General features: G+C 64.3%; 49 protein-coding genes, 1 pseudogene and 1 riboswitch (1 of these 51 running past the window's edge). Of the genes and pseudogenes, 17 read left to right on the top strand and 33 right to left on the bottom strand.

The window, feature by feature from the left end; genetic code table 11:
- Positions 1–720, bottom strand: the 5' portion of a protein-coding gene (locus FHT02_RS11420; RefSeq protein WP_184087628.1) for a zinc-dependent alcohol dehydrogenase family protein. 417 nt of this gene lie to the left of the window's left edge; only the first 720 of its 1,137 coding nucleotides appear in the window; it begins with the start codon at positions 718–720; the stop codon falls past the left edge of the window.
- A gap of 140 nt (positions 721–860) precedes the next feature.
- Here FHT02_RS11420 and FHT02_RS11415 point away from each other — a divergent pair, with 140 nt between their 5' ends.
- Together FHT02_RS11415 and FHT02_RS11410 are read left to right on the top strand one after the other, a co-directional pair.
- A complete protein-coding gene (locus FHT02_RS11415; protein ID WP_184087626.1) occupies positions 861–1,301 on the top strand; it encodes an acyl-CoA thioesterase in 441 nt (146 codons plus the stop codon).
- 256 nt (positions 1,302–1,557) lie between these two features.
- A complete protein-coding gene (locus FHT02_RS11410; RefSeq protein ID WP_343056925.1) occupies positions 1,558–3,837 on the top strand; it encodes a TonB-dependent receptor domain-containing protein in 2,280 nt (759 codons plus the stop codon).
- 286 nt (positions 3,838–4,123) lie between these two features.
- Here the strand turns inward: FHT02_RS11410 and FHT02_RS11405 are convergent, their stop codons facing one another.
- The 3 genes from FHT02_RS11405 to FHT02_RS11395 form a co-directional block, all read right to left on the bottom strand.
- Positions 4,124–4,495, bottom strand: coding sequence for a hypothetical protein (locus tag FHT02_RS11405; RefSeq protein ID WP_184087624.1), 372 nt, complete (start codon positions 4,493–4,495; stop codon positions 4,124–4,126).
- 97 nt (positions 4,496–4,592) lie between these two features.
- Positions 4,593–5,309, bottom strand: a complete 717-nt coding sequence (locus FHT02_RS11400; protein WP_343056924.1) for an alpha/beta hydrolase family protein — start codon at positions 5,307–5,309, stop codon at positions 4,593–4,595.
- The gene (locus FHT02_RS11395; RefSeq protein ID WP_184087620.1) at positions 5,279–6,799 is read right to left on the bottom strand and encodes a TolB family protein; all 1,521 of its coding nucleotides are present in this window, start codon (positions 6,797–6,799) and stop codon (positions 5,279–5,281) included. Before FHT02_RS11395 ends, FHT02_RS11400 begins: the two co-directional genes overlap by 31 nt.
- 742 nt (positions 6,800–7,541) lie before the next feature.
- Here FHT02_RS11395 and FHT02_RS11390 point away from each other — a divergent pair.
- Both FHT02_RS11390 and FHT02_RS11385 read left to right on the top strand, forming a co-directional pair.
- Positions 7,542–7,880, top strand: coding sequence for a P-II family nitrogen regulator (locus FHT02_RS11390; protein WP_184087618.1), 339 nt, complete (start codon positions 7,542–7,544; stop codon positions 7,878–7,880).
- Between the two features lie 14 nt (positions 7,881–7,894).
- Complete coding sequence (locus FHT02_RS11385; protein ID WP_184087616.1) at positions 7,895–9,250, top strand: ammonium transporter; 1,356 nt, start codon at positions 7,895–7,897, stop codon at positions 9,248–9,250.
- 130 nt (positions 9,251–9,380) lie between these two features.
- Here the strand turns inward: FHT02_RS11385 and FHT02_RS11380 are convergent, their stop codons facing one another.
- On the bottom strand, positions 9,381–9,815 hold the full coding sequence (locus tag FHT02_RS11380; protein WP_184087614.1) for a protein tyrosine phosphatase family protein: 435 nt from the start codon (positions 9,813–9,815) through the stop codon (positions 9,381–9,383).
- Complete coding sequence (gene recQ / locus FHT02_RS11375) at positions 9,812–11,581, bottom strand: DNA helicase RecQ (protein ID WP_184087612.1); 1,770 nt, start codon at positions 11,579–11,581, stop codon at positions 9,812–9,814. The genes FHT02_RS11380 and recQ overlap by 4 nt, the downstream gene beginning before the upstream one ends.
- 126 nt (positions 11,582–11,707) lie before the next feature.
- Here recQ and FHT02_RS11370 point away from each other — a divergent pair, with 126 nt between their 5' ends.
- The gene (locus FHT02_RS11370) at positions 11,708–13,168 is read left to right on the top strand and encodes a helicase HerA domain-containing protein (protein ID WP_184087610.1); all 1,461 of its coding nucleotides are present in this window, start codon (positions 11,708–11,710) and stop codon (positions 13,166–13,168) included.
- 102 nt (positions 13,169–13,270) lie between these two features.
- On the opposite strand, the gene FHT02_RS11365 is transcribed toward FHT02_RS11370, so the two are convergent.
- A complete protein-coding gene (locus tag FHT02_RS11365) occupies positions 13,271–14,185 on the bottom strand; it encodes an alpha/beta fold hydrolase (RefSeq protein WP_184087608.1) in 915 nt (304 codons plus the stop codon).
- 73 nt (positions 14,186–14,258) lie between these two features.
- On the opposite strand from FHT02_RS11365, the gene FHT02_RS11360 reads away from it, so the two are divergent.
- Complete coding sequence (locus tag FHT02_RS11360; RefSeq protein ID WP_184087606.1) at positions 14,259–14,531, top strand: GNAT family N-acetyltransferase; 273 nt, start codon at positions 14,259–14,261, stop codon at positions 14,529–14,531.
- 256 nt (positions 14,532–14,787) lie between these two features.
- On the opposite strand, the gene FHT02_RS11355 is transcribed toward FHT02_RS11360, so the two are convergent.
- Positions 14,788–16,608 (bottom strand): ABCB family ABC transporter ATP-binding protein/permease, encoded by a 1,821-nt coding sequence (locus FHT02_RS11355; RefSeq protein WP_184087604.1) that lies wholly within the window; start codon positions 16,606–16,608, stop codon positions 14,788–14,790.
- A gap of 95 nt (positions 16,609–16,703) precedes the next feature.
- On the opposite strand from FHT02_RS11355, the gene FHT02_RS11350 reads away from it, so the two are divergent.
- A complete protein-coding gene (locus FHT02_RS11350; RefSeq protein WP_184087602.1) occupies positions 16,704–16,940 on the top strand; it encodes a hypothetical protein in 237 nt (78 codons plus the stop codon).
- 3 nt (positions 16,941–16,943) lie between these two features.
- Here FHT02_RS11350 and FHT02_RS11345 read toward each other — a convergent pair whose 3' ends face one another.
- The 5 genes from FHT02_RS11345 to FHT02_RS11325 form a co-directional block, all read right to left on the bottom strand.
- Positions 16,944–17,882, bottom strand: a complete 939-nt coding sequence (locus FHT02_RS11345; protein ID WP_184087600.1) for a squalene/phytoene synthase family protein — start codon at positions 17,880–17,882, stop codon at positions 16,944–16,946.
- Positions 17,879–18,460, bottom strand: a complete 582-nt coding sequence (locus tag FHT02_RS11340) for an LOG family protein (protein ID WP_184087598.1) — start codon at positions 18,458–18,460, stop codon at positions 17,879–17,881. The genes FHT02_RS11345 and FHT02_RS11340 overlap by 4 nt, the downstream gene beginning before the upstream one ends.
- A complete protein-coding gene (locus FHT02_RS11335; protein ID WP_184087596.1) occupies positions 18,457–19,935 on the bottom strand; it encodes a phytoene desaturase in 1,479 nt (492 codons plus the stop codon). The genes FHT02_RS11340 and FHT02_RS11335 overlap by 4 nt, the downstream gene beginning before the upstream one ends.
- A complete protein-coding gene (gene crtY / locus FHT02_RS11330) occupies positions 19,932–21,092 on the bottom strand; it encodes a lycopene beta-cyclase CrtY (protein ID WP_184087595.1) in 1,161 nt (386 codons plus the stop codon). The genes FHT02_RS11335 and crtY overlap by 4 nt, the downstream gene beginning before the upstream one ends.
- Before the next feature lie 88 nt (positions 21,093–21,180).
- On the bottom strand, positions 21,181–22,668 hold the full coding sequence (locus FHT02_RS11325; protein WP_246352362.1) for a S41 family peptidase: 1,488 nt from the start codon (positions 22,666–22,668) through the stop codon (positions 21,181–21,183).
- A 398-nt stretch (positions 22,669–23,066) separates the two neighbouring features.
- Between FHT02_RS11325 and FHT02_RS11320 the strand changes: the two genes are divergently transcribed.
- Together FHT02_RS11320 and FHT02_RS21585 are read left to right on the top strand one after the other, a co-directional pair.
- On the top strand, positions 23,067–23,351 hold the full coding sequence (locus tag FHT02_RS11320; protein ID WP_246352361.1) for a type II toxin-antitoxin system Phd/YefM family antitoxin: 285 nt from the start codon (positions 23,067–23,069) through the stop codon (positions 23,349–23,351).
- 59 nt (positions 23,352–23,410) lie between these two features.
- Positions 23,411–23,658: pseudogene (locus FHT02_RS21585) on the top strand (Txe/YoeB family addiction module toxin).
- Here the strand turns inward: FHT02_RS21585 and FHT02_RS11310 are convergent.
- From FHT02_RS11310 to FHT02_RS11280, 7 genes are all read right to left on the bottom strand, one after another.
- The gene (locus tag FHT02_RS11310) at positions 23,659–24,324 is read right to left on the bottom strand and encodes a Fic family protein (protein ID WP_184087593.1); all 666 of its coding nucleotides are present in this window, start codon (positions 24,322–24,324) and stop codon (positions 23,659–23,661) included. It lies immediately after the preceding pseudogene.
- Between the two features lie 68 nt (positions 24,325–24,392).
- Positions 24,393–24,560 (bottom strand): hypothetical protein, encoded by a 168-nt coding sequence (locus FHT02_RS11305; RefSeq protein ID WP_184087591.1) that lies wholly within the window; start codon positions 24,558–24,560, stop codon positions 24,393–24,395.
- Positions 24,561–24,887: 327 nt separating this feature from the next.
- A complete protein-coding gene (thiC, locus tag FHT02_RS11300) occupies positions 24,888–26,777 on the bottom strand; it encodes a phosphomethylpyrimidine synthase ThiC (RefSeq protein WP_184087589.1) in 1,890 nt (629 codons plus the stop codon).
- Between the two features lie 37 nt (positions 26,778–26,814).
- Positions 26,815–26,924: riboswitch (TPP riboswitch) on the bottom strand.
- A gap of 51 nt (positions 26,925–26,975) precedes the next feature.
- Positions 26,976–27,824 (bottom strand): MipA/OmpV family protein, encoded by an 849-nt coding sequence (locus FHT02_RS11295; RefSeq protein WP_184087587.1) that lies wholly within the window; start codon positions 27,822–27,824, stop codon positions 26,976–26,978.
- Positions 27,825–27,882: 58 nt separating this feature from the next.
- Positions 27,883–28,293, bottom strand: a complete 411-nt coding sequence (locus FHT02_RS11290) for a DUF2141 domain-containing protein (protein WP_184087585.1) — start codon at positions 28,291–28,293, stop codon at positions 27,883–27,885.
- On the bottom strand, positions 28,238–29,014 hold the full coding sequence (locus tag FHT02_RS11285) for a sterol desaturase family protein (protein ID WP_184087960.1): 777 nt from the start codon (positions 29,012–29,014) through the stop codon (positions 28,238–28,240). Before FHT02_RS11285 ends, FHT02_RS11290 begins: the two co-directional genes overlap by 56 nt.
- Before the next feature lie 61 nt (positions 29,015–29,075).
- On the bottom strand, positions 29,076–30,158 hold the full coding sequence (locus FHT02_RS11280; protein ID WP_343056922.1) for a metallophosphoesterase: 1,083 nt from the start codon (positions 30,156–30,158) through the stop codon (positions 29,076–29,078).
- Between the two features lie 310 nt (positions 30,159–30,468).
- Between FHT02_RS11280 and FHT02_RS11275 the strand changes: the two genes are divergently transcribed.
- Complete coding sequence (locus tag FHT02_RS11275; protein ID WP_184087583.1) at positions 30,469–31,044, top strand: TMEM175 family protein; 576 nt, start codon at positions 30,469–30,471, stop codon at positions 31,042–31,044.
- On the opposite strand, the gene FHT02_RS21915 is transcribed toward FHT02_RS11275, so the two are convergent.
- Positions 31,041–31,763, bottom strand: coding sequence for a methyl-accepting chemotaxis protein (locus tag FHT02_RS21915; RefSeq protein WP_343056921.1), 723 nt, complete (start codon positions 31,761–31,763; stop codon positions 31,041–31,043). The two genes, FHT02_RS11275 and FHT02_RS21915, sit on opposite strands and share 4 nt — an antisense overlap.
- Positions 31,764–32,033: 270 nt before the next feature.
- Positions 32,034–32,303, bottom strand: a complete 270-nt coding sequence (locus FHT02_RS11265; protein ID WP_184087579.1) for a hypothetical protein — start codon at positions 32,301–32,303, stop codon at positions 32,034–32,036.
- Between the two features lie 369 nt (positions 32,304–32,672).
- On the opposite strand from FHT02_RS11265, the gene FHT02_RS11260 reads away from it, so the two are divergent.
- A complete protein-coding gene (locus tag FHT02_RS11260; RefSeq protein ID WP_184087577.1) occupies positions 32,673–33,029 on the top strand; it encodes a hypothetical protein in 357 nt (118 codons plus the stop codon).
- A 173-nt stretch (positions 33,030–33,202) separates the two neighbouring features.
- Here FHT02_RS11260 and glf read toward each other — a convergent pair whose 3' ends face one another.
- Positions 33,203–35,599, bottom strand: coding sequence for a UDP-galactopyranose mutase (glf, locus tag FHT02_RS11255; RefSeq protein ID WP_246352359.1), 2,397 nt, complete (start codon positions 35,597–35,599; stop codon positions 33,203–33,205).
- 210 nt (positions 35,600–35,809) lie between these two features.
- Here glf and FHT02_RS11250 point away from each other — a divergent pair, with 210 nt between their 5' ends.
- A complete protein-coding gene (locus FHT02_RS11250) occupies positions 35,810–38,011 on the top strand; it encodes a family 1 glycosylhydrolase (protein WP_343056920.1) in 2,202 nt (733 codons plus the stop codon).
- 118 nt (positions 38,012–38,129) lie between these two features.
- On the opposite strand, the gene FHT02_RS11245 is transcribed toward FHT02_RS11250, so the two are convergent.
- Both FHT02_RS11245 and FHT02_RS21910 read right to left on the bottom strand, forming a co-directional pair.
- Entirely contained in the window at positions 38,130–39,437 is a 1,308-nt protein-coding gene (locus FHT02_RS11245) for a family 1 glycosylhydrolase (RefSeq protein WP_184087573.1), read from the bottom strand.
- Positions 39,438–39,455: 18 nt separating this feature from the next.
- The gene (locus tag FHT02_RS21910; protein ID WP_281393174.1) at positions 39,456–39,590 is read right to left on the bottom strand and encodes a hypothetical protein; all 135 of its coding nucleotides are present in this window, start codon (positions 39,588–39,590) and stop codon (positions 39,456–39,458) included.
- 192 nt (positions 39,591–39,782) lie between these two features.
- Here FHT02_RS21910 and FHT02_RS11240 point away from each other — a divergent pair, with 192 nt between their 5' ends.
- The gene (locus FHT02_RS11240) at positions 39,783–40,037 is read left to right on the top strand and encodes a hypothetical protein (RefSeq protein WP_184087571.1); all 255 of its coding nucleotides are present in this window, start codon (positions 39,783–39,785) and stop codon (positions 40,035–40,037) included.
- A gap of 50 nt (positions 40,038–40,087) precedes the next feature.
- On the opposite strand, the gene FHT02_RS11235 is transcribed toward FHT02_RS11240, so the two are convergent.
- A complete protein-coding gene (locus FHT02_RS11235) occupies positions 40,088–40,642 on the bottom strand; it encodes a hypothetical protein (RefSeq protein ID WP_184087569.1) in 555 nt (184 codons plus the stop codon).
- A 463-nt stretch (positions 40,643–41,105) separates the two neighbouring features.
- Positions 41,106–42,131: an IS110 family RNA-guided transposase gene (locus FHT02_RS11230; protein WP_184087567.1), complete on the bottom strand. Its 1,026-nt coding sequence runs from the start codon at positions 42,129–42,131 to the stop codon at positions 41,106–41,108.
- 1,141 nt (positions 42,132–43,272) lie between these two features.
- Here FHT02_RS11230 and FHT02_RS11225 point away from each other — a divergent pair.
- Entirely contained in the window at positions 43,273–43,884 is a 612-nt protein-coding gene (locus FHT02_RS11225) for a Yip1 family protein (RefSeq protein WP_184087565.1), read from the top strand.
- A 120-nt stretch (positions 43,885–44,004) separates the two neighbouring features.
- Here FHT02_RS11225 and FHT02_RS11220 read toward each other — a convergent pair whose 3' ends face one another.
- The 6 genes from FHT02_RS11220 to FHT02_RS11195 all read right to left on the bottom strand — a co-directional run bounded on the left by FHT02_RS11220 (position 44,005) and on the right by FHT02_RS11195 (position 48,681).
- A complete protein-coding gene (locus tag FHT02_RS11220) occupies positions 44,005–46,224 on the bottom strand; it encodes a xanthine dehydrogenase family protein molybdopterin-binding subunit (RefSeq protein ID WP_184087563.1) in 2,220 nt (739 codons plus the stop codon).
- Positions 46,221–47,207, bottom strand: a complete 987-nt coding sequence (locus FHT02_RS11215) for an FAD binding domain-containing protein (protein WP_184087561.1) — start codon at positions 47,205–47,207, stop codon at positions 46,221–46,223. Before FHT02_RS11215 ends, FHT02_RS11220 begins: the two co-directional genes overlap by 4 nt.
- Positions 47,204–47,701: a 2Fe-2S iron-sulfur cluster-binding protein gene (locus FHT02_RS11210; RefSeq protein ID WP_184087559.1), complete on the bottom strand. Its 498-nt coding sequence runs from the start codon at positions 47,699–47,701 to the stop codon at positions 47,204–47,206. Before FHT02_RS11210 ends, FHT02_RS11215 begins: the two co-directional genes overlap by 4 nt.
- A 73-nt stretch (positions 47,702–47,774) precedes the next feature.
- Entirely contained in the window at positions 47,775–48,032 is a 258-nt protein-coding gene (locus FHT02_RS11205) for a DUF5985 family protein (RefSeq protein WP_343056918.1), read from the bottom strand.
- Positions 48,029–48,307, bottom strand: coding sequence for a DUF5985 family protein (locus FHT02_RS11200; RefSeq protein ID WP_184087557.1), 279 nt, complete (start codon positions 48,305–48,307; stop codon positions 48,029–48,031). The genes FHT02_RS11205 and FHT02_RS11200 overlap by 4 nt, the downstream gene beginning before the upstream one ends.
- Before the next feature lie 2 nt (positions 48,308–48,309).
- A complete protein-coding gene (locus FHT02_RS11195; RefSeq protein WP_184087555.1) occupies positions 48,310–48,681 on the bottom strand; it encodes a hypothetical protein in 372 nt (123 codons plus the stop codon).
- 190 nt (positions 48,682–48,871) lie between these two features.
- On the opposite strand from FHT02_RS11195, the gene FHT02_RS11190 reads away from it, so the two are divergent.
- The 3 genes from FHT02_RS11190 to FHT02_RS11180 are packed head-to-tail and all read left to right on the top strand — an operon-like array spanning position 48,872 to position 57,490.
- Complete coding sequence (locus FHT02_RS11190) at positions 48,872–54,256, top strand: HAMP domain-containing protein (RefSeq protein WP_184087553.1); 5,385 nt, start codon at positions 48,872–48,874, stop codon at positions 54,254–54,256.
- A 7-nt stretch (positions 54,257–54,263) separates the two neighbouring features.
- Complete coding sequence (locus FHT02_RS11185; RefSeq protein ID WP_184087551.1) at positions 54,264–56,330, top strand: response regulator; 2,067 nt, start codon at positions 54,264–54,266, stop codon at positions 56,328–56,330.
- A gap of 44 nt (positions 56,331–56,374) precedes the next feature.
- Complete coding sequence (locus FHT02_RS11180) at positions 56,375–57,490, top strand: Gfo/Idh/MocA family protein (RefSeq protein WP_184087549.1); 1,116 nt, start codon at positions 56,375–56,377, stop codon at positions 57,488–57,490.
- Positions 57,491–57,671: the final 181 nt, after the last annotated feature.

The following is a 57,671-nucleotide window of genomic DNA, read 5'->3' as shown; positions in this document are numbered from 1 at the left end:
CGTTGCGCCTATCCGCGTTGCCAGCGCCAGCTTGTCATCGGCCAGATCCACTGCAATCACTTGCGCCGCTCCGGCTGCGAGCGCGCCGAGCACGGACGCGAGCCCGACGCCGCCAAGCCCGATCACCGCCACGGTCTGCCCAGCCTTCACATTGGCGGTGTTCACCACCGCTCCAACCCCGGTTAGCACCGCGCAGCCGAACAACGCCGCCTCATGCAGCGGCAAGTCGCGGTCGACCTTCACCAACGAGCGGCGCGATACGACAGCATGAGTCGCGAACGCTGAGCAGCCCAGATGATGGTGCACGGTGCCGCCGTCGTCGTGCAGACGTACGGCGTTGCCAAGCAGCGTGCCCGCGCCATTGGCCGCGGCGCCGGGTGCGCACAAGGCTGGTCGTCCTTCTGCACAGGGCAGGCAGTGACCACAGCTTGGCATGAATACCATCACGACATGATCGCCGGGCGCAAGATCGTCGACATCGGACCCCAGCGCCTCGACCACACCTGCGGCCTCATGACCCAACGCCATCGGCAATATGCGGGGGCGGTCGCCATTGATCACTGACAGGTCGGAATGGCACAGACCGGCGGCAACGATGCGCACAAGGACTTCGCCCTTACCAGGAGGATCGAGTTCAAGTGCTTCGATCTGGAGCGGCCGGCTGTCGGCATAGGGCAGGGGCGCCCGGACGCTCCGAAGAACAGCGGCTTTGATTTTCATGTCTTCCCTTTTGCACCTATTCCAACCGGGCAAGCTCAAAGTGCGGCGAAGCATACGTGTTCGCGTTGCTCCGGCGATGATTTTGCGCAGCTTTGCCTGGTAGGTGCAAGGGAGCCTAAGCCGATGAAGAGCAGACACTCATGACGCGATCTCCACCACTTCCTCGCGGTCACTATGTAGCGTGGCGGACGATCACCACGCGCTGGAGCGACAACGACGCATATGGTCACGTCAACAACGCGGTTTATTATCACTGGTTCGATACCGCGGTGAACGCGTGGCTGATCGGTGAAGGCCTGCTCGACATCGTCAACGGTGACCCGATTGGATTGGTCGTGGACACCCGCTGCCGGTATGTGAGCTCGCTCGCTTACCCCGAGCCTGTTGAGATCGGGTTGGCGCTCGGTCGGCTGGGATCCTCGAGCGTCACGTACGAACTGGGCGCATTCCGGCCAGGGGACGACATGCCGGCGGCTGAAGCGTCGTTCACGCACGTCTATGTCGATCGAGCGCATCGAAGACCGACCCCGCTGCCCCAGGCTTGGCGGCGCAAGTTGGAGACGCTTGCCTCTCGAATGTAGCCGTGCGCGCCGCTGTGCACAGGTCGGGCGGTGCCTGTTCTTGTGTCGCGGGAAATGCCGACGACCAGACGTCACCTATGCCGTCACTTTCGCGACAGCGCCGTGTCCGTTGTTGCGTGGAAAAGCGGCCCGGCAGTCTTTTGGCTGAAACCGTCCTGAGCTGCCGCGACGGCTTGCCTGAATGAAACATGCCCACTTGATGTAATGATACAACATAGCATAAGTGCGGCGCACTGAGGTGGGTGGAGCAAAATCAGTGCGTTTCAATCGTAACAATCGGTACACGGGTATCCTCTTGGCGACGGCTGCGGCGATTGGCGCGCCCATGCCTGCATGGGGGCAAGCAGCAGCAGACGAGCAAGAAGAAGCGACGCGCGAGGTGCGTCGATCAGGCGGCAGCTCCAGCGACGTGACCGTCACGGGTCGCTCCCTCGATGCTGTCGAGACTCCTCTCCCGGTGCAAGTGCTTGCCGGCGACGAGCTGGCGCATAGGCGTCAGGGTGGTCTGGGCGAAACCCTCGCCGGACTGCCGGGCGTGCATCTCGACAATTTTGGCGGCGGCGCGTCCCGCCCGGTGATCCGCGGACAAACGGTGCCACGAATCGAAGTGCTGAGCGACGGCGCCAATCTTTTCGATGTTTCGTCGGTTTCGCCCGATCACGCCATCACTACCGATCCACTGTTGCTCGACGCGATCGAGATTCAGCGCGGCCCCGCCGCCATCCGCTATGGCGGAAACGCCACAAACGGGGCGATCAACCTGATCGACAGCAAGGTGCCGAAGAAGGTACCAGTTGGAGGGGTCACCGGCGCGACCGAGGTCCGTTACGGCACCGGTGACGAGGAGAAGACTGTTGTCGGGCGCGTCACTGCCGGCCTGGGGCAGTTCGCAGTGCATGCCGAAGGCGCGCGTCGCACCGCCGAGAATTATGCGGTACCCGACAGCTATGGCTCGGACAGGCTGAAGGACTCTTTTGCCGAAAGCACGAGTTACGCCGTCGGCGCTTCGTGGATCACGTCGAAAGGCTATATCGGCGCGGCCTATTCACGGATGGAAAGTGACTATGGGCTCCCCGGGCATAGCCATCTGAACGGCGTCTGCCATACCCATGATCTGGACCTGCATTGCCAATCGCATGGCGGCTTCGAGGATCCGTTCGGCGGATCTGACAGCCACACCGCCCAGATAAAGCTGCGTACGGAACGCGCCGACGTTCGTGCCGACTATCACGATTTGCTGCCGGGCCTCGCGCACGCCCGCCTGCGCCTGTCCTACACTGACTATGCGCATGACGAGATCGACGGCGATCTGCTGTTTACCCGCTTCACCAACAAGGTTTGGGACGGACGCGTGGAGCTGACCCACAAACCGCTCTTCGGCTTTTCAGGAACGTTTGGCGTCCAATATACCGATGGCACGTTCGGCGGCATCAACGTCAACGACTTGCACAAGCCGTTTCCTGACGGGGCCTATGGCTTTGATGGAAACCCCAATTACCGCACCGAGAATGTCGGCATCTTCCTGACTGAGCGCCGCTCGTTCGGGGCAGTCGATCTGGAGGGGGCCATACGCAAGGACTGGCGCAGGATCGACGTGACCGTGCCGTCGTGGCGCTCGACGGTGGGAGCGGAACTGGAGGCACTGTTCGCCGAATGGTACGGACCTGACTGGCGCCAGCTGCTCGAGAGCGAAGACGTCGAAGCGTTCCGGTCGCGAAATCCCACCGTGCGGCACCACCCCTTCTCGGCCTCGCTTGGCGCGACCTGGAATGTTGGTCAGGGATATGCGCTGGCGCTGTCGTTCGGGCATACCGAACGTGCGCCGGGCGTGCGCGAACTCTACGCGCGCGGAAACAATTTGGCGACCAACAGCTACGAGCTTGGTCTTGCGGTCGGCAATCCGATCCTCGGCGAAGCCGGTCTGTCCGCGGAAGATGTTCTGGAGAGCACCGACGCGATCAACCTGACATTCCGCGCGAACGGCGGCCCGCTCGGGTTCGAAGTTGGCCTGTTCTACCAGAATGTCGATGACTATGTGTTCGCGCGGCTGCAGGAGATGGAAACAGAGACCGGCGTACCACACAATTTCCTGATCTACACGGCGGCCGACGCGCGTTTTGCCGGCATCGATGGCGAAATCAGCTACAAGCTCACGCCGCAATCACGCGTGACGTTGTTCGGCGACTATGTCGACGCAAAGCTGAAGCGCGAGAACGACAACCTGCCCCGGATTCCCCCAGGGCGTGTCGGTGCGCGCTATGATTTGGCCGCCGGGCCGGTCTCGGGCAACCTGGAATATTACCACACGTTCGAGCAGGACAAAGTCGCCTCGTACGAGACGCGCACGCCGGGATACGACATGCTGAACGCGATCCTGAGCTACCGCTTCGATCTCGGCGGGGCCAAGTCGGTGGAGCTGTATGCTCGCGGCAGCAACCTGCTTAATGAGCTGGCATTCGCCCATACGTCGTTCGTGAAGGACCAATCGCCTCTAAGGGGCCGCAACTTCGTGATCGGCATGCGCCACGCGTTCTGATCGGCCGAGGCGGCAGGCCTTAACGGCCCGCCGCCTCACGCGCTTCGGTGGCGGATGAACGAACGCTCTCGGCAGCAGCGGGAAACGTCGTGAAGGACCGGAAGAAGGGCGTGAGCGGACAGGCCGCCTGCAGGGTCCACTTTGCCGATCAGGAAGGGCCGAGATTTGGTGGTTTGCGGACCGGCCGCTTTCAGGCCCTGACTTAGGGTAAGCAGACGCTTGTTCATGCAAAAAAAATGGCAGCTTCGCCCCCCGATCCCTGCCGTTCAGCCTACTTCGAAAGCATCTATTGCGGGCGACGTGCGGAAAGCTCACGAAGAAGGACGGCCCGTTGGTCGGTAATGCATGTCTTCATTTTGCCAATTAGGTCTTGCTTGAGGACATTTCGCGTAGCCTTAGAGATGCCTTTGCCATCGCCAGCATCTGTAAGATTCTGATACTTATCAGCACATTTTAAAAATGCTGCGCAGCCGACGTTATCAACTTCTCGATCCCCGCTGGATGTCTTGGTTGAGCATTTTCGCTTTGCCCCCCTTATCTGGTATTTGCCTGTCCACCTATTTAGCCTTTGGCCCATTACGACAATTTCATCTTCCTCTACGGCCTGCGTGGCCGCTTGGGAAATCGTTGCGCTCGCCAGAAACATGGCCATTAACATGGAGAACCCCTTCTGAGATTTTGGTTCGACGAATGATAGTTCGTGAGAGGTCAACGATGGCCATCCGTGCACGAGGTCCGCGGCCCATATGGAGCCTTCATGGACGCGTTTGCGACCGATTCAGGTAAGCATCGAACCAGGCATTCGTCTCAGCAAAGATGCTGCGGATGTTGGCGGGCGATTGCGCAAGGCTGTGGCTTTCGCCAGCATATTGGAGCAGCTTCGCTGTCTTGCCCTGAGCGTAGAGCGCATAAAAGAACCTCTCAGCTTGTGAAGGAGCTCCCCGCATATCCAGATCGCCGTGGATCAGCAGCAATGGCGTGGTGACGCGGGCGACATAGGACAACGGGGAGACGGCGGCGTAGCCCGCCGGGTCTTGCCAGGGCGGGGCGGTGCGGCCCGTGGTATCAAGCTCGGCCCAATTGTCACTCTTCTCGTGCGCGATGCCGGGGTAGCCGACCGCACCTGGGTCCATCTCGCCATAGAGACTAGCGACATCGCTGATCCCCGCCATCGCCACGCCTGCCTTGAACCAACTTCCTTGAGTAAGCAGCGCGAAGACGCTGTAGCCGCCGAAGCTTTGGCCGAACACGCCCAGCCGCTCCGGATCGGCGATGCCCATCGCGGTCAGCTTATCGATCGCAGGCGTTACGCCATCGGCAATCTTGGTATAGGAGTTGGCGTTCTCACGCCGGTCACTGAGCGGCATTGAGGGCACCAGGACAACATAGCCCCGCGCAGCGTAGAGATAGAGATTATAGATGCCCGGCATGAAGGGGTCGGTCATGTAATCACTATCGAGATCGCGCACCATGTTCCCGCCGTAGACCCACACGAGGGTCGGGTAGCGGCGATCAGCGCGATGCCCGGTGGCAGGATCGCCACGGCCTTAAGTGATTGGCCGTGTCTATCGACATAGTCGACGAGGCGCGTTTCGCCCCAATCGATCGCCGCAAGATGGTTGTTGAGCGTCAGCAGGTCGCGGGTGGTGGTTTTGGTCGAGGCGCGCGATATGCGGAGGGTAAGGCCGGTGCGGCCGCTCTCGCTCCACAGTACGGTACCGAGATCAGGCCGGTCATCGAGCAAGACTCCATCCGCCGGCATTGCAATGTTACGCTTGATCTGGTCAGAGTCAGCCCTTTCGGGCTGCGGGGCTACGCTGCCTTCGTGCGACGGGAGGAATTGCGCGCCTTCGCTTTCGCTCTGGCTGCCGCGAGCGGAATAGGCGAGCCGACCGTCGGCCGCCCAGCCGACCAGGGCTAGGGGATAGCGAGCCTGCGGCGGCGGCATTACCCAGCGGATCGACGCGTTCGGGGCGATGTCGATAAAGCTCAAGCCGCGCTCGACGGTCCAATTCTCGTCGGTGTGGTTGGGCAGGATCTGCCCTGCTTCAGGCTGAAGCGCTCCCAGAGGCGTGAGGGCGGCTACTCGCTTCCCATCGGGCGACACCCACAGGCTCAGGCTGCTGCGAAGGGGATAGGTAGGTATAGCGGCGACCGTCTCGGCGCGGCGCGTGGTGACGTCGACGACGCGCAGAACCGCACGATTGGTCTCGTCGCGAGGTAGACGGGCTTCCCCGCTACCCATAGCGAGCGCGGTGGGCTCGACACCGCTGCGTAAGCGGCTTGCCGTGCGCGCAGCGCTGACGAACGGACGGCTATACTGGTCGAGGATCCCCGAAACCTGACCCTCGGGAAGCGTCAACACCAGCAAGCGACGCGCATCGAGCCAGAGGAAGGGCGCACCATCTTCATCGAGGTTGCATGCATGCGGTCCGCTGCGCCGAACCGCGCCTCCGCGCAGATCGAGCTTGTGAAGCGCGCCGCCATAGCGGGTCTGCGTCATTACGGCGGTGTCGCTCATTCGCGTCATTGCGCCAGTGTACCGGTCCCAGATATAAAGGCGGACGTTGTCGCCGCCGCGCGGCTCGCCGCCGGTAGCTTGGGTAGAGAGCACGGCTAGCCGCCGACCGTCGGGCGACCAGCTAGCGCACCAGTAACCGGCGGCGTCCGCGGCGCCGTCTGTCAACGCGCGGCGCTTGCCGGTCTTCACATCAATCAGCCAGACGTCGCTGCGCGTCGGATCGATCTCATAAGCGATGCGGCCATAGATTTCGCCCGTCCGAGCAGGGCGCTGGACGACGGCGGCGACCCAGTTGCCATCTGGCGAGAGCGTTGCTTGGTCGATCCGCTGGACGTCGAGAACGTCGTTGATCGTGAGCGTGCGACGCTGCTGCGCGGTGGCCGAAAGCGCTGGGAGACAGGCAAGCCCAGCCACTACCTTATGCCACCGTCCGAACCCCAATGCGCTGCTCCTATCTTTCGAGGGGAGAGTAGTCAGCAAGTATAATGGCGAAAGTCAGGCGGAGAGGTTAATTGCGATGCCAATGGTTAGCCAAAGCAGGAGAGCGCAAAATGCTCTCGGGGATGGACGTCACCTCAATCGGAACTGCTCGGCTTGAAGTTCACCCTCGGCCTTAACTAGCGGCAGCTTCCGGACCCCGTGGCGACGCCATGACACTCCGAACCGGAAAAGCGGCCGTCGCTACGATCATTAACGGACGTCCGTTTTCAAGCGACGCGAGCCGCCGACTGGATGACTGACTCTGGGGCGGAAGCTGCCATGCCTTGTCGCGGAAGCGCTGAGCTTCGAGACAGGGAAGGCAACCGACGACTCCGCGAACTGCGCTGTCGCGACATTTACTAAACTTCCCTCATAGGCGAGCATCTGGCAAGCGGGCCCGAACGCAAGCTTGCATATCTCAGCGAACTTTAGGTCGGCTGGGTGGCGGGTAGCCCTGAGGTGCTGTGCCTCCAGATCGTTCATCCACAGGAACGCGATCTGCACGCGGTAATTGGCGCCTTTCGCTTGCCCCAGCAGGGGAACTGGCCAGACCTGCCTAATTTTCAGGCAGCATCTCGCATCTGCACAAAAATTGACGTTTCAAACAGGCTCGCACCCCCAGCCCGCCGGGCGATCACCGGCGGGATGGATCTGGCATGCCCCTTGCAGAGCTCCTCGGCAGGACAATCGCCAGGGGGGCGGCATGAAATTCATCATCGCCATCATCAAACCATTCAAGCTGGATGAGGTGCGCGAGGCGCTCACGGGCGTGGGCGTCACCGGCATGACCGTGACCGAGGTGAAGGGCTTCGGCCGGCAAAAGGGCCAGACCGAGATTTATCGCGGCGCCGAATACAGCACCAACATGGTGCCCAAGATCAAGATCGAGGTCGCCGTGGGAAGCGACCTGGCCGACCGCGCCGTGGAAACGATCCAGGCCGCGGCCAGCACCGGCGCGATCGGCGACGGCAAGATCTTCGTGCTCGATCTCGGCCAGGCCGTGCGGATACGCACCGGCGAAACCAACGAAACCGCATTGTGATGAAGGGGGCCACGATGAAGCTTTCGACCAAATTGGCGGCAGGGGCGGGGCTCGCACTGTTCGCCGCGCTGCCAGCCTGGGCGCAGGACGCCGCGCTCCAGGCGCCGGCCACGGCACCCACCGCCACGGTGAACAAGGGCGACACCGCCTGGATGATGACCTCGACCATCCTGGTCCTGATGATGATCCTGCCGGGCCTGGCGCTATTCTATGGCGGCCTTGCCCGCACCAAGAACATGCTCTCGGTGATGACGCAGATCGGCGCGGTCGCCGCGCTCGCCATGCTGATATGGGTGATGTGGGGCTACACCATGGCCTTTGGCCCGGACTATAGCTCCGGCCTCAGCAACTTCGTCTCCAACTTCGACAAGCTGCTGCTCAAGGGCGTGACGCCGGCGTCGCAGGCCGCGACCTTCACCGCCGGGGTCGAGATCCCGGAATATGTCTTCATTTCGTTCCAGATGACCTTTGCCGCGATCACGATCGCGCTGGTGCTGGGCTCGGTGGTGGAGCGGATCAAATTCTCCGCCGTCATGGTTTTCGCGCTGATCTGGCTGACCATCGTGTATTTCCCGATCGCGCACATGGTCTGGGCGGCGAGCGGGCTGTTCTTCAAGGCCGGCGCACTCGATTTCGCCGGCGGCACGGTGGTGCACGTCAATGCCGGCGTTTCGGCGCTGGTGCTCGCGCTGCTGCTGGGCAAGCGCATCGGCTATCCGACCGAGCGCATGGCGCCGCACAGCCTGACGTTGACCATGGTCGGCACCGGGCTGCTCTGGGTCGGTTGGTTTGGCTTCAACGCCGGTTCGGCGCTCGAAGCCAATGGCTCGGCGGCACTGGCAATGATCAACACCTTCGTGGCGACTGCCTCGGCGGGTCTGTTCTGGATGCTGGCAGAGCGGTTTTCGGGCCACAAGGGGTCGGCGCTCGGCTTCTGCTCGGGCATCATCGCCGGCCTGGTCGCGGTCACCCCGGCGGCGGGCAATTCGGGGCCGTTCGGCGCCATCGTGCTCGGCGCCATCGCCTCGCTGGTCTGCTTCGCCTTCGTCACGGTGGTGAAGCCCAGGCTCGGCTATGACGACTCGCTCGACGCGTTCGGCATTCACGGGGTCGGCGGCATGGTCGGCGCGGTCGGCACCGCGGTCGTCTATGCGCCGTCGCTGGGTGGGCCGGGCGCGGCGGACTACGACATGGGTGCCAAGCTGCTGGTTCAGCTCGGCGCGGTCGGCACCACCATCGTTTGGGCCGCGGCCGGTACCGCCATCGCCTATGCGATCGCCAAGGCGCTCACCGGGGGCCGCGTGAAGCCAGAGGTCGAAGTCGAAGGGCTCGACCTCGGCGAGCATGGCGAGCGCGCCTACAATTACTGACGCATTCGGGGCGCCGCTGTGCGGCGCGCCACACGATGTTCCTCCTGCGGACGCACTGGGCCGGTGGCTAAAACCACCGGCTCTTTTTTATCAATAGCTTAGCAGGATCGACACGCGTTTTCCGCGTCGACTAGATAGTGGCCCGACCCGAAAGCGCATCCAGCAGCGGCCGGATCCCCTCGATGTCATATCCCGCCCCGGCCGCCTTGGCGGTCAGCGCGTCAGGATCGCCACCCCGGCTCGCCTCAGCCAGCGCCCACAGGTTGCACGAGCGCGTACCCGAACGGCAATAGGCCAGCACCGGCCCCCGCGCCTGCTCCAATGCCTCAGCCATCGCCTCGACCTGTACTGCCGAAAAGCCGGCATGCGTCACCGGAATCGCCGTATAGGCCAGCCCCGCCGCTTCCGCGGCTTGGCGTAGCGCGGCGCCGTCGGGTTGCGCCAACTCCTCGCCATCGGGGCGGTTGTTGATGATGGCGGTGAACCCGGCCTCGGCCAGGGCAGGGACCTGCTCGGGCGAAATCTGGGGCGCCACCGAAATCTTGTCGTCAACTCTGCGGATCATGCCGCCTCCCGGATCACTAGCAGAAACTCCGATCCATAGGCGTCGAGCTTGCGCGCGCCAACGCCCGATATCCGCCCAAGCTCGGCCAGGCTCGTAGGCTTGCTCATCGCCATGTCGCGCAGCACCGAGTCATGGAAGATCACATAGGGCGGTAAGCCGGTCTCCTGTGCGATCTCGCGCCGCTTGGCCCGCAGCGCCTCGAACAGCGGGTTGCCGATCGGATTGGCGCCACCCGCGGCACCCCGCTTGCCTCGTCGGTCGCGCTTGGGCGGCAGCACCAGCTTCAGCCCCGTCTCACCTTTCAGGATCGCTTTCGCAGCCGGTCCGAACTCCAGTCCGCCATGGGCATTGGTGCGCAGCGCATCGCGCAACAGAAGCGCGCGCGACACCGGCTTCAGCAGCGCGGCCTCGTCGCCACTCACGATGCCGAATACCGAGAGCTTTTCGTGCCCGTTCATCAGGCTACGCTCGCTCGATTGGCCAAGCAGGACGCTCTCGATATAGCCGGTGCCGAACATCATGCCGGTGCGGAACACCGCCGACAGGAACTTCTGCGCGACCACCCCCGCGTCCACCGCAGCGGGCGGCGACAGGCAGTTGTCGCAATTGCCGCATTGTTCGGGCGTATCCTCTTCGCCGAAATGCCGCAGCAGGATGCGCCGCCGGCACTCGGCGGTTTCCACCAGCGCGCCCAGCGCAGTCAGCCGCGCCCGCTCCCCCGGCTGGCGCCCCGTCTCCACTTCGCCGATCCGCTGGCGCGCCCGCGCGAAATCGTCGGCGCCCCAGAACAGATGTGCGACCGCCGGATCACCGTCCCGGCCGGCACGGCCGGTTTCCTGATAATAGCCCTCGATCGACTTGGGCAGCCCGGCATGCGCGACGAAGCGCACATCCGGCTTGTCGATCCCCATGCCGAACGCGACAGTGGCGACGATCACCATGTCTTCGGACGCCACGAACGCCGCCTGGTTGCGGCGCCGCACCTGTGGGTCGAGCCCGGCATGATAAGCCAGCACCGGGCGCCCCGTCTCCGCCAGCTTCTCGGCGAGCTTTTCCACGCCGGCGCGGGTCTGGACATAGACGATGCCTGGCCCGGGATTATCGGCCATTACGTCCATCACCTGTCGCGTCGTGTTCTCGCGCGGCTGAATCGTGTAGCGGATGTTGGGCCGGTCGAAACCCGCGACGATCATGCCCTCGTGCGGGATGCCCAGCTGCTCGCAAATATCCGCGCGGGTGTGCGCGTCGGCAGTCGCGGTCAGCGCCAGCCGCGGCACATCCTCGAACCGGTCGAGCAGCGGCCGCAGCAAGCGGTAGTCCGGGCGAAAGTCATGCCCCCATTCGGACACGCAATGCGCCTCGTCGATGGCGAACAGCGACAAGCGCGCTTGGCTCAGAAGGTTTCGAAAATGCTCGCTGGAGGCGCGTTCCGGCGCGACATATAGCAGATCGAGCTGGCCAGCCCGGAAGCGCTGGATCGTTTCCTCGCGGTTCTCGTCCACGCTCGTCAACGTCGCCGCGCGAATGCCAACCGCTTCGGCTGCGCGCAGCTGGTCGTGCATCAGCGCAATCAGCGGCGACACCACCACGCACGTGCCCTCCAGCGCCAGCGACGGCACCTGGTAGCACAGCGACTTGCCCGCACCCGTGGGCATCACCGCCAGCGTGTTGGCCCCCCGCATGACGCGCCCGACGACCTGGTCCTGAACGCCCCGGAAGCCCGCAAAGCCGAAAGTAGAACGCAGGATTTCAACGGGATCGGCCATCGCCGAGGACCTAGGCTCGCCGAGCCACCCTGTCGAGGCAGCGGTTCCGTACCCGCAACGAGCACTCACAGCTTTTCGCCGTGGCGCCCTTGCCGCTGCGCGCTGCGCCCGCCAAAGCAGGCGGCAATGACAGTAAGCGTGGACATGGGGTTGGACGCGGGCGGAGCGCCCGTGGGTATGGACCTGGAGGAACTCCTCGCCACGCGGCTTCTCGTCCAGGGCAATTCGGGATCGGGAAAGTCGCATCTGCTCCGCCGCCTGCTCGAACGCAGCGCCGGGCATGTCCAGCAGGTGATTATTGATCCCGAAGGCGACTTCGTCACGCTGAGCGACCGATACGGCCACCTTTCCATCGAAGCTTCGGAGCATAGCGAGCGCGATGTCGCCCGCTTCGCCGCGCGCATCCGCGAGCATCGCGCCTCCGTGGTGTTGAGCCTGGAAGGGCTTGAAGCGGAAGGGCAGATGAAGTGCGCCGCCGCCTTCCTGAACGGCATGTTCGATGCCCCGCGCGAACATTGGTATCCTGCGCTTGTCGTGGTCGACGAGGCGCAGCTGTTCGCGCCGGCCGGCGGCGGCGAGGTCGCCGAGGACGTCCGCCGCGCGTCGCTTTCTGCCATGACCAACCTGATGTGCCGCGGCCGCAAGCGCGGGCTTGCCGGCGTGATCGCCACGCAGCGGCTTGCCAAGCTGGCCAAGAATGTCGCTGCGGAAGCATCGAACTTCCTGATGGGCCGTACCTTTCTCGACATCGACATGGCCCGTGCCGCCGATCTGCTTGGCATGGAGCGCCGTCAGGCCGAAGCCATCCGCGACCTGCAGCGCGGTACCTTTCTGGCGCTCGGCCCAGCCGTAGCCCGTCGCCCGGTGGCAATCCGGATCGGGGCAGTGGAGACCTCTGCGCGCAGTTCGAGCCCCAAGCTCACGCCGCTGCCTGAGGCTCCTGCTGGAGACATGAAGGAACTGCTGCTCGCCCCCGCCGAGCCAAGCTGGGTTCCGCCCGAGCCCACGACGCCCGCGACGGCCACGCCCGCCCGATCGGAAACGCTGCTCCAGGCACTTGCCCGCTCGGTTCCTTCAGTGGCGGACACCGGACCCGAAATGGAGCCGGAGGAAGCCGCCGGGCATGTCACCGACGTGCTGCGCGCGATCGTCGCCGATACGGAGTCCGCCTTCCGCTCGCCATCGGTGCTGTATCAGGACTTCTTGGTTCGCTGCCGAATGGTTGGCCTCGCCCGGCCACCGCTCGATCTGTCAGCCTTCACTCGGCGCCTGTCGGCTGCGCGTGCCGGCATCCATGGCGATCCCGATGCGGAATGGTCGCAGGCGCTTGAGGCTGCACGCGCGCTTCCAGACGACATGCTCGGACCATTCCTGCTCGTTGCGCGCGCCGCCCGCGAAGGATTGCCGTGCCCCAGCGACCAGGAAATCGCCGCCACCTATGGCACCAGCTCGCTCGGCCGCGTGCGCCGTCTGCTGCAATATATCGAAAGCCGCGAGTTGTTCGTGACGCGCATCGATCTTGCGGGAAAGCGCTCGATCACGATTCCCCGCCTCGGCTGGACCACGCAACCCTCTGAATCGGGTTGAACTCGCCGGGCGGTTGATCGTGCAGAAGCAGGCAACCGGCGGCCGTTCGGTGAGGCTTCCCAACGGTGAAAGCTGTCCGTCAGCGACGCGCCGCTGGCCTGATCAAGCCATGATGCCGCGCAGCCAGGCGGCGGTGACATCGGGATGCGTCACCGGCAGCATGTGTCCGCCATCGACCAACGTCAGCGTGGCGCCGGGGATCTCGCGCGCGGTCTGCTCGCCGTTCAGCGTGGGATCGAGCAGCCGGTCTTGCGCTCCGAACAAGATTGCGACGGGCACCCGCATCTCGGCATAGCGCGCCCGAAGCTTTATCATTTCCGACCGCACGTGCAGCAGTTCGAACGATCCGGCCATGTAGCTTTTGGGACGGATCGCCAGTGCGCCGCCTCCTCGCGTAACAAAATCCCCGGGCACCGGATCGGGCGCGAACACCGCCCGCGCCATGCTCGGCCGCGTGAGAGTGCCCATAGGTGCCGCGCCCAACCATGCCGCAGCGAAGCGGAGCGGGGCGGGGGCCAACAATCCCACAAAAGCTCCGGGCGCACGATCAACCGGCTGGCTGAGCGGCGCAATGAGAGAAAGGCCGCGGATCAGCTCGGGCCGGCCCAGCCCCAATGCGAGCGCGACTGCGCCGCCCAGCGAATGGCCGACGACCAATGGCCGATCCAGGTCCAATTGCTCGATCAACGCGGCGACGGACGCAGCCTGACCGGCAATGCCGGGGCGCGATCCCTTGATGGTCGAATAGCCCCAGCCGGGCCGATCGACCAGGATCACGCGGTGATCCGCGATCAGGCGCTCGGCCAGCGAGTGCGAGAAGTTGCGCAGCTGTCCCATCAACCCGTGGATCATCACCAGCGCCGGCGCATCCTTCGGACCCAGATCGACATAATGCAGTCGCCCACCGGGCAGGTGCATGAATAGCCCATCCGCAGGCGCCAATTCCTCGGCTTTGCGCGCCGCAAAGGCCGACCAGCCCGCGAGTCCGGCACCCGCCAGCGCCACCATCCCCAGCATCCTACTTGTTCTCATCCGCCGTCACTCGATAGGAACCAGGCATCAGGAACGCGCCAGCCAGCAAAGGTGCCCGATGAACGACGTAATCGACAATGCCGCCGAACAGCGCTTCGAGTTGGAAGTGGACGGCCACACCGCTTTCGCCGCCTATGAGCGAGAGAACAATGTGTTGGTATTCACGCATACCGTGGTGCCTGCTGCACTGCGCGGGCAGGGGGTGGGCAGCCGGTTGATCGAGGGCGCATTGAGACAAGTGCGCGCCGCCGGCGGCAAAGTCCGTCCGGTCTGCAGCTTTGTTGCTGGTTATCTCGCCCAGCATCCAGAGTGGCAGGACCTACGCGCCTGAAGCGTCCAGATAGCCCGTGAGGCGGACGAACCCGAGCAGCGCGTCGGGATAGCTCCCGCAGCGCCTGCTTCATGCGGGCACAATGCCTCGGGCTTCGCAAGGTCCCACAGGGGTTCCAATACCAGCGGTCCTGACGGTCATAGTGCCGCAGCAGTCGCGGCCAAAACCGTGCCTGCTACTTTGCGCGCTCATTGATTCGTCTCACGCACGAGCGGTTACGAAAGCTAGCACATGTGCGTCGGCGCCAGCGTCCCTGCTACTCTGCCGCTAGGTCCTCGCCTTCTTCCCGCTCCTGGGCCTGACGCATCCACATCTCGGCGTAGAGGCCACCCAGGCGCAGCAACTCGGCATGGCTGCCCTGCTCGACCACCCGCCCGCTTTCGAGCACGACGATGCGGTCGGCATGGACGATGGTGGAGAGCCGATGCGCGATGACGATCGTCGTTCGCCCGCGTTCGATCGCCTCCAGGGTCGCCTGGATGTCAGCCTCTGTACGGCTGTCCAACGCGCTGGTCGCCTCGTCCAGGATCAGGATTGGTGGGTTCTTCACCAGCGTGCGGGCGATGGCAACGCGCTGCTTCTCGCCGCCCGACAGCTTCAGCCCGCGCTCGCCGACGCGGGTGTCGAACCCCTGGGGCAGCGCCTGGATGAAGCCGGCGATCGCCGCACCGCGTGCGGCACTGGCGATGTCCTCGGCCGTGGCATCCTCGCGGCCATAGGCGATGTTATAGCCGATGGTGTCGTTGAACAGCACCGTGTCCTGCGGCACGATGCCGATCGCCGATCGCAGCGAATGTTGCGTCACGTCGCGCAGATCCTGCCCGTCGACCGTGATCCGCCCGCTGGTCACGTCGTAGAAGCGGAACATCAGCCGCGCGAGCGTCGACTTGCCCGCACCCGACGGTCCCACCACCGCCACCGTCGCCCCGGCGGGAATGTCCAGGTCGATGCCCTTCAGGATCTGGCGGTCGGGATCGTAGCCGAACTCGACATTCTCGAAGCGGATGTGCCCCCGTTCCACGTGGAGCGGCATCGAATGCGGTGCGTCCACCACTTCGGCGCGCGTGTCGATCAGGTCGAACATGCTGCCCATGTCGATCACGCCCTGGCGGATGGTGCGGTACACCCATCCCAGCATGTCGAGCGGGCGGAACAGCTGGCTTAGTAGCGTCGACACCAGCACCACGTCGCCGGCGGTGAACCGGCCCGAGCTCCACCCGAACACCACCAGCGCCATGCCAGCGCCCAGCATCAAATTGGTGATTATCGCCTGGCCGATGTTGAGCCAGGCCAGCGAGTTCTCTGAGGTGACCGCCGCCTTCATGTACAACGTCATGGCGGTGTCGTAGCGCTTGGCCTCGCGCGCTTCGGCGTTGAAGTATTTAACCGTCTCGAAGTTGAGCAGCGAGTCCACCGCGTGCGCCACCGCGCCGGTGTCGAGATCGTTCATCCGCTCGCGCAGCTTGGAACGCCAGTCGGTCACCCAGCGGGTAAAGGCGATATACACCACCACCATCACCGACGTGCCGATCACCAGCCACATGCCAAAGCGCGTGCCGAAGATGCCGAGCACCAGCACCAGCTCCAGGATCGTCGGGGCGATGTTGAACAGCAGGAAATACAGCATCGTGTCGATGCTCTTCGTGCCGCGCTCGACCACCTTGGTGATCGCGCCCGTGCGTCGCTCCAGGTGAAAGCGCAGGCCCAGCTGGTGGAGATGGGCGAACACGTCGGAGGCGAGCCGGCGCGATGCGTCCTGCCCGACCTTCTCGAACACCGCGTTGCGCAAATTGTCGAACAACACCGTGCCCAGCCGTGCAGCGGCATAGCCCACCACGAGCGCGATCACGAGCCACAGCCCGTCGCGCGACCCATTGGCCATCCCGTCGATCGCGCCTTGCAGGGCAAAGGGCGCGCCATAGACCTGGATGAGCTTGGAGATCAGCACCAGAACCATCGCGAGGACGATCCGCACCCGCAGTTCGCGCGCGTTGCGCGGCCACAGATAGGGCAGGAACCGCTTCATGGTGCCAAGCAGCGGACGCTCGGGCGGGGACACGGGATCTAGGGGAGGCATTAACCGTCAATCTGGGGGTTCGGGCGCTTGCCTGCAACGTTTCGTCGGAACGTCATGGCACCGGCTTCGTTGTAAGCATCGGAAGGAAAAGCGAAATGGATCAGATCTTCTACGTCCTGGCGATCATGGGTTGTGGCGACGACGCCGGCCTCTGCCAGCAGGCGCGGGTCGAGCCGGTGCGCTATACCTCGGTCGCGGCGTGCCAGGACGCGATGCCAGTCGCGCTTCATCGCAATGCCGATCTTTCCTTTCCGGTGATCAGTGCAACCTGTCGCCGCGACGGTCCGCAATGGGCCAAGATCGACCGTAACACCGCGCAAAAGGGCGGCTGACGCTCAGCGCGGCCGCGTCCATAGGTCATTGGGCCGCGGCACGGCACTGTAAAGCTGCTCCCGCCGGCGTGCTTGCCCGTACGCCCGCACGATCCATCCCAGCTTCTCCCGCGACGACGTCGTGACCCGGTGATCCCAGGCATGGTCGCCACGCGCCGCAACCTTGCGTGCGATGTCGCCATAGATCCCCGCCGCCGCCAGCACCGCCCAGGCGGAGCGGAACGACAAGGCAGGGGTGCCGCCCCGCGCACTCGCCTCGAACGCCTCTGCGCGGTGCGCTAGACGCTGGGCCAGTACTGTCAGGCGTGGGCGAAAGGGCGGCTTCATGTGCTGTCCGGGGGGAATTTCCATTTCGACCACCCATTCGACGGGGAGGTAACAGCGCCCGACTTGGTCATCCTCTTCGATGTCGCGGGCGATATTCGCGAGCTGAAACGCCATGCCAAGGTCGCACGCGCGGTCGAGCACCGCCTCATCGTCCGGCGCAACGCCCATCACCACTGCCATCATGCACCCGACCGCCCCGGCGACATGGTAGCAATAGCGGTACAGGTCGCCCTCTCTGCGCGGCCGCCAATCGTCGGCGTCGAGCGCAAAGCCATAGACCAGGTCCCAGACGAAGCGGTGCGGCATGCCAGTCTCTGCAACGACGATGCGGAGGGCATCGAATGCTGGGTCCCCGACCCAGTGCCCGTCCAGCGCCGCTTGGGTGCGCAGCCGGATCGTCTCCAGTCGTGCCTGGGGATCGCTGACCACCGCCATGCCATGGCCATGGTCCTGCCCGTCGGCCAGATCGTCGCATGCGCGGCACCAGGCATAAAGCAGCCATGCCCGCTCGCGAGTTGTGCGGTCGAACAGCCGGCTTGCGGCAGCGAAACTCTTGGAGCCGCGCGCGATCGATTCTCCCGCCGTGGCGACGATCGCGTCGCGGCCGGGTGTCACAGGTCGTCGCGCTTCATGTGGATGATGGGCGTCGTCGGCTCGAAGTCGCGCATCTTGTCCAACAGAGGGGCAAGATCGTCGCCGGCAAGCAGGATCCCCTGGTGCTGCGGCCGCAGGAAGCCGACGCTCCCCATCTTGGCAACGAATTCGAGCAACCCGTCATAGAAGCCGGCAACGTTGAGCAGCGCGACCGGCTTGGCATGATAGCCCAGCTGCGCCCAGCTCATCGCCTCCCACAGCTCGTCCATCGTGCCCGTGCCGCCCGGAATCGTCAGAAAGCCGTCGGACAGTTCGGTGAAGCGTGCCTTGCGCTCGTGCATCGTGTCGACGACGTGGAGCTCGCTCAGCCCGCGATGCGCCACCTCCGCGTTGACCAGCGCGGTGGGAATCACGCCGATCACTTCGCCCCCGGCTTCCAGCGCACTGTCCGCCACCGCGCCCATCAGCCCCAGCTTGCCACCGCCATAGACCACGCCGATTCCCTGTTCGGCCAGGCTGCGGCCCACGGTGCGCGCGGCTTCGATGTACACCGGGTCGCTTGGGGTGGCGGATCCGCAATAAACTGCAACGCGCTTCATCGGTTACCTTCCAGCATCAGTGCCGCAGTGGCTTTTGCGCTGCCGACCACGCCGGGGATGCCGGCACCTGGATGTGTACCGGCACCAACGAAATACAGGTTGGAGATCGCCTCGTCGCGGTTGTGGACGCGGAACCAGGCGCTCTGCGTCAAGATCGGCTCCAAGCTGAAGCCGGAGCCCAGATGCGAGCGCAGGTCAGCCGCGAAATCGGGGGGCATGTAGGAAAACTTGGTGACGATCCGCTCGCGCAAGCCCGGGATCAGCCTTCGCTCGATTTCGGAAAGGATGCGCTCCTCCAGCACCGGCCCGACTTCGTCCCAGTTCGCCGGGAACTTGCCCAGATGCGGCACCGGCGCCAGCGCGTAGAAGGTCGAGTGCCCCTCCGGCGCCATGCTCGGATCGGTCGCGGTCGGGTGGTGCAGGTACAGCGAGAAGTCCTCGCTCAGCACGCCATGCTTGAAGATGTCGTCGAGCAGCCCCTTGTAGCGCGGCCCGAACAGGATCGAATGGTGCGGCACGTCCGGACAGATGCCCCGCACGCCGAAATGCACCACGAACAGCGAGGGCGAAAAGCGCTTGCGCTCCAGCTTGTCGGCGGTGCGCTGGGCACTGCGCGAGTCCTTGAGCAGATGGCGATAGCTGTGCACCACTTCGGCGTTGCTCGCGACGGCATCGACCTCCAGCGCGTATCCGCTTTCGGTGCGCACCCCCGTCACCCGGTCGCCCAGCGTGTCGATCGCGGCGACCGGGTCGTTCAGCCGCACCACGCCCCCCAGCCGCTCGAAATGCCGGACCATGCCTGCCACCAGCTGGTTGGTACCGCCACGCGCGAACCATACCCCGCCGTCGCGCTCCAGCTTGTGGATCAGCGCATAGATCGCACTGGTCGCCATCGGATTCCCGCCCACCAGCAGCGTGTGGAACGACAGCGCCTCGCGCAGCTTCTCGTTCTTCACGAAGCTCGACACCATCGAATAGACCGAACGCCAGGCCTGTGCCTTCATCAATGCCGGCGCCGCCTTCACCATCGTGCTGAAGTCGAGAAACGCGACATGGCCAAGCTTCACATAGCCTTCGCGGTACACTTCCTCCGAATAGCGCAGGAACTTGCGGTATCCCGCGACATCATCGGGGTTGAGCCGGGCGATCTCCGCCCCCAGCTGCGCATCGTCGTTCGAATAGTCGAACTTCGTCCCGTCGGGCCAGGAAAGCTGGTAAAAGGGCGAGATCGGCAGCAGCTCAACGTCCTGCGCGATGTCATGTCCCGACAGGCGCCACAGTTCGGCCAGCGCATCGGGGGCCGTGATCACCGTCGGTCCGCCGTCAAAGGTGAAGCCGTCGCGCTCCCAGTAATAAGCTCGCCCGCCCGGCTTGTCGCGGGCTTCCAGCACGACCGTATCCACGCCCGCCGACTGCAGCCGGATGGCGAGCGCGAGCCCGCCGAACCCAGCGCCGATGATTGCAACCCGCTTCATGTTCTTCCTCGCAAGGCTTGGACTGCGCGGCCGATCGGCACCGGCGGTTTTCCGCTCAGCACCCGCACCCGGTCCCACGCGCTCGACTGGCCGGCATAGAAGCGGGCGATGAGCTCCGCGTCCAGTCGATAGAAACGTTCAAGCACCTTGTACCGCGCTTCGGGCTCGGCAGCCTTGAACAGCATCCGGCTGAGCATGCGGTAGAAACCGCGCGCGCGCCAGGTCCGCCGGGCATGGCCGTGGAGCAGCGTGTGCAGCGCCGCGCCTTCGATCGATCCTGCCTCGGCCACCAGCGCGGCGGTACGCACCGCGTCGGGCAGCGAATAGCTGGTGAGCGGGTGGAACAGCCCGGCGCGTACGCCCGCCTTCGCGACGCCTTCGCCGCCGCTGCGCCAATACGCGTCGAAGTTACCACCCATCACCACCGGCAGCGCGCCGGCTTCTTCGCGCAGCACCTGTTCGACGTGCCAATCCTGCCGCGCGGCGTGGAGGTCGATCCGCTCGCCCAGCGCCGCCGTGTCGATCTCGGGCGTGTCGCTGTAATAGGTATCCTCGACGAACAGCCGCGTGGGGGTGAAGGGCAGGGTGTAGACGAAGCGGTAGCCGTCGATCTGCGGCACGGTGGCGTCCATCACCATGGGCCGGGAGATGCCGTGCGGCTCGCTCAGCGCCAGCTCGCGGCCCAGGAACTTCTGCCAGCCCAGTTCCAGCGCCGACAGGTCGCCGGCACCGCGGCAATCGATCACGCCGCGCGCCTCGACCAGATCGCCGCCGGCCAGCTGCACGCTGGTGGGCGTCGCCGTCACCACCTTGCGGCCGAACAACAGCGCATCGCGCGGCAGTTCGCGGCGCAGCACCCGGTCGAAATGGCTCGACTCGATCGAGTAATAGCGTGCCTTCAGCGTCCGCACATGCTCGGGAAAAGCGACGTCGTAGCGTGCCCAGCCATGCCCGATCAGCGGCGCCACCAGCCAGCGGTGCGCAGGATCGATATCGGTGGCGAAGAACGACCAGAGATGGTTGCCCCCCAGCCGCGCCGATCCCTCGATCACCCGCACGTCCAGGTCGGGCCGCCGGCGTCGCAGCGCCAGGGCGATCAACCCACCCGCAAGGCCGCCGCCCACGATCGCGACGTCACAACTGATCCTTGCCGACATTGCCCGCGCCTAGCCCAAGGCGTTGAAGCGATCCAACAAAAACCCCGGCGCCGGACTCTGCGTGGCAACGGCTCGTCGCGCGCAAGCCTCAGAACGCGCCCGGCACCGCCCGCTGCGCCGCGCTCGGCCGCGCGCCCATCAGCGGCTCGGGCGTGCTCTGCTGCGCGCTTAGCGACCGCAGCCTTGCCGCGCCGGTGATCGGCGTGCAGCTGCGCCCGGCAAGGAAGTCCAGCGCGACGCGAGTCGATTCCTCGCCCGGGTCGCCCATCGGCCGCGTGAGATCGTCGGCGGCGCGGCAGGTCACGTCCATCTTGCTGGCCAGCCCGTCATAATAGGCGCCCTGATGGTCGCGGTTTTCGGTGGCGAAGGCGATCACCCGCATGCGATCGTCGCAGGCCGTCCTGTCGATCGCGACCTGGCCGACCGGCTTGCCATAGGTGTTGCCGCCGATCAGCGCTTCGTTGGTGCGCAGATAGGGCAGCATGCCGTTGATCACCAACTCGCTGGCCGAGGCGGTGCCGCCGGTGCCGATAAAGGCGACACGCATCGGCGCGACCGATTCGGGCTGCGGCGCGAAATAATCGACCTCGTTGTACGACGCCTTTTCCGGCCGGAAGCTGGTATAGCTGAACACGTCGCTCGTCGTGCGGTCGGCGCCCAGCAGATCGGCGAACAGTTCGGCGATCGAGACCAGCCCGCCGCCATTGTAGCGCAGGTCGACGATCAGATTGGTGATGCCCTGCGCCCGGAACTGCGCAAAGGCGCTGCGCAGCGCCGGATCGGCGGTGCCGATAAAGGTGCGCAGATTGACATAGCCGACGCGCTGCCCGCCATTGTCGAGGATCTTCACGCCATAACGGTTCGACACCGGGTCGAGCGTGAACTCGGTCTTGGCGACCGTGACGTCGCGGACGCCCGCGCCATCGCGAACCCGCAGCACGCGCGACGTACCGGTGGTGTCGGGCCCCAGCGCGTCGACCACCGCCTGCGGTCCGCCATTGGCGAGCAGCGTGGTCACCGGCTGCTGGTTGCCCGCCTGGGTGCCGACCGCCAGGATTTCGGTGCCGCGGTCTATCCCGGCGGCGAGCGCCGGCGCGCCCTCGAAACTTTCGGCGACGAACACGCGCCCGCCGGCCGTGTCATAGCCCAGGCGAAAGCCGAACCCGGCGCTGGAGCCGGTGCTGATATAGGCATTCTCTTCGGCGATCGACGTCACATAGGTGAAGTAGCGGTCCTTGTTCTGCCCCCGCGCGGTGGCGGTAAGCGCGTCGACATAGCTTTCCAGGCTGGCATAGCGTGACGGATCCAGGCTGGCGGGCAGCGTGTCGGGGAAGAGGTACCATTCCTTGAGCACCCCGAACGCCCAGTCCTGCCGCTCGCGCAGCGTGCAGCCCGCGGTTGGCGTCGGCGTGGTTCCGCCGCCAATGCCGCCGGTACCGCCCGAACCGCCGCTCCCGCCGCCGATCGCGACGTTGCCGCCGCTTCCCCCGCCGCCACAGCTGGCCAGCAATGCCAATGCCGAAATAAGCGCCCCGAAACGGCTATGCCTGACCACGCGTTCGTCCTTTGACTTCAAGACTTTGTCGGCGCGAAGCTGACGCGGATTGGGAAGCTTCGCAAGCGGAAAGCCGTTTTACCCAGTCGAGCCTTACGCCAGGTGTGAAGTTTAGAAGGTGAAGTTGAGAAAGTTGCGGTCCTCACGCACTGTTCCAGACTTCGTGGCGGGGGCGTTTTACCCGGCGTTGCCGGGAGCATCGAGCGGAAGCGGCGCCGGTTCGACATGCTTTGCGACGTGCGACATCCAACCAAAAGGTTGGTTGTTCGAAACTGCCCGGTTGCGTGCGGTCGACAGCATTGCGGTTCCCTTCCGTTGCCCAACGACGAAATAGAGCAAGCGAAATCCTACTTTGGAAGCATTGTTTGCGTGGGGGAGCACGTTTGCTTCAGAGCTGCGGGCGTGGCGGCGCATTGACGTTGGACAGAGTTCTGTCCACCTTTTCTGCCCTGCAGACCGTCAGCTATTCCGAAGCGCGTGAGAACCTGAAGAAGGTGATGGACAAGGCCGTGGCCGACCGTGCCCCGGTGCTGATCACGCGTCAGCGCGGCGAGAATGTGGTGATGATCTCCGCCGAGGAATGGGCGGGCACGGAAGAGACGCTGCACCTGATGTCGTCGCCCGCGAATGCGAAGCGGCTGATGGAGGGCATTGCACGGTTCGACGCGGGCGAAGGCGAGGAGCACGCGCTCATCCGTCCGTGAAGGTCTCCTTCGACCCTGAAGCCTGGGCCGACTATCTCGCTTGGCAGCACGAGGACGCCATGGTTCTCGAGCGGATCAACAACCTGATCGAGGAATGCCGCTGCAATCCTTTCGCGGCACCGGCAGGCCCGAACCGCTGCGCCAGAACCTGACCGGCTGGTGGTCGCGCCGGATCACCGGTGAGCATCGGCTGGTGTACCGGGTCCCGTGGGGCAGGCGAGGCACAGACAGTGGAGGTGCTAAGCTGCCGGTATTATTATTGAGAGGCCACGATCTACTGATGTTAGTTCAGGGTATGTCATCATAGTCATGGCTGCGCCGCTGACGACATACCGCTGGCTGCGGCGATCGCTGCAGCTTGCTCCATATGGTAGGTCGAAATCTGCGTCACGACTAACGAATCGATTAGAGTTGCCAACTCGGTAATGTCAGTGGTCATATCCGGTCGAGCGCGGGCTTCATGCATTCGCTGTAGAATGTTGCAGTGATGCTCCCTGTGAGACGTCCGAATTTGCTCAAGCACGGTCAATCTACCCGGCAGCCACTGGCCAATCTTCTGGCATAGCACGTAGTAGCATAGTGCCCGTGCCGTGCGACCGTTGCCGTCACAGAATGGATGCACGTGATTGACACCCCACAACGCATAGGCGGCGGCTTCGGGCGGTGTCCATCGAGCCCAGTTGGTGTGCAACACGTCGAGAAACGCCTCCATCTCTTCAGGTACTAGGCTCCAGTCGCTTGGATTGTGCGCTCCGACGGTGACGTTGTAATGCCGCCGGTGCCGGCCCGGCTGCATTGAGATGTATCGAGTCGCATAAGCATTCAGGGTAGAGATGAATTCGCTGTCGATCTCTAAGCCTGCGGTGTGCCGCGACACCACGTACGACATTTCGAGGAAGTCGAACTGCCGCGCTCGGTTTCGAGTCGAAATGAAATTGAAAAGAGCGTGTGCTTCATCGACAAAGAACGACATGGATGCCCCACAAACAAAAAGCCCGGCGAAATCGCCGGGCTTCCCTGGTTCCGTGAAGGCGGATGAAATCAGGCCACTTCGGCCAAGTCAAGGGCGCGAACGACCGCTTCTTTAGTCCCGTTGTCCTTCGACGAAGCATTGCCGTAAACGAAGCTGACGCGCTGAGCGTCGCGCTCCTCAGCGTTCATGTGATGGCCCTTGATAGATTCAAGGGCCCTCTGCAGTTCTTCCGACATAGGCGGCTCCTCGTAACTGTGATCCACTAACGGTCGGCGATGATGCGTCGTTCCCCTTGACAAACCGTAAAGGCCGTAGGTGCGCGATCCTGTCGCCATTCGCGAGCGGTGTCACGCATCTACATATGGACAATCCAACTTCGCAACAGTGCGGCGCGGAGAAATCGCAAAAATATTTTGTCAACCCTTGACATGCGACTATTACGAGATCGACCCGTTTGAGGTGCGATACACAATCACTAGGACAATGACGCCCTCAACCCACAACTAATTGAGTGAGAGGCCAGTCAATCTGCCAACGGAGCGCGCTCGCTAATCGGCGCGCGTTCAATCATGCTCCCGCCCGCCAGCGCCCATGTAGAGTTCGCTGCCGGTTTCCTTGAACACCTTGCTCATCGCGGCCATGCCGGCTTCGGCTTCGACCGGATCGGCGGGCGGGACCGCTATCGGGGTTGCTGCCAGGAAGGCGTTGGCGGGCTGGTTCTGCTTGGCGGCGAAGTCGCGGACTTCCTGCGTGATCTTCATCGAGCAGAATTTGGGGCCGCACATCGAGCAGAAATGCGCGGTCTTGGCGCCTTCGGCGGGCAGGGTCTGGTCGTGATACTGCTCGGCGGTGTCGGGATCGAGCGACAGGTTGAACTGGTCGCGCCAGCGGAAGTCGAAGCGGGCACGGCTCAGCGCGTCGTCGCGGACCTGGGCGGCGGGGTGGCCCTTGGCCAGGTCGGCGGCGTGGGCGGCCAGCTTGTAGGTCACCACGCCCACCTTCACGTCGTCGCGGTCGGGGAGGCCGAGATGCTCCTTGGGCGTGACGTAGCAGAGCATCGCCGTGCCGTACCAACCGATCATCGCCGCGCCGATGCCGCTGGTGATGTGGTCATAGCCCGGTGCGATATCGGTGGTCAGTGGCCCAAGCGTGTAGAACGGCGCCTCGCCGCACGCCTCGAGCTGCTTTTCCATGTTCTGCTTGATCTTGTGCATCGGCACATGGCCGGGACCCTCGATCATCACCTGGACGTCTTCCTTCCAGGCGCGGTGGGTGAGTTCGCCCAGCGTGTAGAGTTCGGCGAACTGGGCTTCGTCGTTAGCGTCGGCGATCGAGCCGGGGCGCAGGCCGTCGCCGAGCGAATAGGCGATGTCATACGCCTTCATGATCTCGGTGATCTCGTCGAAGCGCCCGTAGAGGAAGCTCTCCTTGTGGTGCGCCAGGCACCATTTCGCCATGATCGATCCGCCGCGCGAGACGATGCCGGTGACGCGCTTGGCGGTCATCGGGATATAGGGCAGGCGGACGCCGGCATGGATCGTGAAATAGTCGACGCCCTGTTCGGCCTGTTCGATCAGCGTGTCGCGGAAGACCTCCCAGGTCAGGTCCTCGGCAATGCCGCCGACCTTTTCGAGCGCCTGATAGATCGGCACGGTGCCGATCGGCACGGGGCTGTTGCGCAAAATCCACTCGCGCGTGTCGTGGATGTTGCGGCCGGTCGACAGGTCCATCACCGTGTCCGCCCCCCAGCGGATCGACCAGACCATCTTGTCGACTTCGGACGCGACATTGGAGGCGACGGCGGAGTTGCCGATATTGGCGTTGATCTTGACCAGGAAGTTGCGGCCGATCGCCATCGGCTCGGATTCAGGGTGGTTGATGTTGTTGGGGATGATCGCCCGGCCCCGCGCCACTTCGTCGCGGACGAATTCGGGCGTGACATAGTCGGGGATTTCGGCGCCGAAGCTCTCGCCGTCGCGGACGTATTCGGCCAGGCGCTCGCGACCCAGATTCTCGCGGGTGGCGACATATTCCATCTCGGGCGTGATGATGCCGCGCCGCGCATAGTGCATCTGGCTGACATTCGCGCCGGGCTTGGCGCGCAGCGGGCGCTCCACGACATTGGGGAATTGGGGAACGCCGCCGGAGCGGTCGGGGCCGAGCTGGCCATTGTCCTCGGGCCGGATCTCGCGCGCGTCATACGCCTCGACATCCCCGCGGGCCATGATCCAGTCGCGGCGCAGCTGGGGCAGGCCGCCCATGATGTCGATGCGGGCTTGTGGATCGGTGTAGGGGCCGGAGGTGTCGTAAACGCGGACCGGGGCCTCGCCCGAGCCGGGCTCGAGCTGGATCTCACGCATCGCCACGCCAAGTGGGCCGACATGGATTTTGCGGGAGCCGCGGATCGGGCCGGTAGTGACGCCGATTTCGGTTTTTGCGGGGATGTCGGCCATGCGCGTGCTCTCCAATGTCGCATGGAGAGGGCGGATTTCGTTCTACCGCCTCCCTCCCTACGCCGGTGTCAACCGGATCAGGTTCAGCGGGTCGAAGGCTGCAGCCTTCCTCTCAACCGCGCATGAGCGGTCCCCCGGGGATGGGCGAGTCTTAGCAGGTTGAGCGGGGCGCGTAACCCCCGCCCTTGCTGATGTGGATCAGAAGCTGAAGGCGAGGCCGACCACCCCCATCCACTGGTTGCTGTCGCCCGCGTCGCGCACGATCGGCGAATCGGCGGCATCGCCGGTCAGCTTGCGGTAGGTGGCGCCGCCGACGAGCTGGAGCCCGTGGGTGAGATCGCCGGTCAGCGAGATCGCGGTGCCCAAGCCTAGCGTCCAGCTCTTCCAGCCGCCATCGGGATCGTACGCGGCGAGGCCGCTTGCCAGCGACTGGCCGGGCGTGACGCCGAAATAGGTGTCCATCTGGCCGTTCTCGGCACGCTCGGCCGAGGCGAACAGGGTGACCAGCGCCTTGCGGCTGAGCGGGGTCATGTAGCTGACCGAAGGGGTGAGGATGCCCGCGTCGGACACGCCGCTCACATCGGTGCGGTAGCTCAGGCTGACGGACAGGCGGTCATAATCGCTGGTGATCACCCCGGTCTTGCCGACGCCGACATAGCCACCCAGCTCGATCGAGGTATCGAGTTCGCCCAGCGCCTTGACGCGCGGATCGTCGATGCTGTCGATGCTGGAGCGGTTGAAATTGACGACGCCGATCGGCCCGGCCTGGAAGTCGAGCCCGGTGCCACCGCCGTCGGGGATCAGGTCGACGCTCAGCCGGTTGCCGAGCAGCTGGAAGTTGAAGCCGGAGACGCGGCCGATCGCCGCGGGGACGGGCGACCAGCGATAATCGTCCGACCCTTCATAATCGGGAAGGATGCCGGCGCCTGCGCCCACAATGGCGAAGTCGCCCCCGGTGTCGGCGGGCGGCGGAGTCTGCTGCTCCTGCGCCAGCGCGGGCGTGGCGGCGAGGACGAGCAGCGGCAGCGCCAGCGTGCGGACGAACATTATATCTTCACTCCACGGAATGTTGCACCCGCGAAACGCTACCTGGGTGCGCCGGTTCCTAGAGCAAGTAACGAATGCGGATCTGTTGTATTTCGGCACCAGTGGTGACCGGGAACTGTGCGCTGGAAAACGCTGGCGGACCGAAGCGGATCGCGGGATTGCGCGAAAAGCCAAAGCCTTCCCTGGGGATGCCCAGCATCGTGTCGAGCTTGGCGTTGCCATTGGCGTCGTGGATCACCGCCACGGCATAGTCGCCGGTGGGCAACGCCACAAAGCGCGTGGAGCCGGCGGTGGCGGGCACGTTGCGCTTGATCGCCTGGGGATCGTCGCGGCAGCTGGGGAACGAAGCGGGCCGCCGTGTCACGCAGACGCGAAGCATCCCCTTGTTCGAGCGCAGCCCGACAAAGTCGACATCAAGCTGCCCGACCGGCGTCACGCCCGGCAGCAGCACCAGGCACGCGGCGGCCATGGCTGCGCGCGAAATCGCCCAGCCCTTTGTCGGTGCCGCACAGCCGGTCCCAGAAGCGGAAATAAAGCCCAAAATTACACCCATATTGCTCATGGTGACGTTGATGGTGGCTGGCGGTGATCAGCCATGCCCCCAACGGCCCCCGGGTCATGAAGCGCGGAAACATCTCCCACCCCATGTGGTTCGTTACGCCCATTATAGTCATGATCGCCAGCACCGTGCCGAGCGCGGCGATGTGAATCGGGATCAGGAACACCAAAGCCGGGATGACCAGTGCGCCGGTCAGCGCCTCGATGGGGTGAAAGCTCATCGCCGCCCACGCGGTCGGCGGGCGGCTGGCATGGTGCACTGCATGGGCGATGCGGAACCATTTGGGCACGTGCATCCAGCGGTGCGTCCAATAGAACCAGGTATCGTGCGCGAACAGGTACAGCAGCACCGACACCGGCAGGTACCACAGCGGATAGGCGGCGGCCTCGGTATAGATCCGCGTCCAGCCCAGATTCTGCCAGCCCCAGGCGACCACCCCCGCCGGCACGCCATAGATCGCCGCCGACGCCAGGCTCCAGCGTACTTCCTTGCCCATCTGCCGGTCGAGCCCGGCATAAAGGCCCGGGTGCTTCACGCGCGTCGCCAGGGCGAAGGCGCCGCTGGTCAGCAGATAGCGGACCCCGACGATCGCCGTCATGGCAAGCGCGGACAGGAGGATGGCAAGCGCGATGGTCACGCCCGTGCCTTAGCCGAAAAGCGGCCGGGGATCACTCGCGCAAACACGGTCGGCCTCAACCTTCGGAGCGAAGGGTGATGCGAGTCAGTTCGGAAGGACGGCCCAGCCGCAGGGCGAAGCCGGGCCACAGCGCGGTGCCGTTGTTGACGTACAGCGTCATGCGGCCGATTTGATACCGCCCCGATACGAAGCCGCTATTCGCGGGCGCGACGAGGCGGTCGAGCCCGACGATCATCCCGCCATGCGTGTGGCCGGAGAGCTGGACCGCGACACCCGCCGCCGCGGCCTTGCGTGCCTGGCGCGGCTGATGGTCGAGCAACAGGATCGGTGCGTCCGCCGGTGCGCCTTTCAGAGCGGCGACGAGATCGGGACCCGCTTCACCGACGCTCGGCGCGGACAGGTCGGTGACGCCGGCCACGACCAGCCGGCCACCATTCCGCACAAGCACCGCATGCGCGTTGGGCAGCATCCGCATGCCCAGGCTGGAGAGATGCTGCATCCAGTCGCGATAACTGAAGAAATATTCGTGATTGCCGGGGATGGCATACACGCCGTCGGCTGCGCGCAAGCCGCGTAGCGGCTCGATGTCGGCGCGGCGCATCGCGACCGATCCGTCGATGAAATCCCCGGTCACGACGATCAGGTCGGCACCCGCGGCATTGGTGCGCTCGACCACGCTGCGTGTCCATGCCGCTGGAAACAGCTTGCTGATGTGCAGATCGGTAAGCTGCACGAGCCGGTAGCCATCGAATTCACGCGGCAGGCCGCGCACGGTGATCTCGACATCCTTGAGCGGCGGCACCCGCACGGCGTTCCAGACGCCAAAGCCGGCCAATATGGCGGCAAGCGCGCCGATGGCGTAGCGGATCCGCGCATCGGGCCCCGCCGCCGTGCGCCGCGCCCACGCGCTCGCCAGCCAGCCTAAGTCCAGCAGCAGCTGGAACATCGCCAGCAGCACGATCGCGCCAAACGCCCAGTTGAACAACAGGACCAGCGGGCGCGGGAATTCGGGCGCGAACACCGAGCCCGAGGAGAGCCGGCTCCAAAGATGAAATTGTGAGCCGACGAGCAGGAGAAGCGTGACCGCGACCTTCAGCTCCGTCGAAAGGGTGAGCGGCCAGACCCAGCGTGCGATCACATAAAGGCACGGTATGGCGAAGAAGAGATGGAAAATCGCGCGGGCTCCTTGATGGCGCCGTCGGCCAACGGTGCGGCGCATCATATGATGGCGTGGAGGCTGCGTTTCTACTGGAGCTGCACATTCAGCACCGCTGCCGCAGGTGCCGGCATGGTCATCCTTGTCGGATGATCGCGTCAGGGGCGACCGGGCGTCCCATGCCGCTGTCGAATCGGCCCGCGATATCCCGCACCTCCAAGCCGCATATTTGCGGGTTGAGCCAGCGCCCGATCGCCCGCACTGAGCGGGCTGCTTTGGGAGGAACCATCACATGCGGCCGGGACGGCTAGAGGCATTCACCGACGGCGTCGTCGCCATCATCATCACGATCATGGTGCTGGAATTGAAGGTGCCCCATGGCGGCGACCTGATCGACCTGCGCGGCAGCGTGCCGCTGCTGCTCGCCTATCTGTTCGCCTTCATCAATGTCGGGCTGTATTGGAACAACCACCACCACCTGCTCCACATCACCGAGCGCGTGGATGGGCGGGTGCTGTGGGCAAATCTCTTCCTGCTCTTCTGGCTCAGCCTGGTGCCCTTCGTAATCCGCTGGCTGGACGAAAGCGCCTTTTCGCCGGGCGCGACGGCCTGTTACGGGATCGTGCTCGGCATGTCGGCGATCGGTTATACGCTGACGGAGCGCGCGATCATCGCCTGCAACGGCCGGGATTCGCGCGTCGCCCGCGCGATCGGCCGGGATTGGAAGGGGTGGGGCAGCATCGCGCTCTATCTCGCGGCGATACCGCTGGCATATGTCAGCCGCTGGGCGGCGATCGCCTTGTATTTCGCAGTGATCGCGCTGTGGCTGGTGCCCGACCGCCGCTTCGCGCGCGCTGCGGAGCGCTAGATCGCGGAAATGGCTTGATGCCTTTCCAGCATCTGGGAAGCACGCTTTGTCGCGATCTGGATATCGCTGGAAAGCTTCTTCACCTCGGAAGCGACGACTGCGAAGCCGCGCCCGGCTTCACCGGCGCGCGCCGCTTCGATCGTGGCGTTCAAGGCCAGCATGTTGGTTTGCTTCGCGATCGAGGAGATCGCCATGACGACGCTTCCCAGCTCGTCCATGGTTTTCCGCAGCTCCACGCCATTCTCGCGAATTTCACGCTCGAGCATCACCTGCTTGGTGATGTCGGTGGCGACCTTCAGAACGCGCCGCACCGTGCCGTTCTGATCAAAGAGCGGGTTGTAGCTTGCTTGTAGCCAAAGCTCGCCGCCGTCGGCGCGGCGTCGTGAAAACTCGCCTTGGCTGAACTCGCCTGATCGCAATTGGCGCCAAAAGCCCTGATACTCAGCCGAGGCGGCATAGTCTTTGGTGCAGAGGATCTCGTGATGGGCGCCTTGCAAGTCTCGCAGCCGGTAGCCGACCAGCTGCAGAAAGCGCTCGTTCGCCCAGGTGATGATGCCGGACGGCTCGAACTCGATAACGGCTTGGGAGCGGCAGACCGCATTCCATGCGGAGCGGCAAAACTCGTCTGAGGGAAGATCCAGGGCGCTGTCGGACGGCGTAAGCATCCGTGTTCGAATACCAACAGGCAACTTCAGAATGGTTAAAGGCGCGTATGCCAAGCACGCGTTTGTGGGCGTGGGCGTGGGCGTGCTCCAGACCATTCTCCCGCCGCGCGCTGCACATGAGCGCGCTTCATGTGAACGGAGCGCCACGAGGGGATGGCGCGCCCAAGCGACGGCCCCCCCCGGAAGCTGCCGATGATTTGCGTCTGCTTTGGGAGCAGGTGAGCAGCGATCATCCTAGTACAAACAGAGAAGGAGCGCCCGTTTTGCGGACGCTCCCCTTATCCGCGCTGCCGACGTGCGACAGCGCTCTGATCGTTTCCGGCCTTAGATGCCGTTCGACAGATTGGTGTCTGCGTCGTTGGTGCGCAGGTCTTCAGCCTTGTTCTCGCCGATCGCGCGTGCTGCGTCGGCGCTATTCTCAAGGGCGGTTTCGTTAGCCGTCGTGTTGGCGTTATCGGCGGCCGCTTCGAAATTGTCGGCCACTGCTTCTGCGTTGGCTTCGACGTTGTCCGCAGCCTGCTCGCGCGCGCTGTTGTTGCAAGCGGAGAGCGCCAGCGCGCTGATTACGGCGGCAACAGCGAATGTCTTCTTCACGGTGCATGACCCCTTTATGATGTTGATAGCAGCAGCGTCAGTACGGTCAGGGGTGGTCATAATCAACCTGTTCCAGCGACGTGACTGAGCCAGTGCGTCTCTGGGCGATGAGGTAGTTCCGATCGCGGGGTGCGGACTCCTGCACGATGCGGGGCGACGCGATGCATCATTCACACCTTCCGGCAGAGTCCGCATGCGCTGCGCGGGAACGGGGTTATGGAGCCGGTGGCATGACCGTAGAGGTGGCTTCGTGGAGTGATATGAGGCGGGTTTTGAGAGCGCAGGCGCTTGTGGCATCGCTCATCGCTCGCACGCGATGTACATAGCGCAAAACACGCCACGCTGTCAGCCGATGGAGATCCCGATCCGATGCCGTATCTGCCCCTTGCCCTGATTGTCCTTACCGCGCCGGTTCCTGCCCAGAGCGGCGCAACGATTCCCGCCAAATTCCGTGGCGAATGGGCCCGTACGCTCGCGGATTGCCGCGCCCGGGGCGGCGAGAACAGCGCCGGCTTCACAGTGGCCGCCGACATGGTCGTCTATTATGAAGATAGCGACGTGATGCAGCAGGTCCGCCTGACCGATCCCAACACGCTGACCTACAAGAGCAAGTTCGTTTCCGCCGATGGCGAGGAGCCCTCCGAAGGAACGCTGCGCCTGTCCGCGGACGGCAAGCGCATGCTCGGCAGCACCCGGGAGGAAGACCTGATCCGCTGCCCTGGCTGAGCGCGCAGCAGGCGGCTGCCGGAGCGTTGAAACTCCTCTCCGGCACGGAGACGGGGACCATGCACAGCATGGTGGAGGAGACTTGGTCCAAGCGTTATCGCCCGTGTTAAGCCCCCTCCATCACGCATCAGCGTGCGCGGTTCCCCCTCCCCCTGCCCAGGGGAGGAGTCCCTTCACTCCGCCGCGATCGCGCTGCTCGCCACGGTCTCCGCCGCCGACACCGTCGCCGTCTTCACCGCCGGCTGCTTCGCCGCGAACTGCTTGCGATAGGTTGCCAGCGCCTGCCCGACCACCTGGTCCATATTGTAGTACCGGTAGGTCGCCAGCCGCCCGACAAAGGTAACGTCGGTCTGCGCCATCGCCAGCGCCTCGTAACGCTTGAACAGCGCCTGGTTCTCCGCGCGCGGGATCGGGTAATAAGGGTCACCCTCCGCCGCTGGATATTCATAGGTGATGCTGGTCTTGGGCGACGTCTGCCCCGTCAGGTACTTATACTCGGTGATGCGGGTATAGGGCACCTTCTCGTTGGGGTAGTTCACCACCGCGACGTCCTGGAACCATTCCTGGTCGATGGTCTGGTGCTCGAACTTGAGCGAGCGATACGGCAGCTTGCCATAGCGGAAGCCGAAATACTCATCGATCGGCCCGGTGAAGACCAGGTGATCGTGCGTGTAGGCCTCGCGCACCTCGGTGTAATCGACGCCGAGCAACAGGTCGATATTGGGATGGTCGAGCATCCGCTCGAACATGTGCGTATAGCCTTCCAGCGGCATCGCCTGGAAGCTGTCGTTGAAATAGCGGTCGTCGGTGTTGGTGCGGGTCGGCACACGCGCGGTCACTGCTTTGTCCAGCTCCGACGGATCCATGCCCCATTGCTTGCGGGTATAGCCGCGGAAGAACTTCTCATAGAGTTCCTGGCCCACCGCCGATACGACAACGTCGGCCGAGGTCTTGATCTCCGCCACCGGTTCCGCGCGCGAGGCGAGGTACGCCGCAGCTTCCTCGTCGGTCTTGAGGTCGAGATCGTACAGCTTGTTCAGCGTGGTGCGGTTGATCGGGATCGGCACCAGTTGCCCGTCCACCTGCGCCAGCACGCGGTGCTCATAGGGGCGCCACTCGGTGAACTGCGACAGATAGTCGACGATTTCCTGGGAATTGGTGTGGAAGATGTGCGGGCCATATTGGTGCATCAGCACGCCCGCGGCATCCAGGTGGTCGAATGCGTTGCCCGCGATATGCGGGCGCCGGTCGACCACCAGCACCTTCAGGTTGGATTGCGACGCCAGCCGCTCGGCCATCACCGATCCGGCGAAGCCCGCGCCGACGACCATTACGTCGTAATGCTTGGCATGCTCGGCCGGATACCGCGTCGGCGACACGATGGGCTGAACATGCTCGGCCTTGATCAGCGTGCCGTTGATCAGGTCCCACATGCCCTGCGCGGTGTTGTCCCACGAAATCTGCGCCAGCGCGGTGTCGACCTGGTCGCGCCACGCGCCGTCGCTGCGCGACAATGCCAGCGCCGCGTCGCACGCCGTGATGAATTCCTCCGTCGTGCCGGCGATCTTCACGGCTTCGATTTCGCCATAATGGCGGATCACGTCGGTGATCGGCGTCGACACCACGGTCTTGCCGGCAGCGAGGTATTCGGGCGTCTTGGTCGGGCTGATGAAGCGCGTCGCTTCGTTGATCGCGAACGGCATCAGCGCCACGTCCCAGCCGCGCAGATAGTCGGGCAGTTCGGCATAGCTCTTGCCGCCGGGATAATGGAGGTTCGCCCGCTGCGGCAGGTCCGCAGGCGTGATCTTCACCACCGGACCGACCACCACGATCGAATAGTCCGGCCGCGCATCGGCCAGCGCCGCGAGCAGGTTCAGATCCATTCGCTCGTCGATCACGCCGTAGAATCCGAAGCGCGGCCGCGGCAGCGCGCTCTGGTCGGCCGGATCGACGCCCTCGGCGCGCGCCTTGGCGAAATGCGCCACTTCGACGCTGGAAGGGAAGGGGTGGACGCTTGGATGCCGGTCGCGCTTGGCCTCGTACAGGCTGTAGCCGCCGGTGAAGACCAGGTCGGCCTGTTGCAGCAGCCGCTGCTCGAGCGGAAGCAGCTCGGGCGGCGCGCCCTTGAAGTTGGCCAGCTCGTCCATGCAGTCATAGACGACGCAATCGGCCGCCAGCTGCTCGGAAAAGGGCAGCATCATCGGGGTATAATACCACCGCACCAGCGGGCCTTCCTCGCCGGCCATGAAGCCGTCGAGCAGGTCCTTGAGTGTCTCGGCCTCGTTCGTGCGGTCGAAGCCGACCGGAAATTCGGGGATCGCGACCACCACGCCGCTGTCCGCGCACACGCGCGTCGCCAGCCGCGGCTGGGTCGCGCCCGCGACGTCGGTACGCGGCTCTTCCCAGAACACCACCCGGTTATCGCGCGCGAAGCGCGTCATCAGGTGCTGCGGCCGCTGGAACACGAAATCCCAGCGCAGGTGACTGAAGCAGATCAGCGTCGTGCCGGACGTGCCGGGCCCCTTCGTAGCGCTGAGCGAAGGAGCGGCAGACAGGCTCGATTGCTGCATGGAGGAGAACCTTGCTGTTGAATGAACAACAAGAACGGGGGGTTCGGAGGAAAGTTCCGGCTGCGAAAGACTCAACCCTTTGAGTTGATGTGTGTTTACTTAACCGGAACTTCTTCTCGCCTCCCGGCACGCAAGTGCAACGATTCGCTGGCCCCGCCGTTGTCGCCTGTTGAACCGCAGTGCAGCCAAGGCACCAAGGGGAGCGAACGCGTGGATCTTCTAGAACTCTGGGGTGGTCCGGAGCCCACCGTGAACCGCATCGGCGACCGCTTTCAGGACCAGTCGGTGCTCAGCGGCCACCATGATCGCGACGACGATCTCGACCGGATGGCGCAGCTCGGCCTCCACGCCGTCCGTTATCCCGTCTTGTGGGAACGCATTTCCCCCGAACATCCCGACCAGCACGACTGGGCCTGGACCGACCAGCGGCTGAACCGCCTGCGCGAACTCGGCATGCGTCCGATCGCCGGGCTGTGCCATCACGGCAGCGGCCCGCGCTACACCGACATGCTCGCCGACAGCTTCGCCCCCGGTCTCGCCAAGCACGCCCGCGCCGTCGCGCAGCGCTATCCCTGGATCACCGAATGGACCCCGGTAAACGAACCGGTGACCACCGCGCGCTTCTCCGCGCTATATGGCCATTGGTATCCCCACACCCAGGACGAGGGCGCGTTCTGGCAGACCCTTCTCAACCAGATCGATGCCGTGCGCCTATCGATGCAGGCGATCCGCGAGGTGATCCCGCACGCCAAGCTGATCCAGACCGACGATCTCGGCCGCACCTTCTCCACCACTGCCGTGCGCGAGCAGGCCGCATTCGACAATGCCCGGCGCTGGATGAGCTGGGACTTGCTGTGCGGGCGCGTGACGCCGCAGCACGATCTGTGGCGCCGCATCTGCCGCCATGGCTTCGAGGACCGCCTGCGCGCCATCGCCGACGCCCCATGCCCGCCCGACATCATCGGGGTGAACCATTACCTCACCAGCGATCGCTTCCTCGATCACCGCATGCAGCGCTATCCCGCGCACACCCGTGGCGGCAACGGCAAGCAGCAATTCGCCGATACCGAGGCGATCCGCGTCCTCACGCCGCCGCCGCCCGGCTTCATCGGCGTGCTGCGTGAGACCTGGGAGCGCTACGGCATCCCCATCGCCATCACCGAAGCGCATAATGGCTGCACGCGTGAGGAGCAGATGCGCTGGATGGCCGACGCCTGGGACGCGGCGCACCAGCTGCGGGGCGAGGGCGTCGATCTGCGCGCGGTCACCAGCTGGGCCCTGTTTGGCAGCTGCGGCTGGAACACCCTGCTCACCGCGCCCGGCATCTATGAACCCGGCGTGTGGGATGTCAGCGCGGGCACCCCGCGCGAAACCGCGATGGTCCCGTTGCTCAAGGGGCTCGGCAGCGACGCGCCCAAGCATCCGGTGATGGCCGGCCAGGGCTGGTGGCGCCGCAACATCCGCATCGAACACCCGGTCACTCCCCGCCCTGCGCCGATGCGCGAGTATCTCCTGTCCCCCCGGTGGAGCGATCTGGGCAATTCGCCGCCCGTGCTGATCGCCGGCGCCACCGGCACGCTCGGCCAGGCGCTGGCCCGCTACGCCGCGCACCGCGACATCGTCCATGTCCTCACCAGCCGTGCCGATCTCGACCTGTCTGATCCCGCGAGCATCGACGCCGCGCTCGACCGCTACAAGCCCTGGGCGGTGATCAATGCCGCCGGCTGGGTCCGCGTCGACGATGCCGAGGAGGAGGCCGACGCCTGCATGGCCGCCAACGCCGAGGGCGCCGTCCGCCTTGCCCAAGCCTGCGCCGCGCGCGGCATCCCGACCGTCAGCTTCTCGAGCGACCTGGTGTTCGACGGCACGGCCGGACGGCCCTACACCGAACGCGACGTGCCCGCGCCGCTAAACGTCTATGGCCGCAGCAAGGCCCAGGCTGAGGCGGGCATCGCCGCGCTGCCGGGCAAGCACCTGATGATCCGCACCGCGGCATTCTTCTCGCCGCACGACCGGCACAATTTCCCGGTCCATGTCGTGGAGACGCTCAGCCGCGGCCAGCGCTTCGCCGCGGCATCGGATTCGGTCGTCACCCCCACTTATGTCCCGCATCTGTGCAACACCACGCTCGACCTGCTGATCGACGGCGCCGAGGGCATCTGGCACCTCGCCAACGATGAAGCGCTCAGCTGGGCCGCGTTCGCCGTCCGCGTGGCCGAGGCCGCCGGTCTGGACCCCAGCCTGATCGACGCGGTTCCGGGCGAAACGCTGGGGTGGAAGGCGCAACGCCCCGCCAACGCCGCGCTGGGCAGCGAACGCGGTGTGGTGATGCCTTCCTTCGCCCGCGCCCTCGAAGCGTTCACGCAAAGCGTCGCCCGCGCCCGCGCCACCGAACACCGCACCGCCGCCTGATCGCGACGAAATCCTCCCCGGCACGGGGAGGGCGACCAGCGCAGCTGGTGGATGGGGCTCTCCCCCAAGCGGCTTGGCCCGAGGCGCTCCCCCTCCCGCGCCGGCAGGATTTCCCCGCTCAACCCCCCGAAATATCCCCCACCTCCGCCGGCGGCCGCTTCAGCATCCCCGCCAGCCGCGCCTCCTGCTCGATCGCATCCTGGCGCCCGGCATGCGACGGCGGCACTACCGGCACCACCAGGCACACGCTCTGCGCCGGCAGCACGTCGCGCCAGTCGCGGATCAGTTGCTTGAACGCCTGTCCCACCGGCCGGATCTTGCGGTCCAGGTCGAACAGCCCCAGCGGATTGACGGTGCCGTTCTGCTCGCGCAGCGCGGTGTCCCAATCCACCTGATCGGTCAGCGAATACCAAGTGAAGCCCACCGTCGGGATGCCGACATTGCGCAGCCGCAGGACGTTGGCCCATTCCTTCCACAGCCAGTTCACGGCTTCGTCGCCGTTCGGCCCCTGGTGCAGATTGGTCTCGGTATGCATCACCGGCAGGCCATAGCGGCCGTAATATTGCCGCGTGATCTCCGAATATCCAAACACCTCGCCAGAGGCTCGCGTGCTGCCATCGGCATGCACGCGGTGTTCGTTGGTCCAGTAATAATCGGTGCCCAGGATACAGTGCTGCTTCAACTTCCTCCCTAAGAAGAAGTGATATTCCTCCCGGCTCATCCCGCAATCCATGAGATATTCGTACATCTCGCTGTCGACCCGCCGGCCATAGTTCAGGTCCAGGCTCAGAAAGCGCTTGGCGTTCATCACTTCGGCAGGGCCGATCGCCGCGGGGCTGTCGGCGTGGAAATATTCCGAACTCTCGCTCTGGATGAAGATCGCGTCGGGCCGGCGCTTCAGGATCGCCTCCATCGCCAGCACATTGGCCTTCACGATGTGCTTTAGCGCCGTCACGAAGTGGCAGTCGCCCGACAGCTGCTCGTTCCACCAGCCATATTGCGCCGAAAAGGTCGCGCAGATGAACATCTCGTTGACCGGGGTGTAGAGCTGGATCCAGTGATAGCGCTCGGCGAACGCGGCGGCATAGCGCGCGAACAGTTCGGGAAAATCCGGGTTCTGGAAATTGCCGATCCAGTCGGGCACGCCGAAATGGCACAGGTCGACGATGGGGGTGATGTCGCGCGCCCGCAGGTCGTTCAGTGCCCGGTCGGCGAATTCCCAATCATAGCGGTCCGGACCCAGATAGGCACGGTGGAGCGGAGGTCCGAAGCGGAGATACTGGATCCCCATTTCCTCGACCAGATCGAAGTCCTCGCGCCACCGGTCATAATGGTGGCACAGCTCCATCTGGTCGATGCGCGTGCGGCCCTGGTTGATCGTCGGGATGCTGTTCTCGATGCCCGTCGCGAACATGAAATTGGCCATCGAAACTCCCGAACTTGCTTAGATCATGAAGGGCAACGCGGTGAACGCCGCCAAGTTGCCGCCGCCGCGCAGCGTCAGACTGTTCAAGGTGCTCGGGCTGTGCACCACCAGCAGGTCAAGGCAATCGCTCCATGGCAGGCCAGCGCTCCCCATATCTCCGGCGCACGGGCTGTCAGCAACGCTGTTGGAAGGGGGGAGCGGCCGCGCGCTATGCTTGGGGAAAGCGGTGCACGAACCGATGAACCGGAATGACCGCTTGCGCCCAAAATCGGTCATTCAGCATCGCCTTGGCGTCTCCCGAATGCAGACCTTCCTAGGCTGGCAGCAGTCTGACAAACTCCCCGCATGGTCGACGCTCGCACCTTCCTGATCCGCAGTCTCCGGCGAGTGATTGCCGGCGGTGATATGACGAACGACGAGCTCGATGCGGCGATTGCCGATCCAGCGCAGCTGAGGGGCGCTGAGCGGAAGGCGTGGCATGGCCTTAGCTATTGGGCCGACGACGACGACATCCGCGGGAAAGACCCGGCGTATGCACCATCACGTCGCCGGCAGCTTACTGATCTGCTCACGGATCTAGAGCGCGAGGATGGCAATTAGCGCCCATCAGCGGACATTTGGGACTGGCCGACAGACGAAAAGCGAGAAGCTTACCTGTCCCGAAACTTCTGGATGGCTATCCAGATATAGAGGCCAAAGAACGCACCGCTTCCGATCAGCCACGCCCACGTTCTAAGATCGCGATCCAGCGAGTTGAACGAACCAAGGAAGGCGACGCCGGTGAACAGGAGCGCAAAGATGATGAAGCGCCAATTGAGCAATGCGCGAGCTTGACGCCTTGCCTCTGAAGTCGGCCTAGGAGGCACTATCGCGGACCGGTCTCGAACGAGACGACGCGGAGCAAAGCTGGCCCAGAGTAGCCATGCTGATATGCCGATGACGGATGCAGCAATGATGATCCGGTCGGACCAATCGGGCAGTGATAGTAATTCCGAGATAGCGGTCCAAACGAAGATCGCCAGCACTACGATGCCAACGGCAGTCCAAATGCCGCGTCGTCCGGCTACCTTACGCCAGCTGTCGGTCAGTTGCTCATATTCGTCAGCGGTTACGAGCTTACCGCCGGCCTTCTTAGAAGGGTAGTAAAGGTATCCTCCCTCTATAGGTGTAAATTGTTTCGTGAACGCACCAATCGAATCGAACATCCGAAGCTCCCCCTACCGCTAAGCATGGCGAGTGGAAGATGCCTTGCAAAGGGTACGAGGGGGCGACGAGGATGAAAGCAATCGAACGTGAGGAGCGGCATTCCAAGGTTCCGCCCAAAACCGGCCCTTCCCGTTCCCACAATGTCAGCCGCTCCTGATAGGCAGAGCGGACCCTGGAAGCAGCCTGTCGGCTTTCGCCCATGTGTGGACGGCTCTCCGTTGGCAAGGGTTTGGTGAGCGTGTGCACTCGGTGGTCGGTGCGGCCATGTGTCCGGCCTGTTGTGCGGCTGTCGTTGCCGCTGGCCATAATGCCTTCCGCAGATCGGATCCCTGATCACTTGCTCGCACTTGGGGGTGCTTGGGCGTTGTAGGGTGGTCTGATCCGGCGGTGTCGACCGGCTTTCGTGCAATAGCTCCTTTGCCCTTTCCAACCTCGCAGCGCAGCCTCTTCAGCCGCGCGGTCTCATGCAGCGATGGCCGTCGGCTCGCGATAGCGCTCTCCGCTCATCATCATGGCCCACGCGATGCGGGCGTTCTTGTTCGCCAATGCGATGGCCGCAACCTTCGGCTTGCGTCGCTCGAGCAGGCGGACGATCCAGGTGCGGCGTGTGCTCTGCATTGCGCGCCGGATCACGGCCATCGCGCCTGCGAACAACATCTGCCGCAGATAGCGATTGCCGGCTTTGGTGATGGACCCCAGCCGCTCCTTGCCGCCGGATGAGTTTTGCCGTGGGACCAGGCCCATCCACGCTGCCATGTTGCGACCGCACTGGAAGACCGACGGGTCTGGCACGCATGCTACCAGCGCCGACGCGACCAGTGGGCCGATGCCAGGCACTTCCATGAGACGCCGGCCAAGCTCGCTCGAACGGGTTAGGGCGAGGACTTGGCGATCGTTCTCAAGGATCTGCTGCTTCACGAGCTTCAATTGGGCAACGAGCATCTGCAGACACTGACGCGCTGCGGCAGGAACACGCTCATCAGCCTCATCCCCGATAACCTGGAGCAGCCGATCTACGCCACCGCGACCAACCGGCGCGACGATCCCGAACTCCGCCATGTGCGCGCGAATGGCGTTGGTGAGCATCACCAGCTGACGGTTAAGCATCAGCCGCACCTTGTGCAGCATCATCGCGCTTTGCTCATCAGGGGATTTTGCGGCAACGAAACGCATGGTGGGCCGTGTCACAGCCTCTGCGATCGCCTCCGCATCGGCCATGTCGTTCTTCTGTCGCTTCACATAGGGTTTCACGTATTGGGCGGGCATCAGCCTCACCTCAGGACCAAATTTGGCGATCTCGCGTGCCCAGTAATGGGAGGTCGCGCAGGCCTCGATCCCCACCAAACAAGGCGGGAGTTTCTCGAAGAACGGCAGCAACCGCGCTCGCGTCAATCGCTTCTGCAGAATGACAGCGCCAGCCTTATCCAGCCCGTGAAGCTGGAAGACCGACTTTGCGATATCCAGTCCGACCACATGTACATCAGCCATGGCACTCCTCCTCAATCCAAGCGGAGCAGATTAAACCGACTCCGCCGTGGTGGAGAGCCGTCCACGGCATCATTTGCGGACGTTCGACGTGGGATTAGGCTCGGCCAATGAGCAGGGTCGCAATCTTCGGGCTGGTCGCAGCGACAGTGACCTTCGATGTCTTCATGATCTGGCTGGTCGGGTTTACGCTGGCGTGGGCAGGATCAGTTCCTGCAGGCGAATTAAGGTTCTGGATCTTGGTTGGAGCGCCGGTCCTGGCCACCTGCTACACCGTCGCGAGGGTATTCGCTTTCCTTCGTGGCAATCCGAGGTCCCTTTAGGTCCGCTTCCGCCCCAGTAGCGATCCTTCGCTAACCGGTGCATCATCCCCAACAAAATCTGAGGGCAGCCGGTATGGAATTTGCGATGTTGGCTACTTCGGTCTTTGGATACATCGCTGGAGTTGGTCTTCGTCGCCTAACGAGCGCGCTGGTTCTTTCCGGGATCGTAGGTCTGGCGATGGCAATGGCGTATCACGCGTGGCTCAATGCTGATCCGTCGCGAGGTGATGCACAAGCAGGAGTGGGCTATCTCGGCGCGTTGGCTTACCCCCTAACCGGTTGCACAATAGGTAGGCTGAGAAGCCGCCTTAAGCGAAAGTCTGGGTGATCTTTCGTCTCCTGCTACGTCCGCTTCCACCACTCTCAGCCGTTCCAGGCCGGCAAAGCGGAAACTGAAAGCCGCCTGTCCGCTTCCGCCCCATTATCCGCCATGCCGCCGCTCAACGTGAGGCATTCGGTGTGGACATTGCCCCGGATCGAACGGAGGACCTTCGGCGGAAATCGACGCCCTCCCCCTGCTGGAGCTACGCGCCATCCACAATGATGGGCTTATCGATCCAGCCCGACTTGTCCGATTTGATGCCCCATCATCGCCCGGGTTTCGCGCCGGCTCGCGGGCCCATCTCTGCCAGACACTTGAGTTCACGCCCAAAGGGATGTTGCTTCAAATCGTATTCGGTCACCTCTGGATCATCCGCGTGCGCGAGCGTGCTACACTTTGACCTTCCGACCGCGGGTACCGCGTTTCGCCCGGTGGACGTAGCGTCCAGCCTTCCCTAGGGCCCGGCACGAAGCGTAACCTTTCAGGGAGACCAAGACCGATGGCCAGCGAATTCGACGGACGTTCGACCCAGACGAACATGATCGAGCGGATCAAGTCGATGATCCTCAAGCCCAAGGGCGAATGGGCGCGGATCGACGCGGAGCCCAAGACGCCGCGCGACATCGTGCTCGGCTGGGTAGTGCCGCTGGCGGCGATCGGGCCGGCCGCCGGCGCAATCGGCCAGATCGTGTTCGGCGTTCCGGTGCCGTTCGTCGGAACCGTTCGGCCCGATCCGATGGCGGTCGTCGCCACGGCAATCACCGGCTATGTGCTGTCGATCCTGAGCTTCTTCATCGTCAGCGCGATCATCAACGCGCTCGCACCCAGCTTCGGCGGCGTGAAGAACATGATCCAGGCGATGAAGGTTGCCGCCTATTCGATGACCGCGACCTATATCGGCGGCATCTTCTCGATCGTCCCGGTTCTCGCGCCGCTCGGCATGCTGCTGAGCCTCTACGGCTTCTATCTCCTCTATCTGGGCCTGCCGCTGCTGATGCGCACGCCGCAGGAAAAAGGCGTGCTCTACACGGTGGTCACCGTGGTCTGCGTGATCGTGGTGTCGTTCGTGCTCGGCATGGTGGCGCTCAACGCGGGCGCGGCCTTGCGCTGAGCCCCGGGACCGAACTGGCAGCACGCGGCCTTCGGGAAGGAGGCCGCGTGCCGCCGCGCTCGGTCGAGCGATAACGGCAGCTAGCCCCATTCCAGGACGGTTGCTTGTGAAGTCTTCGATCTATGCCGGCAACCCCGCCAGCAGCTTGTCCAGCGTCACCGGATAGTCGCGCACCCGAATCCCGGTCGCGTTGTAGATTGCGTTCACCACCGCCGCGCCGGCACCCGAAATCCCCAGCTCGCCGATGCCCTTTGCCTGCATCGGGTTCGCATGCACGTCGCGCTCGGGCAGGAAAGTCACCTCGATGTGCGGCACATCGGCATGGGCGGGAACATGATATTCCGCCAGGTCGCGATTGACGATCTTGCCGTTGCGCCAGTCGTGCACCGCTTCCTCGGTCAGCGCCGCTCCGATGCCGAACACGATCCCACCGATGCACTGCGAGCGCGCGGTCTTTTCGTTGAGGATGCGCCCGGCGGCGAAGCTCGATACCCAGCGCTTCACGCGCATCTCGCCGGTGTGGGCGTTGACATGTACTTCGCAGAAATGCGCGCCGTATGAGGCTTGCGTCACGTCCTCATCCATCTTGCCCGGCTCGATCTCACCGATCACCTCCATGCCGCCGGCGATTTCGCCCAGTGGCGTGGTGCGGTTCTCCGCGATGACCAGCCCGTCCTTGAAGGTGACGCCATCGGCCGCCACGCCCAGCTTCGCGGCGATCCGCTCGCGCAAGGATTGGCACGCGACATACACGGACGTGCCGCTGCTCCCGGCGCCGAACGACCCGCCCGAGCCCGCGCCCGGCGGATAGCGGTTGTCGCCCAGCCGCACCTCGACATGGGTAAGCGGCTGCCCCAGCAGCTCGCCGGCGATCTGCGCCAGGATGGTGTAGGTGCCGGTGCCGATATCGGTCATGTCGGTCTCGACCACCACGCGGCCATCGGCTTCCACCGCCACCCGCGCCTTGGACGGCTGCAACTTGTTCGATCGTGCCGACGCGGCCATGCCGTGTCCGACCAGCCACTCGCCCTGGCGCAGCCCGCCGGGCGTGCGGTTGCGCTGCTCCCAGCCGAACTTCGCGGCGGCATCGTCATAGCATTCGACCAGCCGGCGTGAGGAGAAGGGCTGCTCCTTTTGCGGATCGGCCTCGGGCTCGTTCAGCTTGCGGAAGGCGACGGGATCGAGCTTCAGCGCCTCGGCCAGTTCATCCATTGCGCATTCCAGCGCCAGCATGCCCGCCGCTTCCCCCGGCGCGCGCATCGATCCCGACAATAGCCGGTTCATCGGCACATTATCATGGGTGATCCGCCGCGCGTCGCCGGCATACAGGAACTGGGTGGCGATCCCCGCAGGCTCGAAGAAATCCTCTTCGGGCAGGTTGCTGCCGATCGTCTCGTGCCCGATTGCGAGCAGCTTGCCCTGCGCAGTCGCGCCCAGCCGGATGCGCTGGCGGGTATTGGATCGGCGCACGGTCGCGTCGAACACCTGCTGGCGCGCCATCACCGTCTTTACCGGCCGGCCGATGGCCTTGGCCGCCAGCGCCGAAGCGACCGATTCCGGCGCGATGCCCAGCTTGGATCCAAAGCCGCCGCCGACATAGCGCGATACGATGCGCACCTTCTCGGGCGGCAGCGACAGCGCGTCGGCGAGTTGCTGCCGATCCGACGCTGGCATCTGGTACGAGCCGTGGACCGTCAAATTGCCTTCGTCGTCCCAGCTGGCGATCGATGCGTGCATCTCCATCGCCGCGCTGTTCTGGCTCGGCGTGGTCCACACCGCGTCGACGGTGACCGCCGCCTGCGCCATCGCCGCGTCGATATCGCCCTTGCACGCATAGGGTTCGGTCGCCCCCTCGGGCGGCGTCACGGCTTCATCCAGCCGCCCATCAAAGTCGAACAGCCCGGGTTCTTCGATCCATTCGACCTTCACGGCATGCGCGGCGGCGCGCGCCTGCTCAAACGTCTCGGCGACGGCAATCGCGATCGGCTCGCCGAAATACTGCACGTCGCGGACACCCTGCACCGGCTTGGATTTCTGCCCGCCCTGCTGGGGGTTGCGGATGAAATGATCGAAATCCCAGAACACGTCGATCACGCCCGGCATCGTCCGCGCCTGTTCGGCGTCGATCCGCGTCACGCGTCCGCGCCCGAACTTGGCGCCGATCAGGAAGCCGTGGGCGAGATTGTCGAGCTGGTATTCGGCGGCATAGGTTGCCTTGCCGGCAACCTTGAGCGGGCCGTCGATGCGGTTGAGCGGACGGCCGATGACGCCCTGGGCATCCTCGTCGAGCAGGCTGTGCGCGACGGGTTCGTCCATCGTCAGGCTGACGGTCTCGGTCATGCGTGCATCTCCACCGCTTGGCGCAGCACGGCGGCGAGCGTGCGCCGCGCGAGCGGGATCTTGAAGTCGTTATGGCCATAGCCGCGCGCACCTTCGAGCAGCGCGTCGGCGGCGGCGTCGAACAGGGCGGGCGAGGGGGCTTGGCCGATCAGCGCCGCTTCCACCTGCGGATCGCGCCATGGCATGTGCGCCAGCCCGCCAAAGGCGAGGGATGCGCCGGCGATGCGCCCTTCCTGCACGTCGATCACCGCCGCGACCGACACCAACGCGAAGGCATAGGACGCCCGGTCGCGCACCTTGCGGTACAGCTGCACGCCGGGTGGCGGCGGGGGCAGGGTGATCGTGGTGATCAGCTCGCCTTGCTCCAGCACGGTCTCGATATGCGGAGTGTCGCCGGGCAGGCGATAGAAATCGGCGATCGGGATCGCCCGTTCGCTGCCGTCGGGCCGCAGCGTGTGGATGACGGCGTCCAGCGCGCGCATGGCGACGGCCATGTCGGACGGGTGCGTCGCGATACAGTGTTCGGACGTGCCCAGAATGGCCAGGATGCGGTTGAAACCCTGCTGCGCCGAACAGCCGGTGCCGGGCTCACGCTTGTTGCAAGCCATTGAAGGATCATAGAAATAATAGCAGCGCGTCCGCTGTAGCAGGTTCCCACCGGTCGACGCCTTGTTGCGCAGCTGCCCCGACGCCCCGGCGAGCAGCGCCTTGGACAGCACCGTATAATGCTGCCGAATCAATGGGTTGGCTGCCAGGTCGGAATTAGGCACCAACGCGCCGATCCGCGTTTCCGCGTCGACAAGATGTTCGACTTGATCCAGCGGCAACCGGCTGATGTCCACCAGCGTCTCGGGCGTCATCACCTGCAATTTCATCAGGTCGAGCAAATTGGTGCCCCCCGCGATGAACCGCGCACCTGGGGCTGCGGCACCCGCAACCGCGTCCTCAACCGACGCTGCGCGGTTATACTCGAACGCCTTCATGCCTGCGCCACCTCGCGGATCGCATCGACGATGTTGGGGTATGCCGAACAGCGGCAGATATTCCCGCTCATCCGCTCGCGGATCTCGGCATCATCCAGTTGGGGCGCATCGGCGACGTCGTCGGTGACATGGCTTGCCCAGCCACGCCGAACTTCGTCCAGCATCCCCACCGCCGAGCAGATTTGCCCGGGCGTGCAATATCCGCACTGATATCCATCATGCTTCACGAACGCCGCCTGCAGCGGGTGCAGCGCCTCGGGCGTGCCCAGCCCTTCGATCGTGGTGATCTCGTCCCCCTCGTGCATCACCGCCAGCGTCAGGCAGCTGTTGATGCGCCGCCCGTTGACCAGCACCGTGCACGCCCCGCACTGCCCATGATCGCAGCCCTTCTTGCTGCCGGTCAGCCCAAGTCGCTCGCGCAACAGGTCGAGCAGCGACGTGCGTACGTCCAACTCCTCGACTGCGTAGGTCTCACCATTGATCGACAACTGCATGATCGGCCTTTCCCAGGATGATCACGCAACGCACTGCGAGTTCGGCGTATCCTTGCAACCGACTCGCGACAAGCTATCCCCGGTTCTTCCGCAGGATGCCTCCCAGGATCAGCAGGAACGCGGCCAGCCGCACCAGATACACCCAGGCGCGATATTCGTCGGGAATGGGGCCAAGCGCCAGGATGAGCTGGCTGATGCCCAGCAGCAGGAACGCGGTCGCGAAATAAAGGAACAGCGTATCGCGGGTATCGCGCCAGAAGCGCAGGAAGAACAAGGCGGCGGTGGCGAACCCCGCCGTCACGGCGCCAGCCAGGACATCGGCCAGGATCACGCGTCCTCCTCCAGATCCCAGATGAAGCCGAACAACAGCACCGCCACCGCGGACGAGGACAGCAGCAGCCGGACGATCCTGAAGTCGATCCACGCGATCAACAGCATGTCGATGACCAGAAAGAAGTTGTTGAGCGCCAGCAGCGCGAAGCACGCTGTGCTCCACAGCAGCAGACGCACGCCGCTGCGGCGATAGCTGCGGCCCAGCAACACGGCGCACAGCGCACTGGTGGCGAAGCAAAGCAGATACACCACCGCCGGAAAGACCGTTGTCACGCTCAGTCCCTCCGGAGCCTGAAGGCGTCGGCGAACTGGCTGACCGATGAGGATGCCGCGGCGACGATCATGCGGCGGACGGCGTCGGGGCGCTGCGCGTACATTTCCTCCGCCGCGGCGGCGAGAAGGCCGACCTGTTCATTGACCGGGCAGTACCGGATCGTGTCCGACGCTTCCTGGACCAGCAGGCCGGCTGCGATTAGGGCGTCGGTGCTTTGCGAAACCACCAAGTCGCTACTGCGCATGGCGACGACCAACTCGGCACGCCGCCAGGCTCGGTCCTGGTGCTTGCTTAAAAAGCACAACAGCTCCAGCGACCACACGGAGCGGAAGGTGGATCGAATAAAGCTGGAAACTTCTTGCTTGGCCGGCATGCCTTGGGCCGTCTCCCACCACGATCTCCCCCATTCCCGGCGAGGTTCCTAACGCTTTGGCGCGAAGCTGCAACCGCATCCGGCGAAAACGGGGTTCCCTTCCCCTATATTCAAGGGCCTGCTATATCTCCGCGCGGCCGGGGGGCCTTCCAGCTCGCCTTCTTCGGAAGCAGAGCGCCAGGAGTGATTCGTGAACGCCGAACCGTCTCTGGACGCACTTGATCGCCGTCAACTCGTTGCCGCGCTTCGCAGTTTTCGCCGGGGCGATTTCTCCGTCCGCTTGCCCGAGGATTTGCCCGGCTTGGATGGTGAGATCGCCGCGCTGTTCAACGAAGTCGTCAGCCTCGAAGGCGAGATGACCGAAGAGTTCGACCGGCTGTCGCGAGTGGTCGGAAAGGAAGGCAAGATCACGCAGCGCGGCCATGTCCGCGGCGCCACCGGCGGCTGGGAAACCAAGCTGCGTGCGGTCAACGAGCTTATTGACGACATGGTCCAGCCGACTGCCGAGGTCAGCCGCGTCATCGGCGCGGTGGCCAAGGGCGACCTGTCGCAGACGATGACGGTGGAAATCGATGGCCGGCCCCTACGCGGCGAGTTCCTGCGTATCGGCAAGGTGGTGAACACCATGGTCGAGCAGCTCGCCTCGTTCGCATCCGAAGTGACGCGCGTGGCGCGCGAAGTGGGCACTGAAGGCAAGCTGGGCGGACAGGCGACCGTGAAGGGCGTCGCCGGCACCTGGAAGGACTTGACCGACAACGTCAACGCGATGGCGACCAACCTTACTGGTCAGGTGCGCAACATCGCCGAAGTGACCACCGCCGTGGCCTCGGGCGATTTGTCCAAGAAGATCACGGTCGAGGTGAAGGGCGAGATCCTGGAGCTCAAGAACACCATCAACACCATGGTGGACCAGCTCAACTCCTTCGCGTCGGAAGTGACGCGCGTGGCGCGCGAAGTGGGTACCGAAGGCAAGCTGGGCGGCCAGGCGCGCGTCGAAGGCGTCGGCGGCACCTGGAAGGACCTCACCGACAACGTCAACCTGATGGCCGCCAACCTTACCGGACAGGTGCGCAACATCGCCGAGGTGACCACGGCGGTGGCTTCGGGCGACTTGTCCAAGAAGATCACGGTGGACGTGAAGGGCGAGATCCTGGAGCTGAAGAACACCATCAACGTGATGGTGGACCAGCTCAACGGCTTCGCCTCGGAAGTGACGCGCGTGGCGCGCGAAGTGGGTACCGAGGGCAAGCTGGGCGGTCAGGCGCAGGTGCCGGGCGTCGCGGGGACGTGGAAGGATCTCACCGACAACGTCAACTTGATGGCCGACAACCTCACTGGTCAGGTGCGCAACATCGCCGAGGTGACCACCGCCGTGGCCTCGGGCGATTTGTCCAAGAAGATCACCGTCGACGTGAAGGGCGAGATTCTGGAGCTGAAGAACACCATCAATGTGATGGTGGACCAGCTCAACGGCTTCGCGTCGGAAGTGACTCGCGTGGCGCGCGAAGTGGGTACGGAAGGCAAGCTTGGCGGTCAGGCGCAGGTGCCGGGCGTCGCGGGTACCTGGAAGGACCTCACCGACAACGTCAATCTGATGGCGGCCAATCTGACTGGCCAGGTTCGCAACATCGCCGACGTGACCACCGCTGTGGCAAAGGGCGACTTGTCGCGGAAGATCACCGTGGAGGTTCGCGGTGAGATTCTGGAGCTAAAGAACACCATCAACGTCATGGTGGATCAGCTGAATGGTTTTGCCTCTGAGGTGACGCGCGTGGCGCGCGAAGTGGGCTCGGAGGGCAAGCTGGGTGGTCAGGCGCAGGTGGAAGGCGTCGCCGGCACCTGGAAGGATTTGACCGACAATGTGAACCTGATGGCCGGCAACCTGACCGGTCAGGTCCGCAACATCGCCGAAGTGACCACCGCCGTGGCGCGTGGCGACTTGTCGAAAAAGATCACCGTCGACGTGAAGGGCGAGATCCTGGAGCTGAAGAACACCATCAACACGATGGTGGATCAGCTCAATGGCTTCGCGTCGGAAGTGACGCGCGTGGCGCGCGAAGTGGGTTCGGACGGCAAGCTTGGCGGTCAGGCGCAGGTGCCGGGCGTCGGCGGCACGTGGAAGGATCTGACCGACAATGTGAACGCGATGGCGGCCAATCTCACGGGCCAGGTTCGCAACATCGCCGAAGTGACCACAGCGGTGGCGCGTGGCGACTTGTCGAAGAAAATCACGGTGGACGTGAAGGGCGAGATCCTGGAGCTGAAGAACACCATCAACACGATGGTGGATCAGCTCAACGGCTTCGCGTCGGAAGTGACCCGCGTGGCGCGCGAAGTGGGCACCGAGGGCAAGCTGGGCGGGCAGGCGCAGGTGCGCGGCGTCGCCGGCACCTGGGCCGACCTTACTGACAATGTGAACCTGATGGCGGCGAACCTGACTGGTCAGGTTCGCAACATCGCCGAAGTGACCACCGCCGTGGCGAAAGGCGATCTGTCCAAGAAGATCACGGTGGACGTGAAGGGCGAGATCCTGGAGCTGAAGAACACCATCAACACGATGGTGGACCAGCTCAACGGCTTCGCGTCGGAAGTGACCCGTGTGGCGCGCGAAGTGGGTACCGAGGGCAAGCTGGGCGGCCAGGCCCAGGTGCCGGGTGTGGGCGGGACCTGGAAGGATCTGACCGACAACGTCAACCTGATGGCGACGAACCTCACCAATCAGGTGCGCGGCATCGCCGACGTGGTGACCGCGGTGGCGCAGGGCAATCTCAAGCGCAAGCTGACGGTGGACGCCAAGGGCGAGATCGCGGCTTTGGCCGAGACGATCAACTTCATGATCGATACGCTGTCGACCTTCGGTGACCAGGTGACCAACATGGCCCGCGAAGTCGGCATTGAGGGGCGCCTAGGCGGCCAGGCCCGCGTCCCCGGCGCCGCCGGCCTGTGGCGCGATCTTACCGACAACGTGAACCAGCTCGCCGCCAACCTGACCAACCAGGTGCGCTCGATCGCCGACGTCGCGACCGCCGTCACCAAGGGCGACCTTACCCGCTCGATCGCGGTGGAAGCCTCGGGGGAGATGGCGGCGCTCAAGGACAACATCAACGAAATGATCCGCAACTTGAAGGATCAGACGTTGAAGAATGCGGAGCAGGATTGGCTCAAGACCAACCTGGCGCGCTTCAGCCGCATGCTCCAGGGCGAGCGCGACCTGTCCACCGTTTCCAATCTTATCATGTCCGAACTCGCGCCGCTGGTGAACGCGCAATATGGCGTGTTCTACGTCACCGCGCGCGACGGTGACGAAACCGCGCTTCAGCTCGCCGCCAGCTACGGCGCGGAAAGCAAGGACCAGCTCAAGGCGAAGTTCGCGCTTCGCGAAGGGCTGGTAGGCCAAGCCGCGGCAGACAAGCGGCCGATCCTGCTCGAAAACGTACCCAGCGACTTCCTGCGTATCGGCTCGGGGCTGGGCCATGCCACCCCGGCCAACGTCACCATCCTCCCGGCGCTGTTCGAAGACGAAGTGAAGGCGGTGATCGAACTCGCCTCGTTCAGCGAGTTCAACGAAACGCATCAGAGCTTTCTCGACCAGCTGATGGAGTCGGTCGGCATCGTGCTCAACACGATCGCTGCGACCATGCGTACCGAGGGCCTGCTCAAGCAGTCGCAGCTGCTCACCCAGGAGCTTCAGGCGCGGCAGACCGAGCTCACCACCAAGCAGGAAGAGCTGCACAACACCAACGAGGAGCTTCAGGAAAAAGCGCAGCTGCTCGAAAACGAGAAGCGCCAGGTGGAAGCGAAGAATCTCGAGATCGAAATGGCCCGGCGCGCGCTGGAGGAAAAGGCTGAGCAGCTGGCGCTCACCTCCAAGTACAAGTCCGAGTTCCTGGCCAATATGAGCCACGAGCTGCGCACGCCGCTCAATTCGCTGCTGATCCTGTCCAAGCTGTTGTCGGACAATCCACAGGGCAACCTCAACGACAAACAGGTCGAGTTCGCCCGCACGATCAACGGGGCGGGCTCGGACCTGCTCAACCTCATCAACGACATCCTCGATCTGTCGAAGATCGAATCCGGCACCGTGTCGATCGAGCTTGGCGAGATGCCGATGGCAAGCCTCAAACAGCATATGGAGCGGACCTTCCGCCAGCTCGCCGCCGATAAGAACCTCGACTTCGATGTGCGGTTCGATGCAGGCCTGCCCGGTTCCATCCGTACGGACGAAAAGCGCCTTCAGCAGGTCGTGCTCAACCTGCTCTCCAACGCGTTCAAATTCACGTCCGACGGATCAGTCACGCTGTCGGTCCAGACTGTCGCGAGCGGCTGGAGCACCAATCACCCGCTGCTTCGCAACGCCGATCAGGCGATCGCCATCGCCGTCACTGACACCGGCATCGGCATTCCCCAAGACAAGCAGAAGCTGATCTTCGAGGCGTTCCAGCAGGCCGACGGCACCACTAGCCGCAAATATGGCGGCACGGGTCTTGGTTTGTCGATCAGCCGCGAAATCGCGCGGCTGCTCGGCGGCGAGCTCCAGGTGCGCTCCAAGCCCGGTGAGGGGTCGACCTTCACCCTGTTCGTGCCCCTTCAGGCGGTGGCCCCGGCCAGCGTTACTCAGATCGGCACCACCGCGCGTTACGATAACAGCGGGGCGATGGTGCCGACCGCGCTTCCCGCCGCGTTCGAGCTCTCCGACGATCGCGACGCGCTTCAAGGCGATCCGTTCGTGCTGATCGTCGAGGACGATCCCACCTTCGCCTCCATCCTGCTCGATATCGCGCGGGCTGCCGGACTGAAGGGCATTGTGTCGACGGCAGGCGCTGGCACGCTGGCGCTGGTACGCAAGCTCCAGCCGCATGCGATTACCCTCGATCTCGGCTTGTCCGACATTGACGGGTTCGTGCTGCTCGACCTGCTCAAGCATGATCCGCAGACCCGGCACTTGCCAATCCACGTGATCTCCGGCGCGGACAAGGTTGCCAAGGCGCTTGATCTCGGCGCGGATGGCGTGACCGAGAAGCCCGCGGACAAGGATGTGCTTGCCGCCGTCTTCCGCGACCTCGCCGAACAGGCCCGCACGGCGCCCAAGCTCGTGCAACTCGTCCCCGAACAGGCGGAGGCCCTGCACCAGGTCAGCCACGCCGTGCCTGAGCTTGCCGGCGCCAAGATCCTGATCGTCGACGATGACATTCGCAACATCTACTCGCTCACCAGCGTGCTGGAGAGCTATGGGGTGGAAGTGTCGCATGCCGAACGGGGCCGTGACGGTATCCTGATCCTGGAGCAGACGCCCGGAATCGACATCGCGCTGATCGACATCATGATGCCCGAAATGGACGGGTACGAGACGATGCAGCAAATCCGTCAGCGCCCCGCATTGGCTGATTTGCCGCTCGTGGCCGTGACGGCCAAGGCCATGAAGGGCGACCGTCAGAAGTGCCTCGATGCTGGCGCTTCCGATTACATTGCCAAGCCCGTCGATATCGACTTGCTGCTTGCCCTGCTCCGCGTGTGGATCGCCCGGTCGCGCGAGGCTGCGCACACCGTCGACCTGATCATCGCCGAGCGGAACTGAGGTAGGAATGCACGCAACCCTGTCGCCTGCACAGACGCTGGCGCTTTCCTCTGCCGAGGAAGGCCCGATGCCTCGTGCCCGCGTGCTGCTGGTCGACGATGACGAACGCAACCTGCTCGCCGTGTCCACCGTGCTGGAAGATGTGGCCGATGTGGTGGTAGCCAATTCGGGCGAGGAGGCGCTGCGCCAGCTATTGAAGGGCGAGTTCGCCGTCATTCTGCTCGACGTCTACATGCCGAGCATGGACGGCTACGAAACCGCCCAGATCATCCGCTCGCGCGAGCAGACCAAGCGCGTGCCAATAGTGTTCCTGTCGGCGGTGAACAAGGAAGACCAGCACCTGATCCGCGGCTATTCAATGGGCGCGGTCGATTACGTCTTCAAACCGGTCGATCCCACCATCCTACGCTCCAAGGTGGCGGTCTTCGTCGACCTGTTCTCGATGACCAAGGAGATCCAGCGCAAGGCGCGGCAGGAACAGGCGCTGCTCGACGCCAATCTGCGCGCCAATGCCGAACGGCTGCGGGTGGAACAGGAATTGCGGCGGGCGCAACAGCGTCAGGAAGCGATCATCGAATCGCTGCCGATCATTTTGTATCTGGAAGATGTGCACGCCAGCCCCCGCGTGCCCAAGTTCGTCAGCGGCAACTTCGCCGCAGTGACGGGCTACGCGTTCCAGGAGATCGCCCGTGATCCGTCGATCTGGATCGATCGGCTTCATCCCGAGGATCGCGCCCGCGTGATCGACGCCATGGCGGGTCGGCCCTTTGGCCGTTCGCTATCGGTCGAATATCGTTGGCAGTGCGCCGACGGGCAGTACAAGCACTTCCTCGACCAGGCCGTGCTGCTGCGCAATGCCGAGGGGAGTCCAGTCGAATATGCCGGCACGTTGCTCGACGTTACCGAGCGCAAGGAGCTGGAAAGCCAGCTGATTCAGGCGCGCAAGATGGATGCGATCGGCCAGCTGACGGGTGGCATCGCGCACGACTTCAACAATTTGCTGGCGGCGGTGCTGGGCGGTCTGGGCATGATCGAGCGGCGGATTACGCTCACCGAAGATCAACAGAAGATCGTCGGCATGACTCGCCACGCGGCCGAGCAGGGGGCGGGGCTGGTGAAGCACCTGCTGGCGTTCGCCCGCAGGCAAAAGCTCGCACCTGCGGTGATCGGGATCGACAATCTCTCGGCCTCGGTGACCGACCTTCTGGCGCACACGCTCGGCGGGCTGGTCGAGCTGAAATGGTCGCTCGAACCCGGGGTGTCGCCGGTCTTCGCCGACTCCGCCCAGCTCGAGCTCGCGCTTATGAACCTCGTCATCAACGCGCGCGACGCCATGCCCGAAGGTGGCACGATCACGGTGTCCGCGCGCAACGCCACGATCGACATCGCGCCACAGGTGGGCGGCGACCTCGCATCCGGCCGCTATGTCGTCCTGTCGGTTCGCGACACTGGCTGCGGGATCGAGCAGCATCTCCTCGACCAGGTGCTCGAACCCTTTTTCACGACCAAAGCCGTGGGCAAGGGCACCGGACTAGGGCTCAGCATGGTCTATGGGTTTGCGCAGCAATCGGGCGGTGCGGTGCGCGTGGACAGCGAAGTGGGGAAGGGCACCTGTGTCGAGATTTGGCTGCCCGACGGCGCAGCGCAGCAGGCCGACCTCGTACCGCTGCTCGTCGAAACGGTCGGTGTGGCGCCGCTGCTCAACATCCTGCTGGTGGACGATCACGACGCTGTCCGCACGACCACTGCGGCCTTGCTGGAGGATCTCGGGCACCGGGTGACGCACACCGCCGACGCTGTTTCGGCGGTGGAGCTCGCGCGCCAGGATCCGCAGGCGTTCGACGTGCTGATCACCGACTACGCAATGCCGCGCACATCGGGGACCGAGCTGGTCCGCCAGATCCGGAATGTCTGCCCGGAGATCCCTGCGCTGATCGTCACCGGCTATGCCGATGTAGACAGTCTCAACGCCTGCGATGCGGTGGGCATTCTCGAAAAGCCGTTCAGCCCCGAACAGCTGCAAGCCGCGCTTTTCGGCACCGTGCCGGTGTTGCGTCAGGAGCAGGTCGCCTAGAAATCGACGGATGTAGAACTTCTCGCCCAGCCAAGGAGCGTCAGATGGACAAGCAAGCTTTTAGCCGCCGCGACATGGTCCAACTCCTTGGCGTGGGCTCGATCGCCTCTGCCGTTCTCCCTACTGCCGCCTGCGCGGCGGACCAGCCGAAACGAAAGCTTGGCTATGCCATTGTCGGGCTGGGCAGCTACGCTACCCGGCAAATCATGCCGCGCATCAAGGAGTGCGAGTTCGCGCGCCTGACCGCGCTGGTCAGCGGCACGCCCGAGAAGCTGGAGCGTTACGGCAGCGAATACAACATCCCCAGGACTCATCGCTACAGCTATGCGGAATATGACCGCATCCGCGACAATCCCGACATCGACTTGGTCTATGTGATCCTGCCCAATTCGATGCACGCCGAATATTCGATTCGTGCCAGCCAGGCCGGCAAGCACGTCCTGTGCGAAAAGCCGATGGCGGTGTCGGCGGCGGAATGCGAGGCGATGATCGCCGCCGCGCGCAAGGCGAACCGCAAGCTGATGATCGGCTACCGCTCGCGCTTCGAAGCGCACAACCGCCATGCCATTGAACTGGTGCGGAGCGGCTTTGCCGGCACGCCGGCGCTGATTACCGCCGAACATGGCTTCAACGCGCAGCCCAATCAGTGGCGGCTGGACAAGCCGATGTCGGGTGGCGGCTCACTGATGGATATCGGCATCTACAGCCTCAACGCCGCGCGTTATCTCGCCGGGGAGGAACCAGCCGAAATCAGCGCGATGGAGTATACCGACCGCAGCGATCCGCGCTTCCGCACCGTGGAGGACCGCATTGACTGGCAGATGCGCTTCCCCTCGGGACTGATCGCGAACTGCGTCTCGCGCTACACCTCGAACCACAATGCGTACCGCGTCACCGGCGACAAGGGCTGGGTCGGCCTGGAGCCCGCCACCTCCTATGCAGGGCAGCAGATGTGGGTCCGCGCGAACGGTAAAACCGAGCAGCGCTTCGTGCCGGCGCTCCCCAAGAACCAGTTCGTCGGGCAGCTCGATCACTTCGCCGAATGTGCGATGAGCGGCCGCGAGCCGCTCGTGCCCGGCGAGGAAGGGCTGCGAGACCTACGTTTGATCGAAGCGATTTACCGGTCGGCGCGCGAACATCGGGCCGTGAAGCTCGCGTGATTTACGCATGCCAGGCCGGGGCCAGCTTCGGCGGGCGGGCGCGGCGAGCAGGAGCCGAAAACCGGCAGGCGACGCGCATCAGGTATCTGAGTCGTGAGCGATTCGGCGTTGTGGGGCGTTGGGTTGGCGTTGTTTTGCGTCACGGTGTTGTCATGGGTTGGGGCTATTGAGATCGGGTAAA

The sequence above is a fragment of the Sphingomonas xinjiangensis genome, assembly GCF_014199255.1.
GTDB classification, from domain to species: domain Bacteria; phylum Pseudomonadota; class Alphaproteobacteria; order Sphingomonadales; family Sphingomonadaceae; genus Sphingomonas; species Sphingomonas xinjiangensis.
This window is presented reverse-complemented; position numbering and strand designations above follow the sequence as displayed.

Coding starts and splice junctions, on each gene's coding strand:
- FHT02_RS11415 (WP_184087626.1), top strand. CDS start 861: ATGACGCGATCTCCACCACTTCCTCGCGGTCACTATGTAGCGTGGCGG.
- FHT02_RS11405 (WP_184087624.1), bottom strand. CDS start 4,495: ATGTTAATGGCCATGTTTCTGGCGAGCGCAACGATTTCCCAAGCGGCC.
- FHT02_RS11400 (WP_343056924.1), bottom strand. CDS start 5,309: ATGGTGCGCGATCTCGATAGTGATTACATGACCGACCCCTTCATGCCG.
- FHT02_RS11390 (WP_184087618.1), top strand. CDS start 7,542: ATGAAATTCATCATCGCCATCATCAAACCATTCAAGCTGGATGAGGTG.
- FHT02_RS11385 (WP_184087616.1), top strand. CDS start 7,895: ATGAAGCTTTCGACCAAATTGGCGGCAGGGGCGGGGCTCGCACTGTTC.
- FHT02_RS11380 (WP_184087614.1), bottom strand. CDS start 9,815: ATGATCCGCAGAGTTGACGACAAGATTTCGGTGGCGCCCCAGATTTCG.
- recQ (WP_184087612.1), bottom strand. CDS start 11,581: ATGGCCGATCCCGTTGAAATCCTGCGTTCTACTTTCGGCTTTGCGGGC.
- FHT02_RS11370 (WP_184087610.1), top strand. CDS start 11,708: ATGACAGTAAGCGTGGACATGGGGTTGGACGCGGGCGGAGCGCCCGTG.
- FHT02_RS11365 (WP_184087608.1), bottom strand. CDS start 14,185: ATGCTGGGGATGGTGGCGCTGGCGGGTGCCGGACTCGCGGGCTGGTCG.
- FHT02_RS11360 (WP_184087606.1), top strand. CDS start 14,259: ATGAACGACGTAATCGACAATGCCGCCGAACAGCGCTTCGAGTTGGAA.
- FHT02_RS11355 (WP_184087604.1), bottom strand. CDS start 16,608: ATGCCTCCCCTAGATCCCGTGTCCCCGCCCGAGCGTCCGCTGCTTGGC.
- FHT02_RS11350 (WP_184087602.1), top strand. CDS start 16,704: ATGGATCAGATCTTCTACGTCCTGGCGATCATGGGTTGTGGCGACGAC.
- FHT02_RS11340 (WP_184087598.1), bottom strand. CDS start 18,460: ATGAAGCGCGTTGCAGTTTATTGCGGATCCGCCACCCCAAGCGACCCG.
- FHT02_RS11335 (WP_184087596.1), bottom strand. CDS start 19,935: ATGAAGCGGGTTGCAATCATCGGCGCTGGGTTCGGCGGGCTCGCGCTC.
- crtY (WP_184087595.1), bottom strand. CDS start 21,092: ATGTCGGCAAGGATCAGTTGTGACGTCGCGATCGTGGGCGGCGGCCTT.
- FHT02_RS11310 (WP_184087593.1), bottom strand. CDS start 24,324: ATGTCGTTCTTTGTCGATGAAGCACACGCTCTTTTCAATTTCATTTCG.
- FHT02_RS11305 (WP_184087591.1), bottom strand. CDS start 24,560: ATGTCGGAAGAACTGCAGAGGGCCCTTGAATCTATCAAGGGCCATCAC.
- thiC (WP_184087589.1), bottom strand. CDS start 26,777: ATGGCCGACATCCCCGCAAAAACCGAAATCGGCGTCACTACCGGCCCG.
- FHT02_RS11295 (WP_184087587.1), bottom strand. CDS start 27,824: ATGTTCGTCCGCACGCTGGCGCTGCCGCTGCTCGTCCTCGCCGCCACG.
- FHT02_RS11290 (WP_184087585.1), bottom strand. CDS start 28,293: ATGGCCGCCGCGTGCCTGGTGCTGCTGCCGGGCGTGACGCCGGTCGGG.
- FHT02_RS11275 (WP_184087583.1), top strand. CDS start 30,469: ATGCGGCCGGGACGGCTAGAGGCATTCACCGACGGCGTCGTCGCCATC.
- FHT02_RS11260 (WP_184087577.1), top strand. CDS start 32,673: ATGCCGTATCTGCCCCTTGCCCTGATTGTCCTTACCGCGCCGGTTCCT.
- glf (WP_246352359.1), bottom strand. CDS start 35,599: ATGCAGCAATCGAGCCTGTCTGCCGCTCCTTCGCTCAGCGCTACGAAG.
- FHT02_RS11245 (WP_184087573.1), bottom strand. CDS start 39,437: ATGGCCAATTTCATGTTCGCGACGGGCATCGAGAACAGCATCCCGACG.
- FHT02_RS21910 (WP_281393174.1), bottom strand. CDS start 39,590: ATGGGGAGCGCTGGCCTGCCATGGAGCGATTGCCTTGACCTGCTGGTG.
- FHT02_RS11240 (WP_184087571.1), top strand. CDS start 39,783: ATGGTCGACGCTCGCACCTTCCTGATCCGCAGTCTCCGGCGAGTGATT.
- FHT02_RS11235 (WP_184087569.1), bottom strand. CDS start 40,642: ATGTTCGATTCGATTGGTGCGTTCACGAAACAATTTACACCTATAGAG.
- FHT02_RS11230 (WP_184087567.1), bottom strand. CDS start 42,131: ATGGCTGATGTACATGTGGTCGGACTGGATATCGCAAAGTCGGTCTTC.
- FHT02_RS11225 (WP_184087565.1), top strand. CDS start 43,273: ATGGCCAGCGAATTCGACGGACGTTCGACCCAGACGAACATGATCGAG.
- FHT02_RS11220 (WP_184087563.1), bottom strand. CDS start 46,224: ATGACCGAGACCGTCAGCCTGACGATGGACGAACCCGTCGCGCACAGC.
- FHT02_RS11215 (WP_184087561.1), bottom strand. CDS start 47,207: ATGAAGGCGTTCGAGTATAACCGCGCAGCGTCGGTTGAGGACGCGGTT.
- FHT02_RS11210 (WP_184087559.1), bottom strand. CDS start 47,701: ATGCAGTTGTCGATCAATGGTGAGACCTACGCAGTCGAGGAGTTGGAC.
- FHT02_RS11195 (WP_184087555.1), bottom strand. CDS start 48,681: ATGCCGGCCAAGCAAGAAGTTTCCAGCTTTATTCGATCCACCTTCCGC.
- FHT02_RS11185 (WP_184087551.1), top strand. CDS start 54,264: ATGCACGCAACCCTGTCGCCTGCACAGACGCTGGCGCTTTCCTCTGCC.
- FHT02_RS11180 (WP_184087549.1), top strand. CDS start 56,375: ATGGACAAGCAAGCTTTTAGCCGCCGCGACATGGTCCAACTCCTTGGC.